Source organism: Acidimicrobiales bacterium (assembly GCA_035512495.1).
Lineage (GTDB): Bacteria > Actinomycetota > Acidimicrobiia > Acidimicrobiales > CADCSY01 > DATKDW01.
Genome location: DATKDW010000017.1, coordinates 57,460 through 100,206, shown reverse-complemented (window position 1 = coordinate 100,206; position 42,747 = coordinate 57,460). Strand labels below are relative to the sequence as shown.

Genomic DNA, 42,747 nt, shown 5'->3' with positions numbered 1-42,747 from the left:
GCCCCAACCCGGCGCCGGCGGCCGCCGGCCGCCCGGGTCGCTCGCGGCGGGCCGCCGGGGCGTCGGCCTCGCCGAGGTCGGCGGGCACGCCGGTGCCGGTGCGGCCCCGTTGGGTGGTGGCGGCATCCACGGCCAACCGGTCGGCCAGATCGTTCATGCGGTCGCCGGCGTGGCCCTTGACCCACCGGAACGACACGTCGCCCCGCTCCCGCACCAGCTCGATCAGAGGCTCCCAGAGGTCGCGGTTGGCCACCGGCTTCTTGGATGAGGTCGTCCACCCTCGCGCCATCCAGCCCTCCCACCAGCGGTCCCGGAAGCAGTGCACGACGTAGGTCGAGTCGCTCACCACGACCAGCGGCCCCGAGATGGCCCGCACCGCCTCGAGGGCGGCGGCGATCTCCATGCGCTGGTTGGTCGACCGGGCCTCGGCTCCGCTGGCGTAGGGGCCGCCGTCGACCACCCATGCCCAGCCGCCCGGCCCCGGGTTCCCCAGGCACGCCCCGTCGGTGTACGCCTCGGTCGTCACGCCCCAAGCATGGCCCGTGCCACCGGCGCCCCGGGGCGTGCGCTCCGGTCGCGACCCGACGACCACCCGCACGAAGGCCACGTCGGGCTGCGAGCATGGAGCCATGATCTTCGACGGCTTCGTCCACCAGCTCCCGGACATCGATCCCACGGAGACCGGGGAGTGGCTCGACAGCTTCGATGCGGTGGTCGACACCCACGGGAAGAGCCGCGCTCGCTTCCTGGTGGCACGCCTGCTCGAACGGGCCCGCCAGCTCCAGGTCGGCTACCCGGCGAGCGTGTCCTCGCCGTACGTGAACACGATCCCGCCCGAGGTCCAGGCATGGTTCCCGGGCGACGAGCACATCGAGCGACGCATCCGGGCGTACATCCGCTGGAACGCGGCGGCGATGGTGGTGCGGGCCAACAAGACGTCGGAGGGCATCGGTGGCCACCTCGCCACCTTCGCGTCGTCGGCAGCGCTCTACGAGGTCGGCTTCAACCACTTCTTCCGCGGCAAGGACGACGGCCTCGCCGGCGACCAGATCTACTTCCAGGGCCACGCCTCGCCGGGGATCTACGCGCGCGCCTACCTCGAGGGGCACCTGAGCGAGGAGCGCCTCGACGGGTTCCGCCAGGAGGTCGGCGGCAACGGCCTCTCGAGCTACCCCCACCCGCGCCTCATGCCGGAGCTCTGGGAGTTCCCCACCGTTTCGATGGGCCTCGGCCCCATCACCGCCATCTACCAGGCCCGCTTCAACCGCTACCTCCACAACCGCCGCATCGCCGACACCAGCGCCTCGAAGGTGTGGTGCTTCGTCGGCGACGGCGAGTGCGACGAGCCCGAGAGCCTCGGCGCCCTGTCGATCGCGGCGCGCGAGACCCTCGACAACCTGATCTTCGTCGTGAACTGCAACCTGCAGCGCCTCGACGGCCCGGTGCGCGGCAACGGCAAGATCATCCAGGAGCTCGAGGCCGTGTTCCGGGGGGCGGGCTGGAACGTCATCAAGGTGGTGTGGGGCACCAAGTGGGATGAGCTCCTCGCCCGCGACGTCGACGGTGTCCTGCTCAACCGGATGAACGAGACGCTCGACGGGCAGTTCCAGAAGTACTCCGTCGAGTCCGGCGCCTACATCCGGGAGCACTTCTTCGGGCCCGACCCGAGGCTGCGCAAGATCGTCGAGCACCTCTCCGACGACGAGCTGCGCACCCTCCCCCGCGGCGGCCACGACTACAAGAAGCTCTACGCCGCCTACAAGGCGGCCGTCGAGCACGAGGGCAGCCCCACCGTGATCCTGGCCAAGACCATCAAGGGCTGGACGCTCGGCCCCGACGTGGAGGGCCGCAACGCCACCCACCAGATCAAGAAGATGGCGGGCGAGCAGATCGCGGCGTTCCGCGACCGCCTCTACATGCAGGACGAGGTGCCCGACGAGGCGATCGCCGACGGCGAGATGCCGTACTTCCGTCCGCCCGAGGGCTCGACCGAGCTGGAGTACATGCTCGACCGGCGCCGCGCGCTCGACGGTTCGCTGCCCAAGCGGGTCGTCCGCCAGCCGGGCGGCCTCGCGGTGCCGTCCGACGAGGTCTTCGCCGAGTTCCGCAAGGGCTCCAACGGCACCGAGGTCTCGACGACCATGGTCTTCGCCCGCATGCTGCGCAACCTCGTGCGCGACGAGCAGGTGGGTGAGCGCGTGGTGCCGATCATCCCGGACGAGGCCCGGACCTTCGGCCTCGACGGCCTCTTCCGCGAGATCGGCATCTACGCCGCCCACGGCCAGCAGTACGAGGCGGTCGACGCCGACCTGCTGCTGACCTACCGCGAGAGCCAGCAGGGCCAGATCCTCCAGGAGGGCATCACCGAAGCCGGCTCGATGGCCAGCCTCATCGCCGCCGGCACCGCCTACGCCACCCACGGCAAGGCGATGATCCCCTTCTACACCTTCTATTCGATGTTCGGCTTCCAGCGGACGATGGATCTCATCTGGGCCGCCGCCGACCAGCGGGCCCGCGGCTTCATGCTCGGCGCCACCGCCGGGCGCACCACCCTCAACGGCGAGGGCCTCCAGCACCAGGACGGACACAGCCTGCTGCTGGCCTCCGCCGTGCCGTCGGTGATGGCCTACGACCCCGCCTTCGCCTACGAGGTGGCGACGATCATCGCCGAGGGGTGCCGGCGCATGTTCACCGAGGGCGAAGACCTCCTCTACTACCTCACCCTCTACAACGAGAGCTACGCGATGCCCGCCATGCCCGACGCCGCCGCCGAAGGCGTGCTCCGCGGGCTCTACCGCTTCGAGGACGCCCCCGACGGGCCCTCGCGCCGGGCGACGATCCTCTTCTCCGGGACGGCGTGGCTGGCCGCCAGCGAGGCCCGGCGCCTCCTGGCCGAGCACCACGATGTCGGCGCCGAGCTTTGGTCGGCGACCTCCTACAAGTCGCTGCGCGAGGACGCCCTCGATGCCGATCGCTGGAACCGCCTCCACCCGTCACAGCCGGCACGGGAGCCCTACGTGGCCGTGGCGCTCTCCGACGCGGCGGGCCCCTTCGTCGCCGTCACCGACTTCATGAAGGCCGTCGCCGACCAGGTGGCCCGGTGGATCCCGGGGACGTTCGTCCCGCTCGGCACCGACGGCTTCGGCCGCAGCGACACCCGCGAGGCCCTGCGGCGGCACTTCGAGGTCGACGCCCCCGCGGTCGTGGTGGCCACCCTCTGGGCCCTCGCCCGCGACGGGGTCATCAAGACGACCGAGGTCGACGACGCCATCGCCCGCTACGACCTCGACCCCGAGACAGTCGATCCCCGACTCGCGTAGCGACGGGCGAGGCGTATCGTCGCAGCCATGGCTGGCGACACGTTCTTCATCACCGGCGACCGCGAGGCCGACGACCTCCTCGCTGCCGACCCACTGGCCCTCCTCCTCGGCATGCTCCTCGACCAGCAGGTGCCGATGGAGTGGGCCTTCGGTGCCCCGGCTCGCCTGCGCGAGCGCCTGGCGGGCAGCCTCGACGCCGGCGCCATCGCCGCCATGGACCCCGACGACCTTGCAGCCGCGTTCCGCGAGAAGCCCGCCCTGCACCGCTACCCGACATCGATGGCGAAGCGGGCCCACGAGCTGTGCCGCCACCTCGTGGAGCACCACGACGGCCGGGCCGAAGCGGTCTGGGAGGGCGTCGCCGACGGCGCCGAGCTGCGCCGCCGCCTGGAGGCGCTCCCAGGGTTCGGGAAGGACAAGGCCCGGATCTTCCTGGCCGTGCTGGCCAAGCGCCGCGGGGTGCGCCCACCGGGGTGGGAGGACGCCGCCGGCCCCTTCGCCGACGGTCAGCCCCGCTCCGTGGCCGATGTCACCGACCAGACCAGCCTCGAGCGGGTGCGGGCGTTCAAGAAGGAGCAGAAGGCGGCGGGTCGAGCGAAGGACGAGTGACGTCCGGGTCGGCCTCGTCGAAGTCGGGCTCCTCGGGGTCGGCCGGGGACGTTGGCAGCTGGCGCTCCAGCCACCCGAGGAGGATGGCGATGGCCCGGGGATCGTGGCGCAGGGTGTGCCCTGCCCCGTTGATGATGCGCAGGTCGGCCTGGCCGTGGCAGTCGGCCAGTGCCCGGGCGTCGAGCGAGGGCACCACGTCGTCGTCCGAGCCCTGGATCAGGAGCAGGGGCCGGGGAGCGAGCTTGGCCACGTAGGCCAGGGGCCGGGTCTCCTTGAGCTGGCGGATCCACGCGTCGACGTTCGCCGGGTAGAGCGGGTCGCGGATGACCCCGATCTCGCGGGCGTGCTGCAAGAAGCGCTTCGGGTGCGCCGCCCAGTCGTCGAAGTCGGCGCGCGCCGACAGGGCGGCGACGCCCCGGACCCGCTCGTCCTCGGCCGCCGCGCAGATCGCCGCCGACCCGCCGGTGCTGGCTCCCGCCAGCCAGACGGCGTCGACGCCCTCCACCTCGAGCAGGTGGTCGACGGCAGCCCGCACGTCGTCGATCCAGCCGTTGAGCGAGAAGTCGCCACCGGACCCGCCCGTGCCACGGAAGTTGAAGCTCAGGACGGTCCAGCCGGCGTCGGCCGCCAGGCGGTCGGCGAGCTGGGGGTAGCTCTGCGAGGAGGACTCCGGGCTCCGCGGTCCGGCGGGGAAGCCGTGGCACAGCACCAGGCCGGCCCGGATGGGCAGTCGCTCGCTGGGAGGTCGGGCGACGTGCGCCGTGAGGCGCAGCCCGCCGGACTCGATGACATCGTGCACCTCGCCCAGGCTAGGACTCCTCAGGGCCCTCGTCGCCACCGTGACGTGAGGGCCCCGGCGAAGCGGGCCCCTTGAGCGACAGGCCCAGCAACCGCGCCGCGTTGCCGCGCAGGATCTTCTCCGCCACCTCGTCGGAGGGCTCGTGGGCGGCGAAGGCCCGGCGCCACTTGGCGAAGGTGATGAAGGGGTAGTCGGTCCCGAAGAGGCATCGGTCCTGCAGTGGTCCGAGCACCGCGGCAACGAGCTCGTCGGGCCAGAGCCGGGGCGACCAGCCCGACAGGTCGATCCAGACGTTGGCCTTGTGCTGGGCGATGGCCAGCATCGACGCCTGCCAGGGCCAGGAGGGGTGGGCGCCGATGATGGTCAGCTCGGGGAAGTCGGCAGCCACGTCGTCGAGCAGCATCGGGTCGCTGTAGCGCAGCTTCACCCCGCCGCCACCCCGCAGGCCGGCGCCGAGGCCGGTGGTCCCGGTGTGGACGAGGAGCGGCACCCCGAGCTCGGCGGCGGTGGCCCACAGGTCGTAGAAGCGCCGGTCGTTCATGGCGAAGCACTGGGCGCTCGGGTGCAGCTTGACGCCCCGGAGCCCGAGGTCGGTCACCGCCCGGCGCAGCTCCTGCACCGCCGCCTTGCCCTTCCAGGGGTCGACGGAGGCGAAGCCCAGGAACGCGTCGGGGTGGCGGGTCACGCACGAGGCAATGAAGTCGTTGGTCACCGGCGGGAGGCCGGAGGCGGTCTCGGCGTCCCAGGCGAGGAGCACGGCGAGCACGTCGTCGGCGCGCATCTCGTCGGCCATCTCGTCGACCGAGCGCTCGGCGATCTCGGTGCGGAAGTACCGCTCAGTGGCCTCCTTCAGGTGGCCCCACGCCGCCGTCGTCTCCTCGGTGGAGGGGTGGACGTGGATGTCGATGGCCTGGACCACGCCGGCGGCCCTAGGCGGCGTCGTCGACGCCGGCGGCCTCCCGGGCCGCGGCGCAGTGGCGGCAGAGCCGGTAGCAGCGGTTGCGGGCCTCGGGGAGCGTGTCGGGGCCGAAGCCGACGAAGGTCTCGGCCCGCATCAGCTCGTCGATCCCGCAGGCCTCGGTGGCGTGGTCGAGGTCATGGACCCGCTGGGTGCGCTTGTCGCCCACGTAGCGGTTCTCCTCGTACTGCTTCGGCCTCGACATGGCGGGCACGGTAGCGCGGAGCGGGGGGAGCACCGAAGCGCTCCCCCCGTCTGCCGCGTACTACCGGTTGTCCTGCAGCGTCGTTTGGTGTGCCCGGGGGACCACATCCGGGCCGGCGATGCAAGGGTGGTTGGCGAGGACTCGCCAGGTGGTCCGGCGGCCGAACTAGCGGCCAACCACCTCCAGGGTCCTACATGGTTTGCTCAGCTGGACCACCTCCTCTCTCTGGTGACGGAGATGGTAGCGAGTCGAAGCCGCGGCGCGATGTCACTTTCGAGGCGGGGCGCCGTCGTCGGGGGCCGGCCCGAGGGCGCCGATCGCCTCGAAGTACGCCAGCTGGGCGTCGAGCACAGCGAGGACCTGCGGGGCGGTGTAGGTGCAGTCGGCCTCCCTCGCCTGGTCGACCACGAAGGCAACGGTCTCGGAGCCGGCCACCACCACGTGCGTGCGACCGATGTCGGGGTCGTCGCCGTTGGAGGTCACCCCCCGCGATCGGAAGAACTCGAGGTTCCACCCCAGGATCCGGCGGACGTCGTCGTGGGTGAGCTCGGCCGCGACCTCGAATGGGAGGTTGGCCGCCACCCAGTCGGTGGCCTCCTCGAGGTCGAACACCGGCCGGGGTGCCTCGCCCCGGAGACGGCCCGCCTCGCGCCCGATGACCACTGCGGCGATCACGAAGACCACGGCGAGGGCGACCACGACCCAGAGCAGCACCATCGCCTGATGGTACCGAGGCCCGCGACGGGCGCCGACGAGCGGGGGTGCGCGAACGAGCCCCCGCCGGGGCGGGGGCTCGTCGTCGGTCCGCTGCGGTGAGCCGGGCTCGGCTCGGGATCAGATCCCGATGCGCTGGGCCAGCTGCTCGCGGTGGTAGGTGGGGTCGCCGAACAGCAGCTCGGACGACTTGGCCCGCTTGAAGTACAGGTGGGCCGGGTGCTCCCAGGTGAAGCCGATGCCGCCGTGGATCTGGATGTTCTCGGCGGTTGCGTGGAAGTACGCCTCGGAGCAGTAGGCCTTGGCCAGGCTGGCGACCGAGGGCAGCTCGTCGTTCATCTCCGCCGCGCACCACCCGGCGTAGTAGGCGGCCGACTTGGCCGACTCGACCTCGAGGAGCATGTCGGCGCACTTGTGCTTGATGGCCTGGAACGAGCCGATGGGCCGGCCGAACTGCACGCGGTCCTTGGCGTACTGCACCGCCATCTCGAGGCACAGCTGGGCGCCACCGACCTGCTCGGCGGCGAGGCCGACCGCGGCGAGGTCGAGCACCGTCGAGAGCACATCCCAGCCGCCACCGTCGGTGCCGATGAGGGTGGCCGGGGTGCCGTCGAAGTCGAGGCGGGCCTGCTTGCGGGTCTGGTCCATGGTGGCCAGCGGGGTGCGGGTGAGCCCGGCGGCGTCGGCGGCGACCGAGAAGAGGCTGACGCCGGCGTCGGTGCGGGCCGCCACGATGATCAGGTCGGCGACGTGGCCGTCGAGCACGAAGGTCTTGGTGCCCGAGAGGGTGTGGCCGTCGCCACCCTTGGCCGCCTGCATGGTGATGCCCTCCTCGTCCCAGCGCCCGCTCTCCTCGGTGAAGGCGAGGGTGGCGATGGTCTCGCCGGCGGCGATGCCGGGGAGGTGCTCCTTCTTGGCGGCGTCGTCGCCGGAGTGGATCAGCGCGTTGGCGGCGAGGACGACGGTGGAGAAGTACGGCGCCGCCAGCAGGCGGCGGCCCATCTCCTCGAGCACGACGATGAGCTCGACGTAGGTGTAGCCCGAGCCCCCGAACTCCTCGGGGATGTGGAGGCCCTGGAGGCCCAACTGCTCGCCCATCTGCTTCCAGACGGCGGTGTCGTAGCCTTCCTCGGTCTCCATGAGCCGACGGACCTCGGCCTCACTGGACTTGCTCTCGAGGAACGCTCGGACGGTCTTGCGGAGCTCTTCCTGCTCCTCGGAGAAGGCGAAGTTCACCTGAGGGCCCCCTGTGTGGCTCGTTGGTAGGTCTGGCGGTTGTTCACTGTTTACTAGACCGCACAGTCAAGAAGCCACCTGACCCACGGGTCAAGTCCGGAGGGGGACCCACGACATGGCCAAGAACCAGAAGAACACCGGCGCCGGGGGCGGCGGGGGCGCCACCCTGCACTACGAGGACGGCCAGGCCGAGGTGCACAAGGTGGTGGTCGGGCCCTTCGAGAACAACGTCTTCGTCCTGCGCTGCAAGGCCACCGGCGACGCCGTGCTCCTCGACGCCGCCAACGAGCACGAGCTCCTGCTCGAGCTCTGCCGCGACCTCGGCGTGCGCTCCGTGCTCGAGACCCATGGCCACTGGGACCACATCCAGGCCGTGCCGGCGGTCCGCGAGGCGGGCTACCGGGTAGCCGTCACCGCCGACGACGCCGGGATGCTCCCGTCGTACGACGACATCCTCGAGGACGACTCGGTGGTGGAGGTCGGCCGGCTCCGGCTCCACACCATCCACACGCCGGGCCACACACCCGGCTCGATGTGCTTCCGGCTCGAGGGCTCACCCCTCCTCTTCAGCGGCGACACGCTCTTCCCGGGCGGGCCCGGCAACACCGAGAAGGACCCGGCCCGCTTCGCCACGATCATCGAGCAGATCGACCGGAGGCTCTTCACCCTCCCGCCCGAGACGCTCGTGCTCCCCGGCCATGGCGACGACACCACCATCGGGACCGAGCGCCCCCACCTCCAGGAGTGGGTCGACCGGGGCTGGTAGCCCCGCCGCGGCCGGCGGGGCAGGATGGCACCCATGGCCGATGCCACCTCCCCCGTCGCCTCCCAGGCCAAGCTGCTCGCCGGCTACCGCGCCCTCGCCGGGCTCTTCGCCGTCCTGGTGCTGGTCCAGGCCTGGATGGCCGGGCGCTCCGATGTGCTCTTCGGCGACATCGACATCGTCCTCCACGGCGTGGTGGGCAACGTCTCGTACCTCGTCGCCGTCGGTGCCCTCGTGGTGGCCATCGTCGCCCGCGCCGACAAGGTGGCCATCGGGGTGTCGGCAGTGCTCGTGGTGGCGGTGACCGCGCAGATCGGCCTCGGCTACACCGGGCGCACCACCCTCGCAGCTGCCGCCTGGCACATCCCCCTCGGCGTCGCCATCTTCGGCCTCGCGGTCTTCCAGCTGTCGCAGGCGCTCTCGCTGGGTCGCGGCAGCGCCCGCTGAGCAGCTTGCGTGCTTCGAGAGGCGAGTGGGGCCTGTCACCGAGGTGGTCCCCTCCCACCGCCTCCGCAAGCTCCGGCGGCGGGTCCCTCCCCTCGGTGCCACCCACTCGCCTGTGGGCGACAGCTGGCTCTGCGGGCGACGCCGCTGGCGCGTGTCTCGCTGCTCTCTCCATTTGGGGGCGGCGGGTCCCTCCCCTCGGTGCCACCCACTCGCCTGTGGGCGGCGACTGGCTCTGCGGGCGACGCCGCTGGCGCGCGTCTCGCTGCTCTCTCCTTTTGCGGAGTCAGTCTCGGCGGCCTTGCATGTTGGCGTTCTTGGCTGCTTTGGCCACGAGGTCGGGGATGATGCCGCCGAGCTCGGCGACGTCCCAGCGGTCGGCCTTGTCGGCGGTGGGTCCGGCGGCCCAGCCCTCGGCGACGCTGATGCGGCCGCCGACGACGTTGAACACCCGGCCCGTGATCTCCGCCGACTCCGTGGAGCCGAGCCAGACGACCAACGGCGAGATGTTCTCGGGGGCCATGGCGTCGAACTCCTCCGGCTTGCGCTCGGCAGCCCGGGCGCCCATCCCGAGGTTCTCGGTCATGCGGGTGAGGGCCGCCGGTGCGATGGCGTTGACGGTGACGCCGTAGCGGCCGAGCTCCATGGCGGTGATCACGCTGAAGCTGGCGATGCCGGCCTTGGCGGCGCCGTAGTTGGCCTGGCCCACGTTGCCGTAGATGCCCGAGGGCGAGGTGGTGTTGATGACGCGGGCGTCGTTGGTCTCGCCGGCCTTGGAGCGCTCCCGCCAGTAGGCGGCCGCCCACTTGGTGGGGGCGAAGGTGCCCCGGAGGTGGACCTTGATCACGGCGTCCCACTCATCGATCGTCATGTTGACGAGCATGCGGTCGCGCAGGATCCCGGCGTTGTTCACGAGCACGTCGAGGCCGCCGAAGGACTCGATGGCGGTGTTGATGAGGCGCTGGGCGCCCTCCCAGTCGGAGACGTCGTCACCGTTGGCCACGGCCTCGCCACCCATGCCGCGGATCTCCTCGACCACCTCGCCGGCGGGGCCCGTGGAGCCGCCGCTGCCGTCGACCTCGGCACCGAGGTCGTTGACGACCACCGTGGCGCCCTGGCGGGCGTACTCCAGGGCGTGGCAGCGGCCGATCCCGCGCCCGGCCCCCGTGATCACGACGATCCGACCCTCACACACTCCGGCCATCCCGGCCCCCTCTTCGCGCTCGTAGGACTTCTCCTGGACTGTGCCGAGCATCCTGCCACGCGCAGCACCGGCGTCGAGACGCCAGTCGCGGGCCTATGGTCGGAGCATGCGCATGCGAACCCTCGGCACCACCGGCATCAAGGTCAGCCCCTACTGCCTCGGAGCGATGATGTTCGGGGTCTGGGGCGAGCGCGACCACGACGAGTCGATCCGCGTCATCCACGCCGCCCTCGACGGCGGCATCAACTTCATCGACACTGCCGACGTCTACTCCGGCGGAGAGTCCGAGGAGATCGTGGGCAAGGCGCTCGAGGGCCGCCGCGACGACGTGGTGCTGGCGACCAAGTTCCACGGCGCCATGGGCGAGGACCCCAACCGCCGCGGGAACTCCCGACGCTGGATCATCGCCGAGGTCGAGCACAGCCTGCGACGGCTGCGGACCGACTGGATCGACCTGTACCAGGTGCACCGCCCCGACCCCGCCACCGACATCGACGAGACCCTCGGGGCGCTCAGCGACCTCGTCCACCAGGGCAAGGTCCGCGCCATCGGCTCCTCCACCTTCCCTGCGGAGGAGATCGTGGAGGCGCAGTGGGTGGCCGAGCGACGGGGCCGCGAGCGCTTCGTGTGCGAGCAGCCGCCGTACTCGATCTTCGCCCGCGGCATCGAGCGGTCGGTCCTGCCCACGTGCGAGCGCTTCGGCATGGGCGTCATCCCCTGGAGCCCCCTCGGCGGCGGCTGGCTCACGGGCAAGTACCGCAAGGGCCACGACATCGACCTCTCGAAGGGCCGGGCCGGGCGGATGCCCCAGCGCTTCGACCCCGCCCTGCCGGGCAACGCCCGCAAGCTCGACCTGGTCGAGGACCTCATCGGGGTGGCGGAGGATGCGGGCTGCTCGCTCACCCACCTGGCCATGGCGTTCGTCGTGGCCCACCCGGCGGTGTCGGCGGCCATCATCGGCCCTCGCACGATGGACCAGCTCGTCGACCTGCTGGCGGGCGCCGCTGTCACCATCGACGACGCCACCCTCGACCGCATCGACGAGATCGTCGCGCCCGGCACCAACGTCCATGTCGACGACGCCGGCTGGCAGCCGCCCGCCCTGGCCCAGTCCTGGCGCCGCCGCCGACCCTCCCCCACCAGGGGCGCCTGACCCGCGGTCAGGCTCAGGCGGTGCCGGCCTCGCGGGCCTTGCGGGCGACGATGAAGGAGCGGACGCTCATCCCCAGGTACAGCGCCAGCACGAAGGCCATGGCCGACTGGACGCCGACCGCCCACGGCCGGTCGAGGTCGTCGCCGCGGAGCAGCTCCGGCAGCGAGAAGAGCCCCATGACGCTGCCGAGGAAGCCGATCAGCGCCACGAGGGCGGCGATGTGCATGGTGAGGGCGCGCCGGTCCTCGCTCTGGCCCACCGCCCCGAGGGCGGCCAGGACCACGCCCACGACCGCGGGGATGAGCGCGGTCGGGCTCTCGGCGCCCGAGCCCACGTAGCCCACGATGCCGAGCACCACGAGCACCGCTCCAAAGATCATCGTCGTCCGTGCCATCCCCTCACGATAGGCATCGCCTCGGCCGAAGGCCGAGTCCGCACACCGGCAGCGAGCGGGTGGCGTCGATGGGGGGACCCGCCCGGAGCTTGCGGAGGGCGGGAGGACCCGTCGGCGACAGGACCCGTGAGCCCATAGGGGACGTCTCGCCGCAGGCTGGACCCGTGAGCCCAGAGGACGTCTCGCCGCCCGCTAGCTGCGGAGCAGGGCGGCCGGTGGGGGTCCCACTCGGCCCAGCGGCGCGTCGCGGAGGGCGAAGAGCCGGCCCCGCAGGTCCCAGTAGAGGGTCTTGCGACCGCCCAGCACGCCCCGCACGGTGAACAGGACGGCGATCAGGTACAGGAACGCGGCGTGGCGCACGCCGAAGTGCTCCCGCAGCAGGAGCAGGGTGTTGCGCAGCATCAGGTACTCGGGCACCCCGGTCTCCGACGACATGGTGGGGTTGCGCACGATGGCCCCCCACACGATCCCGACCTCCCACCCGGCCTCGCGGGCGCGCATCCCGAGGTCGGCCTCCTCGCAGTAGGCGAAGTAGCGCTCGTCGAACAGGCCGACCTCCTCGAGGCAGGCCCGGCGGGCGAGCAGCATGGTCCCGTGGGGGTGGCCGGCGTCCTCCCAGCCCGGCCGGCGATCCGTCGCCACCAGGATCCCCCCGAGGTAGGGGTCGACGACGGGCCGGGCCTTGGGCTCGTGGTGGTCGCCGTACTCGGCGCAGGCGAGGCCGGCGCGCGGACGCGCCTCGGCCGCCTTGACGAGCGTGGCCACGCACCCGGGCTCGGGGGTGGCGTCGTGAGGGCAGACCAGCACCCACTCCCCCGCCGACGGGCCCTCGTCGAGCCAGCGGCGGACGCCGGCGTTGGCGCCGGGACCGAAGCCGGCGTTGGCGCCGAGGTCGATCACCTCGGCGGCCGGGAGCCCGGCCACCACGGCGGCAAGCGCCTCGGGACCCGAGCCGTTGTCGACCACGATGAGGCGGTCGACGCCCTCCTCGAGCAGCAGGCGGCCCGTGCGCACGCAGGCCTCGGGTTGGCGCCGGTGGACGATCACGGCGGTGAGCGTCTCGGCGGTGATCACCATCGCCGACCCGCGCCGCTCACAGCCTGCCCGCCTCGTGGGCGGCGGTCTCGGCCGCGTCGATCTGCTCCTCGATGATGCTGAGCCCACCGTCCCAGAACTCCGGGTCGGCGAGGTCGCACCCGACGATGCGGCCGAGGTCCTCGGGCGCCATCGAGCCGCCGGCCGAGAGGAGGTGGAGGTAGCGGGGCACGAAGTCGCCGCCCTGCTCCGTGTAGCGACGGTAGACCGAGAGGGCGAGGAGCTGGCCGTAGGCGTAGGCGTAGACGTAGCCCGGCACCGCGATGAAGTGGGGCACGTACGACCACCACGTGCGGTAGCCCTCGCTGATCTCGACGGTGTCGCCGAGCATCTCCTCCTGCGACTCGGCCCACAGCTCACCGAAGCGTTCCACCGACAGCTCGCCCTCGGTCCGGCGCGCGGTGTGGGCGGCGTGCTCGAAGCGGTTCATCGCCGTCTGGCGGAACACCGTGGCGATGCCGCCCTCGATGTTCTCCGCCAGCAGGGCGAGGCGGGCGTCGGGCGTCTCGCAGGACTCGAGCAGGCGGCCGAAGGTGACCGTCTCGCCGAACACCGAGGCGGTCTCGGCGAGGGTGAGCGGCGTCGACTGGTGGAACGGACCCTGGTCCCGCGCCATCCAGGCGTGCAGGCCGTGGCCCAGCTCGTGGGCGAGGGTGAGCACATCGTTGCGGGTGGCGGTGTAGTTCAGGAACACGTAGGGGTGCACCGACGGCACGGTGTAGGAGCAGAAGGCCCCGGGCCGCTTGCCGCGGCGGGGCGGCGCGTCGATCCAGCCCTCGTCGAAGAACCGCCGGGCAACGTCGGCCATCTCGGGGGAGAACGAGGCGTAGCTGTCGAGCACGATCGAGCGGGCCTCGTCCCAGCCCACGTGGCCATCGTCGGTGGCGAGGCTGGCCATGCGGTCGTGATCGGCCAGGCGCTCGACGCCGAGGACCCGGGCCTTGAGGGCGTACCACCGCTTCGGGAGGTCGTAGCGGCCCCGGACCGCCGCCACGAGGGCCTCGACGGACTCGTCGGAGGCCTCGTTGGCGATGTTGCGGCTCGAGACCCACGTCGGCAGCCCCCTGAGCCGGTCGTCGACGGCCTTGTCGTGGAGCAGCGTGTTGTAGATGAACGCCCGCGTGCGCAGTCCCGGGGCGAGGGCGGCCGTGACGGCCTCGGCAGCCCGGCGCCGCACCTCCCCGTCGTTCGACAGGAGGCGGGACAGCGCTTCGCCGAGGGTGGCCGACTGCCCGTCGAGGTCGACCTCGATGGCCGACGTGAGCTCCTCGAACAGGCGTGACCACGCCGACGACCCCGTGACCGACTTCTCCGAGAGCACCCGCTCCTCGGGCTCGGTCAGGAGGTACGGGCGGGTGGCCCGCACGCGCTCAAGGTGGTGACGGAAGGCCTCGATGCCCTCGGTGTCGAGCAGCTCGGCGACAGCCTCGTCGGGCAGGGCCGCCCACTCGAGGTCGAAGAACAGCAGCTCCGTCTGGATGGCGTTGACCCGCTCGGTGACCCGCTGCTGCAGGGCCCCCAGGGCAGGCTCCGCGGTGTCGACGGCGTAGCGGAGCGAGGCGTAGGACGCGGCCCGTCCAGCCACCTCGTGGAGCGCCGCCGTCGCCGTCATGTGGGCCACGAGTGAGGGCCCGTCGAGCTCGGCCACCCGTCCCCGGAGGGCGGCGAGCTCCTGGGCCCGCTGGTCGGCGTCGTCGAGCAGGGCGTCGACGGCCTGCTCGGGCGGGCCGTCGACCCCCTCGAGGAGGTCGGTCAGGTCCCAGGCGACATCGGAGGCTTCGGTGACAAGGGTGGGCGAGCTCATGGGCGGGACTCTACGGGGCCCTCGCTGCCGGGGCCCGGTCCTGGCCTCGCCTGCGCTCAGTCGACTCGCAGGTGCCCTCGCAGTGCCCCCTCGGGATGCGCCACGGTGCGCAGGTGGAGGGAGAAGGCGGCCGGCGTGGCCGCCACCTTGGTCAGGAGGGCGCTCGGAGCGGTGACGCACCGGTCGACCGAGCCGCCGGCCGGCGGCTGCAGGTTCAGCACCACGCCACCGACGACGCCCACCTTGCCCTCGAAGAGGTGGGCGGAGGTGACCTCGTCGACACCGTCGACGTCGATGCGGTAGCAGAGCTCCCCCCGGGTGGGTTGCAGGGTGACGACCGCCGCCCCCGAGCCCGTCGGGTGGCCCTGGCCGCCGACCACGGCGGCGCCGGTGAGCTCGACGTCGAACTGCCCGGCCGGGCGGTTGGCCGACAGCGACGCCATCCCCCGGCCGTCGCCGGCAGCGACGTCACCGCCGTCCGCCTGCCCGCACCCGGCCGCCGCGAGGGCGATGGACACGAGGAGGAGGAGTGCCCGGCGCACCGCCGCACCCTACGTGGTCGCGAGCGCAGCCGCGGACCGGGGAAGACCGACCCATTAGCACTACCGCCATAGGGATAATGCGCGAGGTGGCGGTTACACTCAACGCCATGCCCGAGCCCCTCTTCGTGATCGACGACCTCCACGTCAGCGTGGCGGACGAGAGCGGGGACGGCCGGGTCGAGCTGCTCCGAGGCGTCGACCTCACGGTGCAGCCCGGCGAGATCCACGCGCTCATGGGCCCCAACGGCTCGGGGAAGTCCACCCTGGCCAACGCCCTGCTCGGGAACCCCGACTACACCGTCACCAGCGGCCGCCTTCGCTACAAGGGCGAGGACATCACCGAGTGGGACACCGACGTGCGGGCCAAGGCGGGCATCTTCCTCGCCTTCCAGTACCCCCAGGAGATCTCGGGCGTCCCGGTGCGCTCGTTCCTCCAGCAGGCGCTCGCCGCCCGCAAGGGCATCGACGACCTCTCGGCGCTCGAGACCCGTCTGGCGGTCATGGAGTGGATGGGACGCCTCGACATGGACCCGTCGTTCGCCGACCGCTACCTCAACGAGGGCTTCTCCGGCGGGGAGAAGAAGCGCAACGAGATCCTCCAGATGGCGATCCTCGAGCCCGACCTCGCCATCCTCGACGAGACCGACTCCGGACTCGACATCGACGCCCTCCGGGTGGTCGCCCGCGGGGTGCGCGAGGTCAAGGCGGACCGGCCCGGCATGGGCGTCATCCTGATCACCCACTACCAGCGCATCCTCGAGGAGCTCGAGCCCGACGTCGTGCACGTCCTGATCGATGGCCGCATCGTCGAGAGCGGTGGGGCCGAGCTGGCCCACAAGCTCGAGGCCCAGGGCTACGACGCCTGGCGGGGCCAGTGACCACCTCCACCGCGCTCAGCGCCCCGGCCACGCTCGACGTCGCCGCCATCCGGCGCGACTTCCCCATCTACGAGCACCACGCTCGGCTCGGCGCGCCGTTCGTCTTCCTCGACTCCGCTGCCTCGTCCCAGAAGCCCCGCGCCGTGCTCGAGGCCATGGACGACTACTACGGCACCACCCACGCCAACGTGCACCGGGGCGTCTACGCCATCGCCGAGGAGGCCACTGCCCGCTACGAGGGTTCCCGCCGGCGCATCGCCCGCTTCATCGGCGCCGCCAGCGACCGCGAGGTCATCTTCGCCAAGAACGTCACCGAGGCGCTCAACTTGGTGGTGCAGTCCTGGGGGCGAGCCAACCTGCGTCGAGGCGATGCCGTCCTCCTCACCGAGATGGAGCACCACGCCATGTTGGTGCCGTGGCTCATGCTCGCTGAGGAGCTCGGCCTCGAGCTGCGCCACCTCGGCACCACCGACGACGGCCACCTCGACCTGAGTGACCTCGACCGCAAGCTCGACGGCGTGAAGATGCTCGGCGTCACCGCCATGAGCAACGTCCTCGGCACGATCAACCCCATCCGCTCGCTGGCCGACGCGGCCCACGACGCCGGCGCCCTCGTGCTCGTCGACGGCGCCCAGCACGTGCCCCACCTCCGCACCGACGTTGCCGCCCTCGGTGCCGACTTCTTCGCCTTCACCGGCCACAAGGTGCTCGGGCCCACCGGCATCGGGGTGCTGTGGGGGCGCGAGGAGCTCCTCGACGCCATGCCACCCTTCCTCGGTGGTGGCGACATGATCAGCGACGTCCGCCTCGACGGGTTCACGCCCAACGAGCTGCCCTGGAAGTTCGAGGCCGGCACCCCGCCCATCGCCGAGGCCATCGGCCTCGGCGTCGCCCTCGACGAGCTCGAGCGCTACGGCCTCGACGCCGTGCGGGCCCACGAGGTCGACGTCACCGGCTACGCCATCCGCACCCTCACCGAGCGCTTCGGCGAACGGTTCACGGTCCACGGCCCGCTCGACGCCAACGAGCGCGGCGGGGTCCTGTCCTTCGCCTTCGCCGACATCCACCCCCACGACATCTCGCAGGTGCTCGACCAGAGCGGGGTCTGCGTGCGGGCCGGGCACCACTGCGCCAAGCCCCTGATGCGACGCCTCGGCGTGGGTGCCACCGCCCGGGCCTCGTTCTACGTGTACAACAACACCGACGACGTCGACGCCCTCGCCGACGCCCTCGACGCGTGCTCCGACCTGTTCTGCCTGTAGGAGAGCTGAGAACCATGCCCGGCCTCGAAGACCTCTATCGCGAGATCATCCTCGACCACTACCGCAACCCCCGGAACCGGGGCGAGCTGCCCACACCACCCGCGCACCGCAGCGAGGGCTTCAACCCGCTCTGCGGCGACGAGATCGTCGTGTACCTCGAGGTCGACCCCGAGGGCCGGATCAGCGACCTCAAGATCGGCGGCCAGGGCTGCTCCATCAGCCAGTCGTCGGCGTCCATGATGAGCTCGGCGGTGAAGGGACGCACCGTCGAGGAAGCCCGCGCGGTGACCCGGGCGTTCAAGGCCCTGATGTCGATCCACGAGCACAGCCTCGACGGCGACGACGGCGACGGCACGGGCACCGATGCCCCCACGCCCGACCCCGAGGTCACCCTCGGCGACCTCGAGGCGCTCCAAGGCGTGGTCAAGTTCCCCGTGCGCATCAAGTGCGCCACCCTCTCCTGGAACACCCTCTCCCAGGCGCTCGACGAGGTCGCCGCCGCCAGCAGCTGACGGCCCCGGTCAGGCCAGAGGGTCGGCGAAGGGATCCTCGTCGGGGCGGGGCGCCGCCGGGGCGAAGGGGGTGGTCTCGGTGGCGACCCCCTCCTCCTCGACGAACCCGGCGTAGCCGCTCTCCTCGAGCTCGTCGGCCAGCTCCGGGCCGCCGCTGGCGACGATGCGACCCTGCGACAGCACGTGGACCCGGTCGGCCCGCAGCTCGGTGAGCAGGCGGCGGTAGTGGGTGATGGCGAGGACGCCGAGCCCCCGCTCCTTGGTGTGGACCTCCACGACCTGGCTCACCATGCGCAGGGCGTCGACGTCGAGGCCGGAGTCGATCTCGTCGAGGATGGCGATCTTGGGCTCGAGCACCCCGAGCTGCAGGGTCTCGTTGCGCTTCTTCTCGCCACCAGAGAGGTCGACGTTGACCGGGCGCGACAGGAAGCGCTCGTCGAAGCCGATGCGCTCGGCCTCGGTCCGCATCCGCGCCGCGACGTCGGACCCGCCCCGCCCCATGGCGGAGAGCGCCTCGGTGAGCATGGCCTCGACCGAAACCCCGGGGACCTCGGTGGGGTACTGCATGGCGAGGTACAGCCCGGCCGCAGCTCGCTCCCAGGGGGCGAGGGCGAGCAGGTCGACGCCGTCGAGGCTCACCGACCCGCCGAGCACCTCGTAGCCCGGGCGGCCCATCACCACGTGGGAGAGGGTGGACTTACCGGAGCCGTTGGGGCCCATCACCGCGTGCACCTCACCGCTGCGCACGGTGAGGTCGACCCCGCGCAGGATCTCCATGCCGCCGACGCTGGCACGCAGGCCCTCGATCACCAGCTCGGACATCAGCTGACCACCACCTTCACGTCGTCACCATCGACGACCACGTCGTAGACCGGCACGGGCTTCGTGGCCGGCAGGGTGTCGGGCTCCCCAGTCCGCAGGTCGAACGAGCTGCCGTGCTTCGAGCACTCGATGTGACAGGTGTCGGGATCGATCTCGCCCTCGCTCAGCGAGACGTCGGCGTGGCTGCAGCGGTCGCCGATGGCGTAGACGTCGTCGCCGAGGCGGACCACGGCGACGGCCCGGTCGCCTATCTCGAAGCGGGTGGCGACGCCGTCCTTCAGGTCGGTCAGGCGGCACACGATCTCCTCACGCGCCATGGGTCACCAACTCCCTGCGGCTGAGCTTGGCGGCGATCTCCTGGCGCAGCAGGTCGACCGCACCGGGCAGGGGGATGCCGACGAGGACCTCCTCGAAGAACCCGAGCACGATGAGGCGCTCGGCCGGCTCGGGGGGCACGCCGCGGCTCTCGAGGTAGAAGCGCTGCTCCTCGTCGACCGGGCCGACGGCCGAGGCGTGGGAGCACTGGACGTCGTTGTTCTCGATCTCGAGGTTGGGCACCGACTCCGCCCACGACCCCTCGGAGAGCTTCACGTTGCGGTTCGTCTGGAAGGCCCTGACCCCCGCCGCCTGCTTCCCGATGTGGATCAACCCGGTGTAGACCGACCGGGAGGTGCCCTGCACCGCCCCCTTGAAGAGGAGGTTGCTGGTGGTGGCGGGCGCCACGTGGTCCTGCATGGTGCGGAAGTCGTGCATCTGGCTGCCTTCGCCGAAGTACACCGCCATCAGCTCGCCGGTGCAGCCCTTGCCGTCCATGGTCGAGTCGATGGCGAGGCGGGCGTAGTCGCCGCCGAGGGAGACAACGGTGGATCGCAGCGTGGCGTCGCGTCCGGCCCTGCTGGACTGCCGGCCGAGCTGCCACACCCGGGGTCCGAGGCGCTGGGCGTTGGTGTAGCGGAGGCGGGCCGCCGGGCCGGCGTCGAGCTCGACGACGGGCACGGTGAGGGCGGCCACGTCAGTCGACCCCTGGTGGTCGTAGACCGAGACCTCGGTGTCGGCACCGGCCTGGACCACGACGCGGGGGAAGGTGGCCACGCCGTCGGCGTCGAGCCACTGGGCGATGACGATGGGCGCACGCACGACCATCCCGTCCGGCACCCGGACGAGGACTGGGTCGGCGCAGAACGCGTCGTTGAGCAGGTCGAGCATGCCGCTGGCGTCGCCGGTGGTCTGGCCGAGGGCGGTGCCGTCGGCGTCGAGCTCGATGAGACGACCCACCACCAGGCCCTTGGCGGCCAAGGCGTCGTCGACCTCGACGTGGGTCACGTGGCCGTTGCGGACGACCACCAGCGCGGCGCGCTCGCCGACGGCGTCGAGCACCGGCAGCAGGTCGTCGGGCACCCCCGCCGGCTGCTGGTCGAGCCCGACGGCCGGGAGCCAGGCGTCGAGGTCGAGCTCGCCGATCCGGCTGTAGCGCCACTCCTCCTGCTCGGTGGTGGGCAGCTCGGCGGCGCCCGCCCGCTCGACGGCGGCGGCCCGTCGGGCCTGCAACCAGTCGGGTCCACCCAGCCGGGCGGCGGCAGCGGCGGTGAAGGTGCGCAGCGTTCTGGCCTCTCTCGCGACGGTGGGGGCCAGACCGGCCCCCGTCGTTGCAGGCTACTGCCGGTTGCCCCGCGCTCCCACATGGGCCGGACCACCCGGTGCGCGCCTCGTCCGCACCGTCACCAGCTGAGCGCCAAGCGCGCCGGGCCCCGGATCGTGGTGGTCGCCTTCCACTCGACCTCGTCCTCGGCGAGTGCCAGGTGGGGGAAGCGGCGGACCAGCGCCCCGATCGCCTCCTGTCCCTCGATCCGGGCGAGGGGCGCGCCCAGGCACAGGTGGATCCCGCCTCCGAAGGACAGGTGGCGGTTGTCGGTCCGGGTGATGTCGAGGCGATCGGGCTGGTCGAACACGTCGGGGTCGCGGTTGGCGCCGGCGAGCAGCACCACCAGCTCGGTACCCTTCTCGACCGTCGACCCGGCCAGCTCGAGCTCCTCGGTGGCGGTGCGGGCCGTCAGCTGCACGGGGGGTCCGAACCGGAGCAGCTCCTCGACGCACGAGCCGATGAGCGACGGGTCGTCCTGCAGGCGGGCGAGCTCGCCGGGGTGACGCAGCAGGTTGAGGATCCCGCCGGAGATGAGGTTCACGGTGGTCTCGTGCCCGGCGGCGAAGAGGAGGATCGTGGTGTCGAGCAGCTCGTCGTGGGTGAGGCGCTCACCCTCGTCCTCCGCGGCGATCAGGGCGCTGAGCAGGTCGTCGCCCGGCGCCCGCCGGCGTTGCACGACGAGGTCGTCGAAGTAGGCGCGCATGGCGCGCATGCCCTCGGCCGCCGGGAAGATGGCGGCGATGTCGTCGGAGGGGTCGAGCGCCGTCACCAACGCGGAGGTCCACCCCCGCAGCAGCTGGTGGTCAGCCGCCGGCACCCCCAGCATCTCGCTGATGACCGTCACCGGCAACGGGAACGCCAGCGCCTCCACCAGGTCGGCCCCGCCCTCGGGGGCCACGTCGTCGAGCAGACGATCGACGGTGGCGGCGATGCGGGGGCGCATGGCCTCCACCGCCCGGGGGGTGAAGGCGGTGCTGACCAGGCGTCGGAGCCTGGTGTGGTCGGGCGGGTCGGCGAAGAGCATCAGGCGGGCGGACAGCTCCACGAGGTCGCTCAGGCCGACCTGCCCGGCGAGCTCGACCGCCTGGTCGTAGCCGGCTTGATGGCGGTTGTTGCTGCTGAGGCGGGCGTCGCGCAGGACGGCGAAGGCGTCGGCGTGGCGGGTGACGACGATCCCGCCGTAGGTCGTGGGCACGAGCCGGCCCTGTTCGGCCAGGCGGGCGTAGGCCGGGTACGGGTCCTCCCGGACCGCGGGCTCCCGCAGCAGCTCGGCCATGGGCACGGTCTGGGTGTCCGACATGCACCGATGGTCCATCGCCGCCGGGCTCAGCGCAACGTGAACGACGTCACACGGCGGCTGGCCTCAGGAGCGGCGGCGGGGGATGAACCGACGCCAGCCGGTGGCCCGGCGACGCTCGGCGTCAAGCTGCTCGAGCACGTCGGGGGCGGCGGCGTTGACGACGCTCTTGGCCTCGCGCAGCAGGGCGGCGATGTCCTCGCCCTCGGGCTCGTCGGGGGTGGGCGGCGAGACCATGGTGCCGTAGCTCCACGCCACGTCGGAGAGGCGCCGGGAGAACTCGGGGCACTCGTCGGGGCAGCGCCACGGGGCCTCGGGCGCCAGGTTGAGGTCGCACTTGCGCACCGTGTCGCCGTTGGCGTACGTCCTGCTCTCGTAGTGCTTGCACTCCGTCCGCATCGGCATGGGGACCAGTGTGCCAACACGGGAGTCGTCCGCGGGGGCGGCCCGGGCGCGGCACGACCGCTCTGAGGGGCGGTCGCGGACCGTGCGCCGGGTCGGAGGCGGCGCTCAGCCGACCGAGCCCTCCATCTGCAGCTCGATCAGGCGGCTCCACTCGACGGCGTACTCCATGGGCAGCGTCCGGGTGACCGGCTCGATGAAGCCGTTGACGATCATGCCCATGGCCTGCTCCTGGGAGAGGCCACGGCTCATCAGGTAGAAGAGCTGCTCGTCGCCCACCTTGGACACGGTGGCCTCGTGGCCGACCACGGCATCCCGGGCGTGGACCTCCATGTAGGGGTACGTGTCGGAGATGCTGTCCTCGTCGAGGATGAGCGCGTCGCACTGCACGTAGCTCTTGCAGCCGTAGGCGTCGTCGTCGACGTGGACCAGGCCGCGGTAGCTGGTGCGGCCGCCGTCCTTGGAGATCGACTTGGAGATGATCCGGCTGGTGGTCTCCGGGGCGGCGTGGGTCATCTTGGCCCCGGCGTCCTGGTGCTGGCCCTCGCCGGCGTAGGCGACCGACAGGACCTCACCCGAGGCCTTCGGGCCCACCATCACCACGGCGGGGTACTTCATGGTGAGGCGGCTGCCGATGTTGCCGTCGATCCACTCCATGTGCCCCTCGGCCTCGACCCGGGCCCGCTTGGTGACCAGGTTGAAGACGTTGTTCGACCAGTTCTGGATGGTGGTGTAGGTGACCCGAGCCGACGGCTTGACGACGATCTCGACCACAGCGGAGTGCAGCGAGTCGGTCGTGTACACCGGCGCCGAGCAGCCCTCGATGTAGTGCACCGAGGAGCCCTCGTCGGCGATGATCAGCGTCCGCTCGAACTGGCCCATGTTCTCGGCGTTGATGCGGAAGTAGGCCTGCAGCGGCATCTCGACGTGGACGCCCGGCGGCACGTAGATGAACGACCCACCCGACCACACCGCGCTGTTGAGGGCCGAGAACTTGTTGTCGTTGGCCGGGATGATCTTGCCGAAGTAGGCACGGACGACCTCCGGGTGCTCCCGCAGCGCGGTGTCCATGTCGGTGAAGATGACGCCCTGGGCCTCGAGGTCGTCGCGGTTCTTGTGGTACACGACCTCGGACTCGTACTGGGCGGTGACGCCGGCGAGGTACTTGCGCTCGGCCTCGGGGATGCCCAGCTTCTCGTAGGTGTTCTTGACCGACTCGGGCAGGTCGTCCCAGGCGTCGACCTGCTTGTTGGTGGGCTTGATGTAGTAGTAGATGTCGTCGAGGTAGATCTCCGACATGTCGCCGCCCCAGGCGGGCATGGGCCGGCGCTCGAAGTGAGCCAGGGCCTTCATGCGCATCTTGCGCATCCAGTCGGGCTCGCCCTTCATCCACGACATCTCGTTGATGATGTCGGCGCTGAGGCCCTTCTTGGGCTTGAAGACGTACTCCTCGGCGTCGCTCCAGCCGAGCTTGTACTTGCCGAGATCGAGATCCGTGACTGCCATGGTGGTCCTCTGCGTCGCGTGCGGACGTTCCGTCGGGATTTCCCCTACGGCCATGGTAACAATTCCGCCCGCCGATCCCATCCTCCGGGGGCATCCTGCGTCTGGGCGGTGGTCGCTCCAACGGCCAGGATCACCGCCCAGACCCGACGTTGGGGCAGGTCAGCCGCCCTGGCCCTGGGGGGTGAGGCCACCCGACCAGGTGGCGAAGAGGGCGGCGTAGCGGCCGTTGCGGGCCACGAGCTCGTCGTGGGTGCCCAGCTCGACAAGGGTGCCCTCGGCCACCACGCCCACCCGGTCGGCCCGCTCGGCGGTGGTGAGGCGGTGGGCGATGACCACCACGCTGCGACCGACCATCAGGCGCTCGAGGGCCTCCTCCACCAGCTTCTCGGTGCCGGGGTCGAGGCTCGAGGTGGCCTCGTCGAGCACCAGCAGGGCGGGGTCGACCACGGCGGCGCGGGCCAGCGAGACCAGCTGCTTCTCGCCGGCGGAGAGCCGTGAGCCGCGCTCGCGCACCTCGGTGAGCAGGCCGTCGGGGAGGGCTTCGAAGCGACCACGGATGCCGATGGCGTCGAGAGCGGCGTGCACCTCGTCGTCGGTGGCCTCGATGCGGGCGATGCGGATGTTCTCGAGGATGGTCCCGTTGAAGAGGAACCCCTCCTGGGGGACCACCACGATGCGCCGGCGGAGGGAGCGCTGGGTGGCGTGGCGGAGGTCGACGCCCCCGAAGGTGATGGTGCCGGAGGTGGGGTCGTAGAGGCGGGCGATCAGCTTGGCCAGGGTGGACTTCCCGGCCCCGGTGGGACCCACGAGGGCGAGGCGCTCGCCGTGGGTGATGGTGAGGTCGACGCCCTCGAGCACGGGAGACTCACTGGTGGCGTAGCCGAAGGTGATGTCGCGGACCTCGATGTCGCCGCGCTCGGGCAGGTCGACCGCGCCCCGGTGCTCGGGGACGTCGACGGGGGTGTCGAGGACCTCGAAGAGCTTCTTGAGGCCGGCGCCGGCTGACTGGATCTGGTTGAACAGCTGGCTGAGCTGCTGCACCGGCTCGAACAGGTTCGAGAGGGTGAGCACGAAGAACACGACCGTGCCGATGCTCTCCATGTCGCGCACGACCATCCAGCCACCGATGCCCGTGACCAGCGCCGTCGTGCCGAACCCGGCCATCTCGATCACCGGCAGATACCAGGCCGAGATCTTCACCGAGTCCATGTGGGAGTCGTAGAGCGACTGGTTGTGCTCGGCGAAGCGGTCGGTCTGGACGCCCTCCCGACGGAAGGCCTGGATGACGCGGACCCCGGAGATGCCCTCCTGCAGGCTCGAGAGGGTGCCGCCGATGCGGTCGCGCACCGTCAGGTAGGCGCGGTTGGAGTCGCGCTGGAACTTGACGCTGGCGAGGAGCACGAAGGGCAGGGCCACCACGCAGAGCAGCAGGAGCTGCCAGGAGACGATGGCGAGGATGACGAACGAGATCAGCAGCAGGAGCCCGTTCGAGACGAACATGAGCAGGCCCATCTGGACCAGCTCCTGCAGGGCATCGACGTCGCTCGTCATGCGGGACACGATCACGCCCGACTTCTCGCGGTCGTAGAACGGCATCGACAGGCGCTGGAGGTGGTCGAAGACCCGGACGCGCAGGTCGCGCAGGAAGGTCTCGCCCACCCGGCTGATGAGCAGCACCTGGGCCCGGTAGACCACGTAGGAGACGATCGCCACCACCACGTAGAGGCCGACGGCGAGGTTGAGCGCCCCCACGTCGCGGGGCGTGATCCCGTGGTCGATGCCGTAGCGGACCAGGTAGGGGCCGGCCAGGACGGTGAGCGTCCAGACGACGACCACGACGATGGCCAACACCAGCGTGCGCAGGTACGGGCCGAGCATCGCCGCGGCCCGGCGCATGACCCACTTGGCCTGCTCGCGGTCGAGCTGGTCCTCCTCGGCGACCCCTGCCTCACCCCACATCAGCGACGCACCCCCTCGGTGGCTCGCCCGTTGCCCGTGGGCTCGACGGCGGTGAGCCCGTCGCCGTCGGCGGGGACCCCGGAGGGCACGACCTCGCCGGCGGTCACCGCGGCGAGGACCTCGCGGTAGCGGGCGTCGTTGGCGAGGAGCTCGACGTGGGTGCCCTGGGCGATGATGCGGCCGCGGTCGAGGAGGGCCACCTGGTCGGCGAGGGCGATGGTGGCCGGCCGGTGGGCGATCACGATGGTGGTGCGGTCGGTCATGACCTCCTCGAGGGCATCGCGGATCTCGTGCTCCTTGGTGGGGTCGACCGAGGAGGTGGCGTCGTCGAGGATCAGCACCCGGGGGTCGGCGAGGATGGCCCGGGCGATGGCGATGCGCTGGCGCTGCCCGCCGGAGAGGGAGAAGCCCCGCTCGCCGATCTCGGTCCGGTAGCCGTCGGGAAGCTCGAGGATGAAGTCGTGGGCGCCGGCGAGGCGGGCGGCCCGCTCCACCGCGACGTGGTCGGCGTCGGGGTCGGCGAAGGCGATGTTCGCGGAGATGGTGTCGCTGAAGAGGAACGTGTCCTCGAAGACGATGCCCACGGTGCGACGCACGCTCCGCAACCGGGCGTCGCGGACATCGGTGCCGTCGATGAGCACCCGCCCACCCTGGACGTCGTAGAAGCGGGGGATCAGCCGGGCGATGGTGGTCTTGCCCGACCCGGTGGCGCCCACCAGGGCGACCGACTGGCCGGCGGGGATGACCAGCTCGAGGTGCTCGAGCACCGGCCCGTCGCCGTTGGCGTAGCCGAAGGTGACGTCCTCGAAGCGAACCTCGCCGCGGGGCGCGACCAGCTCGGGGGCGTCGGGGTCGTCGACGATGATCGGCTCGGCGGAGAGGACCTCGGCCACGCGCTCGGCCGACGCCACGGCCCGCTGGGCCTGGGCCACGATCATCCCCAGCATGCGCAGCGGCCAGATGAGCATGATCACGAAGAAGTTGAACAGGACCAGCTCGCCGAGGCTCAGGCCGCCGTTGATCACCAGGTGGCCGCCGTAGGCCAGGGTGGCGATGAGGCCGATGTTGGGCAGCAGCTCCATGGCCGGCAGGTAGGTGGCCCGGACGCGGGCGGCGTCCATCGACACCTCGTAGACGTCGTCGGCCTCCTTGCGGAGCCGACCGGCCTGGACCTTCTCGGCACCGAAGCCCTTGATGACCCGCACGCCGGCGACGGTCTCCTCCACCACGCTGGCCAGCTCGGCCGACTCCCGCTGGATGCCCATGACCGCCGGGTGGAGGTTGGTGGAGAACCGCCGGCCCAGGAAGTTCACGAACGGGAGCGAGCCCAGGGCCAGCAGCGCCAGCAGCGGGTTGATGAACAGCAGGATGATCGTGACGAGCAGCACCGTCACCGCGTTGGAGATGGTGATGGGGATCATCACGATGAAGTTCTGGACCTGCTGCAGGTCGGTGTTGCCCCTGCTCATCAGCTCGCCGGTCTGGGTCTCGTCGTGGTAGGCGAAGTGCATCCGCTGCACGTGGGCGAACAGCCGGTCGCGCAGCGTCGCCTCGAGGCGACGGGCCTCGCGGAACGCGAAGTAGCGGCGCAGGCCGGTGAAGATCGCGGCGACCAGGCCGGCGAAGCCGATGGCGAGCGACAGGGGCAGCAGCACGCTGAGGTCACGCGCCTCGATGCCCTGGTCGATGGCGATGCTCACCAGCACGGGGACGGTGACCTTGCCCAGGGTCCAGCACAGGCCCACGAGCACCCCGACGGCCACACCCTTGCGCTGGCGCTTCACCTGGTCGACCAGGAGCCGCCACCCCGCACGGTTGCCGCTCAGCGAGAGCTCGTCCCCGCCCGTTCCGTCGTCGTCGTTCACCAGCTCTCCCCTGGGCCCTCGCTGATCCCTGACCCGGCGGTCAATGTACAGCCGCCGTCGTCCGGGTCCCCCATCGGTTTGCCAGCAGGCCGCCCCACCCGTTCTGGCACCAGAAGCGCGCCGGGGGGCAGCGCGATCCTGGTGCCAGAACGCCTTCTTGGTGTCAGTCCAGGCGGCGGAGCTCGTCGCGGTAGTGCTGGCCGTTGGCCACGTAGATCGCCACCGCACCGGCGAAGGCACCAGGCGGGATGACGCCCTCGCGGAGCTTCGCCGGAATGCCGAGGGCCATCGCACCCGAGGGGACCTCCATGTCGTTGGGCACCACGGCGTTGGCGCCGACGAGGGCGCCGCTGCGCACCACGGCCCGGTGCAGCACCACCGACCCGGAGCCCACCAGGGACCCGTCCTCGACGGTGCAGCCCTCGAGGTGGGCCAGGTGGCCGACGACGCAGTCGGCGCCGATGACCGTCGCCAGCTCGGCCGTGGCGTGGACCACGGTGCCGTCCTGCACGCTGGTGCGCTCGCCGACCTCGATGCGGCCGTAGTCGCCACGCAGCACGGCCTGCGGCCAGACCGTGGCGCCGGCGCCGAGGTGGACGTCGCCCACCACGGTGGCGTCGGGGTGGACGTAGGCATCGGGATGGACGACCGGGACCCGGTCGCCGAGAGCGTAGATGGCCATCGGCCGAACCTAACGTGGGCCCCGTGACCGATCGAACCGAGCCGACCAGCCCTCCGATCGCCAGGCGGGACCCCACCGAGCGCGACCGCCACGGGGACCGCGTCGTCGACGACTACGCCTGGCTGCGGGCCAAGGACAGCCCGGAGGTGCGGGCTCACCTCGAGGCCGAGAACGCCTGGACGGCTGCCCAGACGGCGCACCTCGCCGATCTGCGCGAGCGCCTCTTCGAGGAGATCAAGGGTCGCATCCAGGAGACCGACCTGTCGGTGCCGGTGCGCAAGGGCGAGTGGTGGTACTACTCGCGAACCGAGGAGGGCCGGCAGTACCCGATCCACTGCCGCAAGGCGGCCCGGCCCGAGGACGTCGGGACCGTGCACCGGGCGCCGGGCGAGGACGTGATCGAAGAGGTCCTGCTCGACCAGAACGCCGAGGCCGGTGACGCCGAGTTCTTCTCCGTCGGCGCCTTCGACGTCAGCCCCGACGGCACCGTGCTCGCCTGGTCGAGCGACACCGACGGCGACGAGATCTACGAGATGCACTTCCGCGACCTCGTCACCGGCGACGCCCTCGTTGACGTCATCCCCGGCACCTACTACGGCACGGCCTGGGGCAACGACGGCCGCACCTTCTTCTACGTCCGGCCCGACGACGCCATGCGGCCCCACCAGCTGTGGCGTCACACGCTCGGCACGGCGGCCAGTGACGACGTGCTCGTCCACCAGGAAGACGACGAGCGGTTCTTCCTCGAGGTCGGAACCTCCAAGGACGAGCAGTTCGTCGAGATGGCCCTCGGCTCGAAGGTGACCTCCGAGTCGTGGGTGCTCGACGCCGACGACCCCACCGGGCCCTTCAGGGTCGTCGCCCCGCGGGAGCAAGGCGTCGAGTACACCATCCAACACCACGGGACGCGCTTCCTCATCGTCACCAACGCCGACGACGCCGAGGACTTCAAGCTGGTCGAGGCACCCGACGACGACCCCGGGCGGAGACGCTGGAGCGACCTCGTCCCGCACCGGCCCGGCGTCACCCTCAGCGGGATCGATGTCTTCGCCGACCACCTCGTCCTCTTCGAGCGCACCGAGGGCATCCGCCGGATCCGCATCCGCCGACTCGCCGACGGCGAGGAGCACCTGATCGACCAGCCCGAGGAGGTCTCCACGGCCGGCGGTGGCGCCAACCCCGAGTTCGACACGACCGTGCTGCGCTACGGCTACACGTCGATGGTGACGCCCACCACCGTCCACGACTACGACATGGAGACGCGGGAGCGCGCGGTCAAGAAGCGCCAGCCCGTGCTCGGTGGCTACGACCCCGACGACTACGTGACCGAGCGGGTGTGGGCCACGGCCGAGGACGGCACCAGGGTGCCCATGTCGGTCGTCCACAAGCGGGGCTTCGAGCGCGACGGCGCCTCCCCAGCGCTGCTCTACGGCTATGGCTCGTACGAGGCCAGCATGGACCCCGGCTTCTCTTCGGTCCGCCTGAGCCTGCTCGACCGGGGCTTCGTCTTCGCCATCGCCCACATCCGTGGTGGGGGCGAGATGGGGCGTCGCTGGTACCTCGACGGGAAGCTCCTCGCCAAGCGCAACACCTTCACCGACTTCATCGCGTGCGCCCGCCACCTGTGCGACGACGGCTGGACCTCGCCGGCGCGCCTGGCGGTCCGGGGCGGCAGCGCCGGCGGGCTTCTCATGGGGGCGGTGGCCAACATGGCGCCCGAGCAGGTCGGGGCGGTGGTCGCCGAGGTGCCCTTCGTCGACGCCCTCAACACCATCCTCGACCCCACCCTGCCCCTCACCGTCGAGGAGTGGGAGGAGTGGGGCAACCCGGTCGACGACCGCGACGTCTACGAGTACATGAAGTCCTACGCCCCCTACGAGAACGTGGTGCCCAAGGACTACCCGCCGATGCTCGTCACCGCTGGGCTCAACGACCCGCGGGTCTCGTACTGGGAGCCGGCCAAGTGGGTGGCCAAGCTGCGGGTGACCAAGACCGACGACAACCCGCTGCTGCTCAAGACCGAGATGGGCGCGGGCCACATGGGCCCGTCGGGCCGCTACGACGCCTGGCGGGAGGAAGCGTTCGTGTTGGCGTGGGTGCTCGACACCCTCGGCGTGGAGGGCTGAGCCGGCCCTGGCACGCGGCTGTCCTCGGGTCGTGGCCGCTCAGCGCGCGGCGGGCGACGGGGTGGCCGAGACGCCCTTGGGCTCCCGCTGGCTCATGAACCCGAACAAGTAGCCGGCGACGCGCCGCATCTGGATCTCCTCGGCCCCCTCGGTGATCCGGTAGCGGCGGTGGTGCCGGTAGATGTGCTCGAAGGGCTCGTGACGGCTGTAGCCCCGCCCCCCGAAGACCTGCATGGCCCGGTCAGCCGACTCGCAGCAGAGCCGGTTGGCCCAGTAGTTGCACATGGAGACCTTGTCGCTCACCGAGAACGGGCCGTAGGTGTCCATCTGCCACGCCGTCTTGTGGATGAGGGCACGGAGCATCTCGCACTGCGTCTGCAGCTCGACGAGGGGGAACTGGATCCCCTGGTTGGTGGCCAGCGCCTTGCCGAACGGCTTGCGCTCCTTGGCGTACTCGATGGCCCGGTCGATGCAGAACTGGGCGGCACCGAGGCTCGAGGCGGCCTGGCGGATGCGGTTCTCGTTGAAGAACAGCTGCACCACGCCGAGCCCCTTGCCCTCACCGCCGAAGATGGCGCTGTCGGGCACCCGCACGTCGGTGAGCCGGATGTGGGCGTGGTCGGTCGGCATGTTGAAGGTCCACAGGTACTCGAGGACCTCGAAGCCCTCGCTGACCGTGGGCACCAAGAAGGCGGTGATCCCCTCGCCGTCGCCGGCCTCGCCGCTCGTGCGGGCGAAGATGAGGTCGTACTGCGCCTTGTGGATGCCGGTGTTCCAGGTCTTCTCGCCGTTGATGACCCACTCGTCGCCGTCGCGCACCGCGGTCGTCTCCATGTGGGTGGCGTCGGAGCCGTGGTCGGGCTCGGTGATGCCGAAGGCGAACCCGCGACGGCCCTCGGCGAGGTCGTCGATCCACTCCGCCTTCTGCTCGTCGGTGCCGTGGGCGATCAACAACAGGAGCCCGACGTTGTTGCCGACGATCGACGACTCGTTCTGCAGGTCGTTGTGGAGGCCCAGGCCCTTGCGGGCGAGGTGCTCCCTGATCACGGCCATGCCGAGGTTGGTCCCCTCGCGGCCGCCGAACTCGGCGGGGAAGGCGTAGCGGTAGTGACCGGCCGCGTCGGCACGCCGTCGCATCTCCCCGAGCAGCTGCTCCCACTCCTCGTTGGGCAGGCCGCCGCGCTCCCAGTCGGTGCGGCTGTCCTCCCGGCGGTGGTCGAAGAAGCGGATGTTGTCGTCCTGCTCCTCGAGCGGCTTGATCTCCCGCTCGATGAAGTCGTCCAGCTCCTGCAGGTAGTCGACCAGGTCGGTCGGGATGTCGAAGTCCATCTCGGCGTTGCCCTCCCCGGTCGGGCGGCCCTCGCCCGGCCTCTGGGCCCCACCGTAGGGTCCTGCGGTCGCAGGTGCCGCCGGCCGGCCGGGGACCCGCTACGCCCCCAGGCCCAGGGCGGCGGCGACGTCGGCCAGGTGCTCGACGTGGGCGTCGGCCGTCGCCAGCCCCTGGCCCATGGTGATGACGGCGGCGTGGGTCCCGCCTACCGCCTCCCACTCGGCGATGCGCTCGGCCACGTACGACGGGCCCTTCGCGCTCGGGATCATGCGCTCGCCGCCGAAGCCATCATCGCGACCGTTGGTCGCCACCATCTCCCTGACGCGGTCCCAAGCGTCGTGCACGTCGCTCGAGGGGCCGCCGAAGATGAACCCGTCGCCCACGCGGGCGGCCCGGGCCAGCGCCGCCTGCCCCCAGCCCCCGAGCCAGATCGGCACCGGCCGCACCGGTCGGGGCACCAGCGCGGCGCGGTCGACCCGGTCGAAGCGGCCCTCGAAGTCGACGACCTCTTCGGTCCAGAGGCGCCGGAGCAGCTCGATCTGCTCCTCCTCACGGGCACCGCGGGTGTGGAAGTCCTGGCCGAGGGCTTCGTACTCCACGTGGTTCCAGCCGATCCCCACACCGAGGCGGAACCGGTCGCCGGAGAGGAGGGCGAGGTCGGCCACCTGGCGGGCCAGCAGCGCCGTCTGGCGCTGCGGCAGGATCACGACCCCGCTCACGAAGTGGAGCCGCTCGGTGATGCCCGCCAGGTGGGCGAACAGCACCAGCGGGTCGTGGAAGGGGTCGCGCTCGTTGTAGGGGCCCACCAGCGGCGGCTGGCGTCCCTCGTGGACCGCCCCGAGCACATGGTCGTAGGCCAGCAGGTGGTCGAAGCCGAGGTCCTCGACCGCACGGCCGATCCGGCGCACCGCCTCCGGGTCGCCACCGAGCTCGATCTGGGGGTACACCGCACCGATCCGCATCACGCCTGTCTACCCCGGCGCCGGATGGTCCGCCCGCGGGCGCGACCCCTCGCTACCCAGAGGCGATCCCGCCGTTGGAGCAGAGGAGCTGGCCGTTGACCCAACCTCCGTCCGGCGAGCAGAGGAACGAGACGAGGTTGGCCACGTCCGACGGCTGACCGACCCGCCCCAGCGGGGTCGCGGCGGCGACCGCTTCGAGCACGTCGCCGGTCATCCAACCCGTGTCCGTGGCCCCGGGGTTGACGACGTTGGCCGTGATCCCGAGGTCGGCGAGCTCGGTCGCGGCCGCCAGGGTGATGCGGTCGAGGGCGGCCTTGCTGGCTCCGTAGGCCAGGTTGCCGACCGTGTGGTCGCTGGTGAGGGCCACGATCCGACCGCCGCCGTGAGCGCCCCGGTACCGGCGCGCCATCTCCCGGATCAGCAGCCAGGTGGCGCGGGCGTTGACCGCCATGTGACGGTCGAAGCTCTCGATGGTCGTGGTACGGATGTCGGAGTCGACCGACTCGCAGTGGCACAGCACCAGCACCGCCACGGGACCGAGCGCCGACTCCACCTCGTCGAAGACGGCAGCGGAGGACTCGGGCCGTTCGAGGTCGGCCTCGACCGCCACCGAGGCGACACCGGTCGCGGCGATCCCAGCAGCGATCCCGGCGCCACCGTCCTCGTCGGCTCCCCATGGCATGCGCTCGTCATAGGGCCGCCACCAGGTGCTCGCCACGTCGAAGCCGTCGTCGGCCAGGCGACGGGCGACGGCCGCTCCGATGCCGGCCTCCCGGCCCACCCCCGTCACCAGCGCCACCCGCTGGCTCTCGCCGCTCGGCCTCCCCGTCACGGCGCCATCCTGCACCACCATGGGCCACCGGCGCGATGCTGCCGGCATGACGCGCATCGCCATCGCCCTGTTCCCCGACGTGGAGGAGCTCGACTGGGTCGGCCCCTGGGAGGTGCTGCGCTCATGGCAGCAGTGGTGGCCGGACGACGGCGCCGAGGTGGTGACCGTGGCCGACGACGCCGGGGTGATCACGTGCGCCAAGGGCGTGCGCTGCCTGGCCGACCACACCTGGGACGACGTCGGGCCGCTCGACGTCGTGGTGTGGCCGGGCGGCCAGGGCACCCGCGCCCAGCTCGGCGACGAGGCGATCCGGGCCCGCCTTCGCGGGCTGGCGGCGGCGGGGACGCTGATGACGAGCGTGTGCACCGGCTCGCTCGTGCTCGCCGACGCCGGGTTGCTCGACGGTCGCCCGGCCACCACCCACTGGGCCAGCCTCGACCACCTCGCGCGCCTCGGCGAGGGCATCGAGGTCCGCGCCGCCGACCGGTACGTGGACGACGGCGAGGTCGTCACCGCGGCCGGCGTGTCGGCCGGCATCGACATGGCGCTCCACCTCGTCCGCCGCCTCGCCGGCGAGGAGCGGGCCAAGGAGGTCCGCCGCTTCATCCAGTACGACCCCGAACCGCCCGTGTGATGGAGGAAAGGCCTCTGGCCTCAGCGGCGGTGCACCACCGTCCCACCTCGTTCGGCCGACCGTCCGCTGGGTTTCACTGTCATACCCCGTTCGTACACTTGTTCCCATGTCGGAGATGACGCTGAGCGAGCTGCGGGAGACGATGACCGCCTTGGCGGGCGACTTCTCCGCCGACGCGCTCACCGTCGACGCGGCGGAGCGGGTGGTGACCGACGCGGCGGCGATCAAGCACATGGCCGCCACCATCGAGGCGTTGGCCGCCGCCAAGGTCGCCGCCACCGACCGGTGGAAGACCGGCGGTGACGCCACCCCCGAGGAGTGGCTGGCCCGGCGCACCGGGGTGTCGAAGGGCCAAGCCAAAGCCGCCCTGCGCACCGCCAAGACCCTCGACGGGTTGCCCGAGGTTGCCGGTGCCGCCCGCGCCGGTGCCCTCTCCCCCACCCAGACCGCCGAGATCGCCGACGCTGCCGCCGCGGACCCGAACGCTGAGCACCGCTTGGTGGCGCTGGCCAAGGCCAACGCCAGCGTCGGGGAGCTGCGCGACGAGTGCCGCCGCACCCGCGCGGCGGCTGACCCCGACCCCGACGCCACCAACGGGCGCATCCACCGGTCGCGGTTCCTGCGCACCTTCAACGACAGCGAAGGCGCCTTCAACCTCCACCTCCGCAACACCGTGGCGGCCGGCTCCACCGTCATGGCCGCCCTGCAACCCTTCATCGACCGCGCCTTCGCCCACGCCCGCAAGGCCGGACACCGCGAAGACCCCGCCGCCTACGCCGCCGACGCCTTCACCGAGCTGTGCAACCGAACCCTCACCGGGGTCGCCCGACACCCTGCCGGGGGTGGCTCCGCCACCGCCGCTGATATCCCCGCTGCCCCTGAGGGTGCAGGCGAGCCGGGCGTGGTGCCGGGGACTGACCCGAAGCCGCCGCCCTACCTGGGCCTGCTCCGCCTCGACCTGGCCGCCCTCCAACGAGGACACGCCGAAGGCGACGAAGTCGTCGAGATCGCCGGCGTCGGACCCATCCCCGTCACCACCGCCCGCCACCTCCTCGGCGACGCCGTGCTCAAGCTCGTCATCACCAACGGCGTCGACGTCGTCAACGTCACCCACCTCGGACGCGGACCCACCGTCGCCCAAAAGACCGCCCTGCTCTGGAGCTCACCCACCTGCACCGTGCACGGCTGCAATCGAGCCCGGCGCCTCCAAAAGGACCACCGCACCCCCTGGGCCACCGAGCAGGTCACCGAGCTCCACAACCTCGACCACCTCTGCAGCCACCACCACGCCCTCAAGACCAACCACCACTGGGCCCTCACCACCGGCACCGGCAAACGACCCATGGTCCCACCCGACCACCCCGACCACCCCGACCGCGCCGGTCGCGCCGACTCCACCGGTGACCGCCGAGGGACAAGACCGCCCCACGATCCCACCGACCCCGCGGCCTCCCGCCCCACCACCGGGGCCAACCCCAGCCGCCCCGACGCCACCCGCCGCAGCGGCGACGACGACAGCGGCGGGGATAGCGAGCACGGCCAGCAACCGCTCCTCGGCCTCGAGGACACCGACGCCGCCTGAGCAGACCCGCGGACACCGCGCTCGGGCTTCGTCCACTGGCTCTGATGGAGCGCGATCATGGCGCGGTGGGCACCACCTCACGCCCGGCGCTGGCCGAGCGCCTCTTCGGGCCGCTGCCCTTCGCCCGCCAGGCGCACACCCACGCCCTGAGCACCGCCGCCGACACCTTCTTCGCGGTGTCGCTGGCCGGCTCGCTGTTCTTCAACGTCTCGGTCGACGCCGCCCGACCGTCGATCATCCTCTACCTGGCCGTCACCATGGCGCCCTTCGCGGTGGTGGCGCCGATCATCGGCCCGGTGGTCGACCGGGTGCGGGGCGGCCACCGCCTCGTCATCGCCCTCACCTGCGTGGGCCGGGCACTGGTGTGCCTGGTGCTGGCCCGCCACCTCAAGACGCTGCTGTTCTACCCCGAGGCCCTCACCGTCTTGGTGCTGGGCAAGACCTACTCGGTGGCCAAGAGCGCCCTGGTGCCCCGCCTGGTCACCGACCCCGAGGCCCTGGTGACCGCCAACTCGCGGCTCTCGCGCATCGGCACCCTCTCCGGGGCCGTCGGCGGCGGCGTGGCGGTGTCGCTGCTGTCGGTCACCAGCGGGGCGTGGACGCTGCGGGCCGCCGCCGTCGTCTACCTGGCGGCCACCGTCCTCGCCTCGCGCATCCCCCGCCCCGAACCGGCCGGCCCCGTCGCCCACAGCCTCGAGCACCACGAGCTGCACGCCCCCCGGGTGGTGCTGGCCTCGATGGCCATGTCGGTGCTGCGCCTGGCCATCGGCTTCTTCACGTTCCTGCTGGCCTTCGCCCTCAAGCAGGAGGGCGAGCCGGCCTGGGTGTTCGGCGCCGTGCTCGCCGTCGGCGGCGCCGGCGGGCTGCTCGGCACCTTCGTGGCGCCACCGCTGCGACGGCGACTCAGCGAGGAGCACATGCTCGCCCTCGCCCTGGTCGTGCCCGCCGCCCTCTCGGTGGTGGCCGCGCTGAGCTTCGCTCGCCTGGAGATCATGGTGGCCGCACTGGCCATCGGCGCCGGGGCCAACGTGGGCCGCCAGGCCTTCGACAGCCTCCTCCAGCACCACGCCCCCGACGCCGACCGCGGGCGGGCCTTCGCCAGCTTCGAGACCCGCTTCCAGCTGGCCTGGGTGCTCGGGGCCATGGGACCGGTGGTCTTCCTGCCCTCGCCGTGGCTGGGGATGCTCGCCCTGACCGCCATCCTCCTCGTCGGGGCCGGCGCGCTGGTCGCAGGCCTGCGGGCTGCGGCCAGCCGCGGCGAGCCGCCCCACGTGCGCGACCTGCTCGCCGTCACCGACGAGGCGCCCGTGGCCATCCACCTCCTCCTCACCGCCGAAGGCCTGGCCGGCGAAGGGTTCCACGACCAGGCCATCCTCGTGGCCGGAGCCGCCGCCGACGCCTGCCCCGACGGCGGTGCCGATCACGCCCCGGCCCGCCACGACCTCACCGATCTGCGCCGCCGGGCCGTGGTCGACAGCGCCGACATGGACGAGGGCGACTCGGGCCTCGCCATCGCCCTCGCCGCCCAAGTGATCGCCCACGCCCGCTCCAACTAGGGGGCCTCGGCCGAAGGCCGAGACCGCTCAACGGCGCGCGAGCGGGTGGCGCCGACGGAAGGGGCCCGCCCCCGGAGCCTGCGGAGGGGGTGGGAAGGGCTCCCGTCGGTGACAGGACCCGTGAGCTAGCTCTGGTTGACTCGCCACTCCCGGCCGACTCGGCGCAGGGCGTAGCGGACCCGCTCCTCCTCGCCCTCTTTGAAGTAGCGGCGCACGTCGACGTCGACGCGCAAGTGGCCGTCGGGCACGGTGCCGAGGGCCAGCAGGGCGGTGCCCTCGCGCACGGGCTGGCCGGGGTCGTCGACCAGCACCGCGGCGCGTCGCTGGTCGATGAAGTCCACCGTCACCTGGCCCTCCACCCACTGGACCACGCCGGCCTGGACCTCGAGGGGGATGGAGCGGTCGGGGTCGGAGGGCTCGACGTACACCGTCCGGGACTCGGGATTGCGGCCCTCCTCCAGCTCGATGGTCTCGGCCACGTGGAGGACGATGGCGGCATACACCGCCGCCTCGCGCGCCGGGCCGGTGGGCACGGCCTCGCCACCGGCGTCGTCACCACCGCAGGCCGGCGCGAGCAGCGCCGTCAGCAGGGACGCGAGCAGGAAGCGGCGCACGGCCCGGAACGGTACCGCCCCGACCGGCCCAGGCGACGGCTCGACCAGCGCGAGCCGGACCTACGGGATGGGGTGCACGGCCCGGAGCGGCATCGCCCCGACCGGTCCCGGCGACGGCTCGACCGGCACGAGCCGAAACTCCGGGACGCGGATGACCTCGGCGAGTGACAGGATGCGGTCGAGCTCGGACACCCCGCGGGGGCGGGCGTAGTAGAAGCCCTGGGCCTGGTGGCAGCCGAGGACGCGGAGCGTGTCGGCCTCGGCCTCGGTCTCGATGCCCTCGGCCACCGTGATGGCCCCGAGGCCCGAGGCGAGGGCGATGATGCCCGCCAGCAGGGCGGTGGAGCGGTCCTCCACGGTGGAGACGAAGCTGCGGTCGATCTTGAGCACGTCGACGGGGAAGCGGTGCAGGTAGGCCAGCGACGACTGGCCGGTGCCGAAGTCGTCGAGGGCGATGAGGACCCCCAGCTGGGAGATCGCGGCGATCCGCTCCGCGGCCACGTCGATGTCCTCCACCAGGGCCGACTCGGTGACCTCCACGTGGAGGGCGTGGCCGGGCAGGCCCGCCACCTCCAGGCAGGCGGCGATCTGCTCGACGATGTCGGGCTCGGCCAACTGGCGGGCCGAGAGGTTCACCGACACCGAGAACGGTGAGTCCTCGGGCAGCCGCGACCGCCACATCGCCGCCTGGCGCACCGACTGGCGGAGCACGTAGAGGCCGAGCGGCACGATCATCCCCGAGCGCTCGGCATCGGGGATGAACTCGCCGGGCGAGATCGGCCCACGATCGGGGTGGTCCCAGCGCACCAGCGCCTCGGCGCCGTCGAGGCGGCCGGTGCCCATGTCGAAGATCGGCTGGTAGACGACGCGCAGCTCGCGCTGCTCGAGCGCCCGTCGCAGCTCGGCGCTCGTCGCCGCCGCCGCCAGCGACTCCCCGAGGTTGGTGAGCGACCGGGTGGAGAGGAAGGCCACGATCACGCCGATCATGACGAAGAACGCGAGGCGCATCCCCCAGTTGGTGGGGACCTGGGCCAGCCCGGCGACCACGTCGAGCGGCATCAGCGGCCCGGCCAGGATCCCGGCGGTCGCCCCCACAAGCGCCGCCCCGCGGACACCGAAGCGGGTGGCGGCCACCATCACGGGGACGTAGAAGAGGTGGACCATCGGCCCGGTGGTGCCACCGCTGGCCCAGGTGATGGTCCACGCCACGCCCAGCAGAGCGAGGATCGCCACGGTCGTCCTACTCGCCCGGGCGCCCGCCGACGACACGACCAGCTGGCCGCCCCGCCGTCCTGCCCCTTGCACCAGTCGCGCCGTCACCTGCGCTCCTCAACTCCGACGATGGGCGGCGCCCTGGCTCGACGCAGCCGTGCTCCCCGGTAGTCTCGTCGTCACCCTCGTCCGACTTGAGCGATTTATCCCGGGGCGTGGTGAGGGGCCCCTTTGCCGGATGAGGTGAACCCGGCCGGGCGCCTCAGGACGGGGGGTTGGCCAGCTCCTCGAGCAGGACCTCGACGATCTCCGCCGCGGGGCTGGCGTCGAGCGGCACCGGCTTGCGGCGCAGGCGCTCGGGGTCGGCGAGGAAGTCGCGCACCACGTCGTCGTCGTAGCGCGAGAGCACCACGTTGGCGCCGAGGCCGTCGGGGCGCTCGGTCCGGTAGCGCCACAACAGGGTGGGCACGCCGAGGAGGGCGCACTCCTCCTGGATGGAGCCGCCGTCGGTGATCACGAACGGGGCACGGGCCACTGCGGCGATGAAGTCGGCGTGGCTCGACAGCGGCCGCAGGTCGACGCCGAGGGCGGTGAGGCGCTCGACGGCGCGGGTCCGCTCGATGACCTCGCGGGTCGGGCCGTGGACGACGAAGCGCACGTCGTGGCGGGTGGCCAGGTTGGACACCAGCTCGACGAACGAGCCCACGCTGCGCTTGGAGTGGAGGTTCTCGACCCGGTGCATGGTGACCACCACCGGGCCGTCGCCGGCCTCCCCCATCCCCGGCGGCATGCCCGACGGGAAGACGTGGTCGAAGGTGGAGCGCAGGGCGTCGACCGAGGTGTTGCCGCTCACCGGGACGACCCGGCCCTTGACGCCCATCGACTCGAGGTTGTGCACCGCGGTGGCGTCGGGGGCGAAGAGCAGGTGGGCCAGGCGCATCACCACGATGCGGATGGCCTCCTCGGGGAACGGGTGGAACACGTTGTGCGAGCGCAGGCCGGCCTCGAGGTGCGCCACCCGCAGACCCGCCCGCCGGGCCATGGCGGCCGAGAGCAGGGTCGAGGGGGTGTCGCCGTGGACCACGCAGATGCCGCCGTCGCCGCCGAAGACGTCGCGGCGCAGCCGGCGGGCCGACGGCAGGCGGGCGGCCAGGGTCCCCGACCAGCGCAGGAACTGGGGGATGGAGTCGATGTCGTCCTCGCCGCCGAGGAAGTGGTCGGGCGAGCGCAGGCCCAGGTCGCCGCGCATGCCCACGCTGATGCGGGCGTGCTGGCCAGAGTCGATCAGGCGGTAGTCGACCCCGCGGTCGTCGAGCAGGCGGAGCACCGGCGCCGTCTTGATGTACTGGGCCTTGGTCCCGAGGAAGATGTGCAGGCGGTCCACCGCCCACCAGGATGCCAGCCGCCGGCGACGGCCCGGGCACCGAACGGTCGCCTAGCCTCCCATCGGTGCGAGGCGTGACGGCGGCGATCACTGCGACCCTGGTCCTGACCTCCGTCGCCCTGCCGGCGAGCGCCGAGGACGAGGCGGTCCCCCGCACCACCACCGAGGCGTGCGAGGTGGCCGGCACCTCCTCGTTCGCAGACCGCCCCGACGGCGCCACTGGTGAGGCCGTCGACTGCGTCGCCTTCTACGGCATCACCCGGGGCGCCACCAACAGCCACTACGCCCCCGAGCTCACCGTCATCCGCGGGCAGATGGCCTCGTTCCTGGTGCGGTCGATGCGCGTGGGCGGTGCCGCCGTGCCCGAGCCCCGGTCGCCGTACGGCTTCGACGACATCGCCAGCAGCGTCCACGCCGACGCCATCGATCAGCTCGGCCAGACCGGCGTCACCACCGGCACCGGCCCCCGCACCTTCCACCCCGACCTCGAGGTGACGCGCGAGCAGATGGCCTCGTTCGTGGCCCGCGCCATCGAGGTGATCGCCGCCGCTCCCCTGCCCGAGCCCGCCGGACCGGCATTCGACGACGTCAGCGGCACCCACGCCCGCCGGATCGACCAGCTCGCCGAGCTCGGGGTGGTGGTGGGCGTCGCCCCCCACCGCTACGCCCCCGGCGCGCTCGTCACCCGCGGCCAGATGGCTCTGTTCCTCGCCCGAGCCCTCGACGCCCTCACCGAGGACATGGCGGTCGACCTGGCGCGCACCGGCGTGACGGCCACGCTGGCCAGCCCCGAGCTGATGGGCGTCGAGCGGGCCCAGCCCACCGAGGACGGACGGCCCCGCCTGGTCTATGCCTTCGACCAGGAGGTGAGCCCCACGCTCGTGAGCAGCCGGTTCCGGGCCTACACCTTCGCCGCCGAGCAGGTCCGGGCCGAGGAGGTGGCCCGGGGCATCACCGACCGCCGGCAGGTGGTCGCCACCTTCGCCGCCGCCGACACCGAGGCCATCCGCCTCGCCACCACCGCCACCGTCGCCCGCAACGCCGTCCAGGACGAGGTCGGCCACCTCGGGCCCGAGGGCAGCGCCGGCATCGGCGCCCTCACCCTCGTCTCGGGCACCACCACCGCCCCCGACCTCGCCGCTGTGGTCGGGGTGGTCGAGGGCAGCGCCGACTTCGTGTTCGACCAGGCGGCCACCTCGCTGCGCGCCGACCGCTACCGGGTGATCCTCGACGACGGCCGCGTCGTCATCGGGACCTTGGTGAGCGGCAGTGGCACCGCTGTGCACCGGGTGACGCTCGCCCTCACCGCCGAGGACGCGGCCGAGGTCAAGCGCGGCTACGTGCAGACCCTGGCGGTCGAGGCGGCCGGCGGCGGCGACACGAACCCCCAGCAGGCGGCCCCGGCGGTCGGGGCAGGGCACACCATGGGGCCCGACCTCGTCACCGTCGCCATCGACGAGGGGCGCGACGTGGTGCGCTTCACCTTCGACGAGGCGATCGTGGTGCCGTCTTCGACCGAGCCCGAAGCGGCATGGCGGGTCTACGCCCTCGACGGCAGCGAGGTGCGCTCGGCCGAGGCCCAGCCGGTCGCGGGTGACAACCGGGCCGCCGACGTCACCTTCCCCGAGGGCTCGATCGACCACCTCACCCAGGGCGCCTCGGTCGAGCCGGGCGTGGTGTGGTCGGCCGCCCGCCCCGAGCTCACCAACCAGGTCGACGAGCTCGGCCGCACCGCCCACTTCGCCAGCGGGCAGACCGCGGCGCCCACGCTCGTGCGGGTGGGCCGGGTGCAGCGGCCGGTGGGCGACGGGGCCAGCGAGCGGCTCCTCGTCTACCGCTTCGACCGGCCGGTGGTGCTCCTCGCCGAGGCGGTGCTCACCGTCGACGACGCCGACGCCGTGCCCCACGTCCTGGCCGGCTGCACGGTGGCCGGCGGCACCCCCCACCAGGTGATCTGCGCCGCGAACAGCGCCACCGACCCGGTCGCCTACGCCGCCATGGGCACCGCTCGCCGGGGCGCCATCGCCGCCGGCTCGGTGACGGGCATCGGCAACCAGGCCGCCTACCGCAACCACGAGTCGAGCCTGCCCCTGTAGGCGGGGGCGGGAGGTGTGCCGGGTTCGACCGGTTGCGCCTACGTTGTCCCGAGCAGCCCGGTATACCTCAAGCGCGGAGCCCCATCCGTCGATGACAACAAGGTGACACGGCGGAAGAACCTATCGGTGCTGGTGGCGGTCCTCGTCGCCGTCACCCTCCTCACCACGGCCCCCGCGGGGGCCGCAAGCGCGTCAGGCTCCGACCGCGACCCTGTGGTGGTCCGCTTCGCCGCCGGGACGCCCGCCGCCGAGCGCAGCCAGGCACTCGTGGCCCGAGGCCTCGAGGTGGTCGACACCGCCCCCGGCACCGACTTCGTCCTGGCCCGGCCGACGACCTCGCGGCGTCCCGCGG

Annotated in this window: 40 protein-coding genes (1 of these 40 only partly in view); 14 read left to right on the top strand and 26 right to left on the bottom strand. The window is 71.9% G+C overall.

The features are described 5' to 3' along the window. Positions 1-526 (bottom strand): ribonuclease H (locus VMN58_01915; GenBank protein ID HUF31948.1); only part of this gene is annotated, 526 nt, incomplete at its 3' end. Positions 527-629: 103 nt separating this feature from the next. On the opposite strand from VMN58_01915, the gene aceE reads away from it, so the two are divergent. Together aceE and VMN58_01905 are read left to right on the top strand one after the other, a co-directional pair. Further along, the gene (aceE, locus tag VMN58_01910; protein ID HUF31947.1) at positions 630-3,320 is read left to right on the top strand and encodes a pyruvate dehydrogenase (acetyl-transferring), homodimeric type; all 2,691 of its coding nucleotides are present in this window, start codon (positions 630-632) and stop codon (positions 3,318-3,320) included. A gap of 27 nt (positions 3,321-3,347) precedes the next feature. Next, complete coding sequence (locus VMN58_01905) at positions 3,348-3,929, top strand: HhH-GPD-type base excision DNA repair protein (protein HUF31946.1); 582 nt, start codon at positions 3,348-3,350, stop codon at positions 3,927-3,929. Here VMN58_01905 and VMN58_01900 read toward each other — a convergent pair. From VMN58_01900 to VMN58_01880, 5 genes are all read right to left on the bottom strand, one after another. Next, entirely contained in the window at positions 3,886-4,728 is an 843-nt protein-coding gene (locus tag VMN58_01900; protein HUF31945.1) for an alpha/beta fold hydrolase, read from the bottom strand. The genes VMN58_01905 and VMN58_01900 overlap by 44 nt on opposite strands. A 10-nt stretch (positions 4,729-4,738) precedes the next feature. Next, a complete protein-coding gene (locus tag VMN58_01895) occupies positions 4,739-5,647 on the bottom strand; it encodes an amidohydrolase family protein (GenBank protein HUF31944.1) in 909 nt (302 codons plus the stop codon). Positions 5,648-5,657: 10 nt separating this feature from the next. Further along, positions 5,658-5,891: a hypothetical protein gene (locus VMN58_01890; GenBank protein ID HUF31943.1), complete on the bottom strand. Its 234-nt coding sequence runs from the start codon at positions 5,889-5,891 to the stop codon at positions 5,658-5,660. A 267-nt stretch (positions 5,892-6,158) separates the two neighbouring features. After that, positions 6,159-6,608: a hypothetical protein gene (locus tag VMN58_01885; GenBank protein ID HUF31942.1), complete on the bottom strand. Its 450-nt coding sequence runs from the start codon at positions 6,606-6,608 to the stop codon at positions 6,159-6,161. Positions 6,609-6,725: 117 nt separating this feature from the next. Then, positions 6,726-7,841 carry an acyl-CoA dehydrogenase family protein gene (locus tag VMN58_01880; protein HUF31941.1) on the bottom strand — a complete coding sequence of 372 codons (1,116 nt, stop codon included), beginning with the start codon at positions 7,839-7,841 and terminating at the stop codon, positions 6,726-6,728. 115 nt (positions 7,842-7,956) lie between these two features. On the opposite strand from VMN58_01880, the gene VMN58_01875 reads away from it, so the two are divergent. Together VMN58_01875 and VMN58_01870 are read left to right on the top strand one after the other, a co-directional pair. Further along, positions 7,957-8,607, top strand: coding sequence for an MBL fold metallo-hydrolase (locus VMN58_01875; GenBank protein HUF31940.1), 651 nt, complete (start codon positions 7,957-7,959; stop codon positions 8,605-8,607). Positions 8,608-8,640: 33 nt separating this feature from the next. Next, the gene (locus VMN58_01870) at positions 8,641-9,051 is read left to right on the top strand and encodes a hypothetical protein (protein HUF31939.1); all 411 of its coding nucleotides are present in this window, start codon (positions 8,641-8,643) and stop codon (positions 9,049-9,051) included. 283 nt (positions 9,052-9,334) lie between these two features. Here VMN58_01870 and VMN58_01865 read toward each other — a convergent pair whose 3' ends face one another. Further along, entirely contained in the window at positions 9,335-10,303 is a 969-nt protein-coding gene (locus VMN58_01865) for an SDR family oxidoreductase (protein HUF31938.1), read from the bottom strand. A gap of 55 nt (positions 10,304-10,358) precedes the next feature. Here VMN58_01865 and VMN58_01860 point away from each other — a divergent pair, with 55 nt between their 5' ends. Then, positions 10,359-11,405: an aldo/keto reductase gene (locus tag VMN58_01860; GenBank protein HUF31937.1), complete on the top strand. Its 1,047-nt coding sequence runs from the start codon at positions 10,359-10,361 to the stop codon at positions 11,403-11,405. 13 nt (positions 11,406-11,418) lie between these two features. Here VMN58_01860 and VMN58_01855 read toward each other — a convergent pair whose 3' ends face one another. From VMN58_01855 to VMN58_01840, 4 genes are all read right to left on the bottom strand, one after another. Beyond that, positions 11,419-11,799, bottom strand: coding sequence for a hypothetical protein (locus VMN58_01855; protein HUF31936.1), 381 nt, complete (start codon positions 11,797-11,799; stop codon positions 11,419-11,421). A 192-nt stretch (positions 11,800-11,991) separates the two neighbouring features. Further along, a complete protein-coding gene (locus VMN58_01850; protein HUF31935.1) occupies positions 11,992-12,876 on the bottom strand; it encodes a glycosyltransferase in 885 nt (294 codons plus the stop codon). 16 nt (positions 12,877-12,892) lie between these two features. Next, positions 12,893-14,698, bottom strand: a complete 1,806-nt coding sequence (locus tag VMN58_01845; protein HUF31934.1) for a M3 family oligoendopeptidase — start codon at positions 14,696-14,698, stop codon at positions 12,893-12,895. A gap of 56 nt (positions 14,699-14,754) precedes the next feature. Then, on the bottom strand, positions 14,755-15,240 hold the full coding sequence (locus tag VMN58_01840) for a CHRD domain-containing protein (protein HUF31933.1): 486 nt from the start codon (positions 15,238-15,240) through the stop codon (positions 14,755-14,757). A gap of 107 nt (positions 15,241-15,347) precedes the next feature. Between VMN58_01840 and sufC (VMN58_01835) the strand changes: the two genes are divergently transcribed. From sufC (VMN58_01835) to VMN58_01825, 3 genes are read left to right on the top strand one after another with little or no spacing between them, the layout of a single operon-like run. Further along, positions 15,348-16,118: a Fe-S cluster assembly ATPase SufC gene (sufC, locus tag VMN58_01835; GenBank protein ID HUF31932.1), complete on the top strand. Its 771-nt coding sequence runs from the start codon at positions 15,348-15,350 to the stop codon at positions 16,116-16,118. Next, positions 16,115-17,380: a SufS family cysteine desulfurase gene (locus VMN58_01830; protein HUF31931.1), complete on the top strand. Its 1,266-nt coding sequence runs from the start codon at positions 16,115-16,117 to the stop codon at positions 17,378-17,380. The genes sufC (VMN58_01835) and VMN58_01830 overlap by 4 nt, the downstream gene beginning before the upstream one ends. A gap of 14 nt (positions 17,381-17,394) precedes the next feature. Further along, on the top strand, positions 17,395-17,892 hold the full coding sequence (locus VMN58_01825) for an SUF system NifU family Fe-S cluster assembly protein (protein HUF31930.1): 498 nt from the start codon (positions 17,395-17,397) through the stop codon (positions 17,890-17,892). Between the two features lie 9 nt (positions 17,893-17,901). On the opposite strand, the gene sufC (VMN58_01820) is transcribed toward VMN58_01825, so the two are convergent. The 9 genes from sufC (VMN58_01820) to VMN58_01780 form a co-directional block, all read right to left on the bottom strand. Continuing rightward, positions 17,902-18,714, bottom strand: coding sequence for a Fe-S cluster assembly ATPase SufC (gene sufC, locus VMN58_01820; GenBank protein ID HUF31929.1), 813 nt, complete (start codon positions 18,712-18,714; stop codon positions 17,902-17,904). Next, complete coding sequence (locus tag VMN58_01815) at positions 18,714-19,031, bottom strand: non-heme iron oxygenase ferredoxin subunit (protein HUF31928.1); 318 nt, start codon at positions 19,029-19,031, stop codon at positions 18,714-18,716. Before VMN58_01815 ends, sufC (VMN58_01820) begins: the two co-directional genes overlap by 1 nt. After that, positions 19,021-20,262, bottom strand: coding sequence for a SufD family Fe-S cluster assembly protein (locus tag VMN58_01810; protein HUF31927.1), 1,242 nt, complete (start codon positions 20,260-20,262; stop codon positions 19,021-19,023). Before VMN58_01810 ends, VMN58_01815 begins: the two co-directional genes overlap by 11 nt. 170 nt (positions 20,263-20,432) lie before the next feature. Next, positions 20,433-21,656 (bottom strand): cytochrome P450, encoded by a 1,224-nt coding sequence (locus VMN58_01805; GenBank protein ID HUF31926.1) that lies wholly within the window; start codon positions 21,654-21,656, stop codon positions 20,433-20,435. Positions 21,657-21,719: 63 nt separating this feature from the next. Further along, the gene (locus tag VMN58_01800) at positions 21,720-22,058 is read right to left on the bottom strand and encodes a hypothetical protein (protein HUF31925.1); all 339 of its coding nucleotides are present in this window, start codon (positions 22,056-22,058) and stop codon (positions 21,720-21,722) included. 105 nt (positions 22,059-22,163) lie between these two features. Then, positions 22,164-23,561: a Fe-S cluster assembly protein SufB gene (sufB, locus tag VMN58_01795; GenBank protein ID HUF31924.1), complete on the bottom strand. Its 1,398-nt coding sequence runs from the start codon at positions 23,559-23,561 to the stop codon at positions 22,164-22,166. A gap of 159 nt (positions 23,562-23,720) precedes the next feature. Then, positions 23,721-25,520 carry an ABC transporter ATP-binding protein gene (locus VMN58_01790; protein ID HUF31923.1) on the bottom strand — a complete coding sequence of 600 codons (1,800 nt, stop codon included), beginning with the start codon at positions 25,518-25,520 and terminating at the stop codon, positions 23,721-23,723. Beyond that, on the bottom strand, positions 25,520-27,385 hold the full coding sequence (locus VMN58_01785; protein ID HUF31922.1) for an ABC transporter ATP-binding protein: 1,866 nt from the start codon (positions 27,383-27,385) through the stop codon (positions 25,520-25,522). Before VMN58_01785 ends, VMN58_01790 begins: the two co-directional genes overlap by 1 nt. A gap of 163 nt (positions 27,386-27,548) precedes the next feature. Beyond that, positions 27,549-28,067 carry a gamma carbonic anhydrase family protein gene (locus VMN58_01780; protein ID HUF31921.1) on the bottom strand — a complete coding sequence of 173 codons (519 nt, stop codon included), beginning with the start codon at positions 28,065-28,067 and terminating at the stop codon, positions 27,549-27,551. Positions 28,068-28,090: 23 nt separating this feature from the next. Here VMN58_01780 and VMN58_01775 point away from each other — a divergent pair, with 23 nt between their 5' ends. Next, a complete protein-coding gene (locus tag VMN58_01775; GenBank protein HUF31920.1) occupies positions 28,091-30,193 on the top strand; it encodes a S9 family peptidase in 2,103 nt (700 codons plus the stop codon). A gap of 39 nt (positions 30,194-30,232) precedes the next feature. On the opposite strand, the gene VMN58_01770 is transcribed toward VMN58_01775, so the two are convergent. The 3 genes from VMN58_01770 to VMN58_01760 form a co-directional block, all read right to left on the bottom strand. Then, positions 30,233-31,522 (bottom strand): acyl-CoA dehydrogenase family protein, encoded by a 1,290-nt coding sequence (locus VMN58_01770; GenBank protein HUF31919.1) that lies wholly within the window; start codon positions 31,520-31,522, stop codon positions 30,233-30,235. A 99-nt stretch (positions 31,523-31,621) separates the two neighbouring features. Further along, complete coding sequence (locus tag VMN58_01765) at positions 31,622-32,485, bottom strand: LLM class F420-dependent oxidoreductase (GenBank protein HUF31918.1); 864 nt, start codon at positions 32,483-32,485, stop codon at positions 31,622-31,624. 52 nt (positions 32,486-32,537) lie between these two features. Further along, positions 32,538-33,317, bottom strand: coding sequence for an SDR family oxidoreductase (locus VMN58_01760; protein ID HUF31917.1), 780 nt, complete (start codon positions 33,315-33,317; stop codon positions 32,538-32,540). Positions 33,318-33,363: 46 nt separating this feature from the next. Here VMN58_01760 and VMN58_01755 point away from each other — a divergent pair, with 46 nt between their 5' ends. The 3 genes from VMN58_01755 (at position 33,364) to VMN58_01745 (ending at position 37,089) form a co-directional block, all read left to right on the top strand. Further along, a complete protein-coding gene (locus tag VMN58_01755; GenBank protein HUF31916.1) occupies positions 33,364-33,951 on the top strand; it encodes a DJ-1/PfpI family protein in 588 nt (195 codons plus the stop codon). A 106-nt stretch (positions 33,952-34,057) separates the two neighbouring features. Continuing rightward, positions 34,058-35,533 carry an HNH endonuclease signature motif containing protein gene (locus VMN58_01750; GenBank protein HUF31915.1) on the top strand — a complete coding sequence of 492 codons (1,476 nt, stop codon included), beginning with the start codon at positions 34,058-34,060 and terminating at the stop codon, positions 35,531-35,533. A 44-nt stretch (positions 35,534-35,577) separates the two neighbouring features. Next, positions 35,578-37,089 carry an MFS transporter gene (locus VMN58_01745; protein ID HUF31914.1) on the top strand — a complete coding sequence of 504 codons (1,512 nt, stop codon included), beginning with the start codon at positions 35,578-35,580 and terminating at the stop codon, positions 37,087-37,089. A 125-nt stretch (positions 37,090-37,214) separates the two neighbouring features. Here VMN58_01745 and VMN58_01740 read toward each other — a convergent pair whose 3' ends face one another. The 3 genes from VMN58_01740 to VMN58_01730 form a co-directional block, all read right to left on the bottom strand. Further along, positions 37,215-37,703, bottom strand: coding sequence for a hypothetical protein (locus VMN58_01740; protein HUF31913.1), 489 nt, complete (start codon positions 37,701-37,703; stop codon positions 37,215-37,217). Positions 37,704-37,763: 60 nt separating this feature from the next. Then, the gene (locus tag VMN58_01735; protein HUF31912.1) at positions 37,764-38,936 is read right to left on the bottom strand and encodes an EAL domain-containing protein; all 1,173 of its coding nucleotides are present in this window, start codon (positions 38,934-38,936) and stop codon (positions 37,764-37,766) included. Between the two features lie 241 nt (positions 38,937-39,177). Beyond that, on the bottom strand, positions 39,178-40,299 hold the full coding sequence (locus tag VMN58_01730) for a UDP-N-acetylglucosamine 2-epimerase (GenBank protein ID HUF31911.1): 1,122 nt from the start codon (positions 40,297-40,299) through the stop codon (positions 39,178-39,180). A gap of 65 nt (positions 40,300-40,364) precedes the next feature. On the opposite strand from VMN58_01730, the gene VMN58_01725 reads away from it, so the two are divergent. Both VMN58_01725 and VMN58_01720 read left to right on the top strand, forming a co-directional pair. After that, positions 40,365-42,395, top strand: coding sequence for an S-layer homology domain-containing protein (locus VMN58_01725; protein ID HUF31910.1), 2,031 nt, complete (start codon positions 40,365-40,367; stop codon positions 42,393-42,395). A gap of 102 nt (positions 42,396-42,497) precedes the next feature. Beyond that, positions 42,498-42,747, top strand: partial view of a S8 family serine peptidase gene (locus VMN58_01720; GenBank protein ID HUF31909.1) — the 5' portion only. Its footprint extends 1,703 nt past the window's final position; the window shows 250 of its 1,953 coding nt (coding positions 1-250); the start codon lies at positions 42,498-42,500; the stop codon falls past the right edge of the window.

Excerpts from the sequence above, each read along its gene's own strand:
- aceE (HUF31947.1), top strand. The coding sequence starts at position 630 with ATGATCTTCGACGGCTTCGTCCACCAGCTCCCGGACATCGATCCCACG.
- VMN58_01905 (HUF31946.1), top strand. The coding sequence starts at position 3,348 with ATGGCTGGCGACACGTTCTTCATCACCGGCGACCGCGAGGCCGACGAC.
- VMN58_01890 (HUF31943.1), bottom strand. The coding sequence starts at position 5,891 with ATGTCGAGGCCGAAGCAGTACGAGGAGAACCGCTACGTGGGCGACAAG.
- VMN58_01885 (HUF31942.1), bottom strand. The coding sequence starts at position 6,608 with ATGGTGCTGCTCTGGGTCGTGGTCGCCCTCGCCGTGGTCTTCGTGATC.
- VMN58_01875 (HUF31940.1), top strand. The coding sequence starts at position 7,957 with ATGGCCAAGAACCAGAAGAACACCGGCGCCGGGGGCGGCGGGGGCGCC.
- VMN58_01870 (HUF31939.1), top strand. The coding sequence starts at position 8,641 with ATGGCCGATGCCACCTCCCCCGTCGCCTCCCAGGCCAAGCTGCTCGCC.
- VMN58_01865 (HUF31938.1), bottom strand. The coding sequence starts at position 10,303 with ATGCTCGGCACAGTCCAGGAGAAGTCCTACGAGCGCGAAGAGGGGGCC.
- VMN58_01860 (HUF31937.1), top strand. The coding sequence starts at position 10,359 with ATGCGCATGCGAACCCTCGGCACCACCGGCATCAAGGTCAGCCCCTAC.
- VMN58_01855 (HUF31936.1), bottom strand. The coding sequence starts at position 11,799 with ATGGCACGGACGACGATGATCTTTGGAGCGGTGCTCGTGGTGCTCGGC.
- VMN58_01850 (HUF31935.1), bottom strand. The coding sequence starts at position 12,876 with ATGGTGATCACCGCCGAGACGCTCACCGCCGTGATCGTCCACCGGCGC.
- VMN58_01845 (HUF31934.1), bottom strand. The coding sequence starts at position 14,698 with ATGAGCTCGCCCACCCTTGTCACCGAAGCCTCCGATGTCGCCTGGGAC.
- sufC (HUF31932.1), top strand. The coding sequence starts at position 15,348 with ATGCCCGAGCCCCTCTTCGTGATCGACGACCTCCACGTCAGCGTGGCG.
- VMN58_01825 (HUF31930.1), top strand. The coding sequence starts at position 17,395 with ATGCCCGGCCTCGAAGACCTCTATCGCGAGATCATCCTCGACCACTAC.
- sufC (HUF31929.1), bottom strand. The coding sequence starts at position 18,714 with ATGTCCGAGCTGGTGATCGAGGGCCTGCGTGCCAGCGTCGGCGGCATG.
- VMN58_01815 (HUF31928.1), bottom strand. The coding sequence starts at position 19,031 with ATGGCGCGTGAGGAGATCGTGTGCCGCCTGACCGACCTGAAGGACGGC.
- VMN58_01805 (HUF31926.1), bottom strand. The coding sequence starts at position 21,656 with ATGTCGGACACCCAGACCGTGCCCATGGCCGAGCTGCTGCGGGAGCCC.
- VMN58_01800 (HUF31925.1), bottom strand. The coding sequence starts at position 22,058 with ATGCCGATGCGGACGGAGTGCAAGCACTACGAGAGCAGGACGTACGCC.
- sufB (HUF31924.1), bottom strand. The coding sequence starts at position 23,561 with ATGGCAGTCACGGATCTCGATCTCGGCAAGTACAAGCTCGGCTGGAGC.
- VMN58_01790 (HUF31923.1), bottom strand. The coding sequence starts at position 25,520 with ATGTGGGGTGAGGCAGGGGTCGCCGAGGAGGACCAGCTCGACCGCGAG.
- VMN58_01780 (HUF31921.1), bottom strand. The coding sequence starts at position 28,067 with ATGGCCATCTACGCTCTCGGCGACCGGGTCCCGGTCGTCCATCCCGAT.
- VMN58_01770 (HUF31919.1), bottom strand. The coding sequence starts at position 31,522 with ATGGACTTCGACATCCCGACCGACCTGGTCGACTACCTGCAGGAGCTG.
- VMN58_01765 (HUF31918.1), bottom strand. The coding sequence starts at position 32,485 with ATGCGGATCGGTGCGGTGTACCCCCAGATCGAGCTCGGTGGCGACCCG.
- VMN58_01755 (HUF31916.1), top strand. The coding sequence starts at position 33,364 with ATGACGCGCATCGCCATCGCCCTGTTCCCCGACGTGGAGGAGCTCGAC.
- VMN58_01750 (HUF31915.1), top strand. The coding sequence starts at position 34,058 with ATGTCGGAGATGACGCTGAGCGAGCTGCGGGAGACGATGACCGCCTTG.
- VMN58_01745 (HUF31914.1), top strand. The coding sequence starts at position 35,578 with ATGGAGCGCGATCATGGCGCGGTGGGCACCACCTCACGCCCGGCGCTG.